The following is a 57671-nucleotide window of genomic DNA, read 5'->3' on the forward strand; positions in this document are numbered from 1 at the left end:
CGTGCAGTCGCCGTAAAGGTCGGCGACCACGCGCTCCAGCAATTCGGCGCGCTGTGTCAGGCCTGCGCAAATCGCATCCCAGTCGCGTTCGTGCAGGATGACGGGAATATGGCTGAGCGGCCATTCCCGTTCTTGCAACGGGTCGGCGCTATACTGGCGAAAGAACACGCCTGCATCGCGCAGGTAGCGGTCGCCGCGGGCAAACCGTTCGGCGACCTCTTCGGGCGAGAGCTTGGCAAGCTGCGCCATGAACGCCGTCCAGGCGGGACGCATGGCCCCGCTGGCGTCGAACAACTCATCCGCAACACCTGACCGCAGCTTGTAATCGGCCAGAAGCGGGGTTGGCGGCAGTGATTTCGCCTGACCGCTCATGCAAGCCCCGGCGGTCGCCGCAGATCCAGCGTCAGCGGAAATTCGGGATGTGGCGTCTCGTTGGCCGGGATGTAGCCGCCTGACGAATGCCCGAAGGGTTCGAACCGCGCCAGACGGCGGGCCTCTGCTTCGTTTCCGTTGACGGGGAAGGTGTCGTAATTGCGCCCGCCGGGATGGGCAACATGATAGACGCAGCCACCGATGGGCCGGCCCGTCCATGTGTCGTAGATGTCGAATGTCAGCGGCGCGTTCACGGGCAGGACCGGGTGCAGCGCCTCTGCCGGTTGCCATGCCTTGAACCGCACAGCCCCCACGCTTTCGCCCGACGTGCCCGAGGCCGCCATCGGCACGGGCCGGCGGTTGCACATGACGCGGTAGCGGTCGGTGGCGGCGCCGGTCAGCTTGACTTGCAAGCGTTCGACCGAACTGTCGGTATAGCGCACCGTGCCGCCAATCGCGCCGGTTTCGCCCAGCACATGCCACGGCTCCAGCGCCTGACGCAGTTCCAGTTTCACGCCTTCGACCGCGACCTCGCCGCAGAAGGGGAAGCGGAACTCGGCCTGTGCTTCATACCAGACAGGGTCCAGATCGAAGCCATGATCGCGCAGGTCGCGCAGCAAGGTCAGGAAATCTTCCCACAGGAAATGCGGCAGCATGAAACGGTCATGCAGCACCGTGCCCCAGCGCACGGGCCGCCCTTCGACCGGGTTGTTCCACGCGCGTGCGATGATGGCGCGGATCAGAAGCTGTTGGGCGAGGTTCATGCGCGGATGCGGCGGCATCTCGAACCCGCGAAACTCGACCAGCCCCAGACGCCCGGTCGGCCCATCGGGCGAATACAGCTTGTCGATGCAGATCTCGGCGCGGTGGGTATTGCCGGTGACATCGGTCAGCATGTTGCGCAGCAAGCGGTCCACCAGCCATGGCGGCGGGGCCATGCCATTGCCCGGTTTCGGGATCTGCGACAGCGCGATTTCCAGCTCATACAGCGTGTCATGCCGCGCCTCGTCAATGCGCGGGGCTTGGCTGGTCGGGCCGATGAACAGGCCAGAGAACAGGTAGCTGAGCGACGGGTGCCGCTGCCACAACAGGATCAGCGATTTCAGCACATCGGGACGGCGCAGGAAGGGGCTGTCATTCGTGTTCGCCCCGCCGACAACCACATGGTTGCCGCCTCCGGTCCCGGTGTGGCGCCCGTCGATCATGAACTTGTCGGCGCCAAGGCGGCATTGGCGCGCCTCTTCATAGATCGCCTCTGTGGTGGCGACGCAATCGTCCCAGCTATGCGCGGGGTGGATGTTCACCTCTATCACGCCGGGGTCGGGGGCCACGCGGATCACGTTCAGGCGGCTGTCATGGGGCGGGGCGTAACCCTCTATGTGAATGGGCAGGCCCATGTCCTTGGCGGTGGCTTCTGCGGCGGCCAACAGGTCGAGGTAATCCTCCACCCTCTCGACCGGGGGCATGAAGACGCAAAGCCGCCCGTCGCGCGGCTCTACCGACAAGGCGGTGCGCACCACGCCTTCTATCGGGATCATCTGCTGGCCGACCCTGTCCTGCGCAGGCCCGCCGGGTTTGAGTTCAGAGACGGGCTGGCGGTGTTCCGGCGTGGTCGCGGGCATCCCGTCTTCGTCGTGGTAATCCGGCAAAGGCTCTTGCAGGGTGGTCGGGTCGGACGGGTAGATATAGGGAAACTGCACGGGCGACACATAGGGCAACGTGCCCAAGGGCAGACGGTAGCCGACCGCGCTGTCACCGGGCACCAGATAGACCTTGCCACGCCGCAATTTCCACTTCTCGGATTGCCAGATGCGGCCAGCCGCGCGCGACTGCCAGCGCTGGATCGGCAGCACATGGCCTGCCGGCTTGGTCAGCCCCCGCTCGAACACGCGGGCGATGCGGGCGCGTTCCTCGGGGTCTTTCAGCTTCGAATTCTCTGGCGTGACATTGGCGGGCAGGTTGCCTTCGCGGACAATCCACTCTGCCGGGTCTTCATAGGCAGGCAGGACGAATTCCGCGCCAACGCCCAGCCGTTCGGCCATGCCGCCCAGAAACTGCGCGGCTTCCTTTTCGGTGGCCCCTGTCTGCGCCCCCTCTTCCGCCACAAGCGCGGCGTCCGCCCAGACGGGTTTGCCGTCTTGCCGCCAATAGAGCGAGAAGGTCCAGCGCGGCAGGGTTTCGCCCGGATACCACTTGCCTTGGCCATAGTGCAGAAACCCACCGGGCGCGAAACGGTCGCGCAAGCGGCGGATCAGCTTGTCGGCCAGCGCGCGTTTCATGGGGCCGACGGCGGCAGTGTTCCATTCGGCGCTCTCGAAATCGTCGATGGACACGAATGTCGGCTCGCCCCCCATGGTCAGGCGCACATCGCCCGCCTGAAGGGCTGCGTCCACCTTGCGGCCGGTGTCGTTCAGCTTGTCCCAAGCGGCATCGGAAAACGGCTTCGTGATGCGCGGATGCTCTGCCACGCGGGTCACGCGCATGTCGAAATCGAACTCTGTCTCGGCAAAGCTGGACATGCCGGAAATGGGGGCTGCATTGCGGTAATGGGGCGTTGCCGCCAGCGGGATATGGCTTTCACCCGTCAGCAGCCCCGATGTCGGGTCCAGCCCGATCCAGCCCGCACCGGGCAGATACACCTCGACCCATGCGTGCAGGTCGGTAAAGTCATGGTCGGTGCCCGATGGCCCATCCAGCGATTTCACATCGGGCGTCAGCTGGACCAGGTAGCCCGACACGAAACGCGCGGCAAAACCCAGATGGCGCAACACCTGCACCAAAAGCCAACTGGAGTCGCGGCATGACCCGGTTTTCTTGGTCAGCGTTTCCTCTGGCGTCTGCACGCCCGGTTCCATGCGGATGGTGTAGCCGATTTCCTGCGACACGCGCGCATTCAGCCCGACCAGGAAATCCACCGTGCGGGTTTCGTCGAACTCGATGGAGCCAATGAATTTCGCAAGCCGCGGCCCCTCGGCTTCGGGCGTGCGGTAGATGACAAGGTCTTGGCGCAGATCTTCGGGGTAGTCGAAGGGCCAATGCTCGGCGCTATCTTCGACGAAGAAATCGAACGGGTTGTAGACGGTCATATCCGCGACCAGATCGACCTCTATCTTGAACTCCCGGACCGGTTCGGGAAAGACGAAGCGCGCCAGCCAGTTGCCGTAAGGGTCTTGTTGGTGGTTCACGAAATGCCCGCCGGGCGACACTTTCAGACTGTGCGAAATCACCCGCGTGCGGCTGTGCGGTGCAGGGCGCAGACGCACGATCTGGGGCGAAAGCGTGACCGGCCTGTCATAGCGATAATGCGTCAGATGATACAGGCTGGCATAGATGGACATAGTCGGCGCTCGCTTGTCTGGGTCGTTGGTCTGCCGAAACTGTGTCACGCTAGGGGGTGTCGAGGCAAGCTTGCGCAGGGGACAATCCCACCCAAGACCGCGCCCCACGCTGTTCTTTGCATCACTTCCCGGCACAATAGGGGGCGAAAACTCCGGTTGACGTCAACCCTAGGGCAAAAAGGCCAAGCTTTGCGCGAGATGCGCGCTTTGGGCGGGCCATTCGGGCCTGCGCACGTCATAGCCACGCATTCCGGCCCTCTCGGCGGCAATAAGCCCTTCGTTGCTGTCTTCGAGCACCACGCAATCAGCGGGGCGAACCCCAAGCCGCGCGGCGGCGGTCAGATACAGCTCTGGTGCGGGCTTGGGATATTGCGCGTCTTCGCGGGTAATGACCTGATCGAACATGTCGCGCAGGCCCGTTGCGGCCAGAAAGGCGTGGGCGATGCGCGCTTCGCTATTGGTCACAACGGCCATGGGCACGCGCCCGTGCGCGGCCCGGACCAAGGCCAGAACACTGGGGTTCTCGCGCGCTTGGGCCGCGTGCTGGACCGTGCGGTCTATGCTGTCCACGCTTGCCTTGGCCATGTCCAGGGCAACGCCGTGGTCTGCCTGAAACCGCGCAAACAGATCGTCACGCCCCAGCCCTGTCCGCGCCATATACCAGTCCCGAGGCATCCGCCCGCCTTGCAGCAGAACCGCCTCGGAAATGGCGGTGAAATGCAGATCGCCCGTCAGCAGAAGCGTTCCGTCGCAGTCGATCAGCAGGGCGGCGGGCCTTGTCGGGCTATTTAAGTCAAGGCTGTGCGGGTGCGTCATGTCTTTGGGCTTTCGGGGAAAGATTGGCCAATGCGCCACGCATGGCGTCGGCGGTCAGGGGTTTCGGCAGTGTCGCGATGCGGCCGGGGAACTGCGCCACAAGCGGGTTCGACTGCGGCAGGTGGCCGGACACGACCAGCGCCCTTGCCTCTGGCCAGCGCGCCAGCGCTGCCTTGGCCAGCCGCCAGCCTTCGATCTGCCCATGCAGCGACAGGTCGGTGACAAGCAGGTCCACCGGCTGGTCAAGCAGGGCCAGCGCGGCGCTTGCGTCCGGGCCCACGCGCAGTGCCTTGGCCATCGGGGTCAATAGCTGCTGCGCGGCGGCGCGGTCGCGTGGGTCGTCTTCGACCAACACCACGCGGCCCAGCGCTGGCAGGGGGTCGGCGGATGTGCATAGCGGCAAGCTCAGCCGCACGCTGGTGCCTTGGCCCAGCTTGGACGAGATCTGCACATCGCCGCCGGATTGGCGGATGAAGCCGTAAACCATGGCCAGCCCCAGCCCGGTGCCCGTGCCATCGGCCCGCGCCGAGAAGAACGGCTCCATCGCGTGGGCCAGAACCTCTGGCGCCATGCCCGCACCGGTATCGCTGACCTCGATCACCGCCTGCGTGCCGCATTGGCGCACGCTGACGCTGATGCGGCCCGGCCCGGCAATCGCCTGCCCGGCATTCAGGCACAGGTTCAGGATGGCGCTTTCCATCTGGCCGGGGTCCACGCGCACCGGCAGCGGCTGCGCGCCGGTGGATATGTCCAGCTCGATTTCCTCGCGCAGGGCAAAGCCGACCAGATCGGCCATGCCTTCGACCAGTTGCGGCAGATCGACGGTCTCTGGTTCCAGATGCTGGCGGCGCGCGAAGGCCAGCAGGCGGCCTGTCAGCGACGCGCCAAGGTCTACCGCCACCCCGATGCTTTGCAGCAACGCCTCGCGCCGCGCGGGCGAGGCGGTGTCCATCATGTGCAGATTGCCCGCGATGGTGGACAAGATATTGCCGAAATCATGCGCGACCTCGCCCGAGACCTTGCCCAGCGCCTCGATCCGCTGGATCTGGCGCAGCCGGTCCTCCATCTGGCGGCGCTCTGTCGCGTCGGCGATCAGCACGACCGTGCCGCCCCCCGGCAGCGCGCTTTCGCGCAGCTCGATCACCGCGCCAGAGGGCAGCGACAGGCTGGACAGGCCCGCAGGCCCGTCATTGCTGTGCCAGCCTGCATCCGTGACCAGGTCTTGCAGCCGTGGGCGTTCGGTCAGCACGGCCGGATCGACCCGCAACAGCGGCGCAAGCCGGTCGTTATGGGCCACGATCTGGCCCTGGTCCGACAGGATGGCCACACCGTCGCTGATGCCGCTCATCATGTTCTCAAAAAGCGCGGTGCGCTGGGCCATCTGGCGGTGCGAGCGGTCCAGCCGCAACGCATTGGCCCGAAAGGCGCGAAAGGCGTAAAACAGCTTGCCGATCTCGTCGCCCTGCCCCTCGCCGCGCGGCAGGCGGGTCTGACGATCCCCCCCGGCCAAGCGCATCATCGCGTCGGAAATCGCGCGCAGGTTGGCGGTCACATAGCCCGACACATAAAGCGCCGCCGTCAGCGCCAGAACGGCGCTTGCGAAGACGACGGCCAAGAGGGTCGATTTGGCCAGGGCAATCGCGGTGGCGGTGCTGGCCTGTTCGGCGGCGATCAGTGCCTGCGCGTCTTGCGTAACCGCGCCGGCATGGGCCGTGACCGCCGCCGCACCTTGGCGGATGCGCACCAGCGCGGCCTCTGCCCCGATCTGGCGGGCAAGCTCTAGGCGCCGTAACTCGAACAGCCCGTCGCGCCCTTCTGCCACCTGCCGCAGCCGGGCCAGCCCCGGATCATCGCGCAGGGTGGTCATGGAGCGTGTCAGCCGGACATATTCGCGCTGGAATTCGCCCACGCCGATCAGGTTCTCTGCCCGGCCCGCGCCAAGCAGCGCCGCCGCCACGCTTTGCAGCGACAGCCCGCGCTGACGTTCGGCGAGTGTTGCATCGGGCTGGGCTGATAACGCAGCGAAATCGCGTTCCAGAGCGGCCAATTCGGCGGTCAGCCGCAAGGTTCGGTCGCGCAGCTCTGCGCGGGCAGAGCTGTCGCGCACCAGCGCCGCGATGGCGTCTTCGGTCCGGGCCAAGGCTTGTTGCAGGGCATGGTCGGTTGGCAAGCCATCGCTGAGAGCGCGGACAAGGGCGCTTGCCTGCTCGCCCTCTTGGGCGATGCGAAACGGGCTGTCGAGCGTCAGCAGGTAGGGCGCGAGCGTTGCGAGGTCTGCGGCCTTGCGCGACAAGGTCAGTGCACGCTCCACGCCCGAGACGGTTTCGCCTAGCAACCTGTCCAGCCTGTCATTTCCGCGCGTCAAGGCACCCCAGGCGATCAGCCCCACGCACAGCACCGCGATGGCCAGCGCCGTCAATGCTGCCAGCAGCCGCGCGCGAACCGACAACCGCCAGCGCGCCCGCGTCATGGGTGCGACCCGGTCACGAAGATGTAGCCAAGGCCGCGCCGGGTTTGCAGATGCACCGGCTTCGATGGCACCGCTTCGATCTTGCGGCGCAGGCGCAGGATCAGCACGTCAATCGTGCGGTCCATGTATTGCGACAGGTCATTGCCCAACTCGGTCAGCAACTCTGTCCGCGGGATGACCCTGTCGGGATGGCGCAGGAAATAATCCAGCAGGCGGTATTCGGCATTGGTCAGAGCGATCTCTGTGCCGTCCGGGCCAAGCAGTTCGCGGCGGGTCTGGTCCAGCCGGAACTGGCCGAAGGGCAGTATGGTGCTGGCGCTGCGATCGGGCGGCTGAAGCGCGGGATGGCCGGTGCGGCGCAGCACGGCGCGCAACCGGGCCAGCAATTCGCGCGGGTTGAAGGGCTTCATCATGTAATCGTCGGCGCCGGTTTCCAGCCCGATGATCTTGTCCATCTCGTCGCCGCGTCCGGTCAGCATCATGATCGGCAGGCCCAGCGTTTCGCGGATGCGGATGGCCAGGGTCAGCCCGTTCTCTCCGCGCAGGCGCAGGTCGATCAGGGCCATGTCCACGCGCGGGCGCGGCCCGAGCGCCATGAACGACGCGCCGTCCGGCAGCGGCAGCGGGGTAAAGCCGTTTTCGGCCAGCAATTCCGCCACGCTGTGCCGCAGGTCCGGGTCGTCGTCTATGATGGCCACGACCGGCCCGCCCTGTTCGGGCGCGGCACCGGTCATTGCCTGTGGCCGTGTCTCACCACCGGTAGACGGGTCTTCCATCTGTCCGCTCCTCCCTGCGCGTATCATGGCGCAACTGGCGGCGGCTGCAATGCCGGGCATATGTCCTGAATGACAGGGCAGGGCGCATTTTGTAACATTGTTCATAATTCTCCGGCGCAGATGACAGGTTGTTAACCTGCCAATCCTCGTTCGGCTGGGCGGCCCGTGCGAGGGTTGGGGACGTACCGTCATGGAGAGGCGGTCAATCCGGGAGGAGAAAACATGAAACTGTCCAGCATCAGCGCCCTTGCGCTGTCCACAGCCCTATTGGCCGCAGGCGCGGCGCAGGCCGAAACCCTGAGCGTGGTGTGTTCCAACGAACAGTCATGGTGCGACCTGATGGCGCAAAATTTCAAGATCGACACCGGCATCGACGTGGCCATGGTGCGCAAATCCACCGGCGAGGTTCTGGCGCAGATCCGCGCCGAAGCCGGCAACCCCAAGGTCGATGTCTGGTGGGGCGGCACGGGCGATCCGCATCTGATTGCCGCCAATGAAGGGCTGAGCACCCCATCGGGCGTGGACACATCTGGCCTGCTGGGCTGGGCGCAGAACATGGCCGACATGTCCGAAGGCCGCGCCATCGGCGTGCATGTGGGTCTGCTGGGTATGATGTATAACACCGAGGTTCTGGCCGAAAAGGGCTTGCCCGCCCCGGCCTGCTGGCGCGATCTGGCCAAGCCCGAATATAAGGGCGAAGTGACCGTGTCGAACCCGCAATCCTCTGGCACCGCCTATACCCAGCTTGCCACGCTTGTGCAGCTGTTCGGCGAGGACGAGGCCTTTGCCCTGCTGGCCGATATCGGGGCCAATGTGAACCAGCATACCAAGTCCGGCTCTGCCCCCGGCAAGATGGCCGCACGTGGCGAGACCACCATTGCGGTGGGGTTCATGCATGACATGGTCAACCTGAAAAAGCAGGGCTTCCCGGTCGAGATCGTCTCGCCCTGCGAGGGCACCGGCTACGAGGTTGGCGCGGTCAGCGTCATCAACGGCACACCCCATATGGAGGCCGCGAAAGCGTGGGTGGAATATGTCATCAGCCCCGAAGCGCAATCGCGCGGGTTGGAAGTGGGCGTGTTCAACATCCCCTCGCACCCCGAATCCGCGACCGACCCGGACGCGCCGGACATGACCTCGGTCAAGTTGATCGACTACGACTTCGCCACCTATGGCGCATCCGAAACCCGCGAGCGGCTGCTGGAACGTTGGGGTGCCGATGTAAAGGCCAAAGGCGGCAATTTCGAAGAGTGATCGTCTGATCGCATCACAGCCCGCGCCTTTCGGGGCGCGGGCCTTGTCTTGATCCGGGATGAACAAGATGCAACGCACGGCGAAGCTATGGCTTCTGGTCGGGCTGGCGGCTTATGCGCTTTTGCCCTGGTATATGATCCCCGGCGGGATCTGGTCGCCCGATTGGCTGGCGACATGGACCACCGACGCGCGCCCTGCGCTGTTCTGGGCACTGGGCGGGCGGCCATGGTTGCTGGCCCCGCTGGTCGGGCTGCTGGGCGCGGGCGCGGCGCTGGTTCTGTTGCGCGGGCTGGCACAGGCGCGCGCGCTGGTCGCAAGCGGCGCGCTGGGGCTTGTGCTGATGGCCGCGCAAGGCTTGGCGATCTTGGGTAACCGCGCAAGGTTCGACGCGCTGGAGGGGCTAACGCAGCCCGGTATGGGCGCGGGCGCGCTGCTGGTTGCAGCAGGGCTTTTGTTCATCCTGACCACTGGCATTTCGGGCTTGGGCCGGGGCCGGGGGGATGCGTTCATCACCGGCTTGGTGGGTGCGATCGTCGCGCTGGTGGGCATATTCGTCTTCTACCCGATGAGCTTTATCCTGATCCGCGCGTTCGAATTGCGCGGCGGCGCGGGGTTGGGCCTGTCGGAATTCCTGCCGCGTTTCCTGTCGCCCGAAATCTGGTCCATCGCCTGCCTTTTGGGCACCGGCTATTGCGGTGCTGCGATGAATTCGCTGCTGCTGGGCCTTGCGACCGCAACCGGCACCACCGTCATGGGGCTGGCCTTCGCGCTGATCTTCACGCGCACGGCCTTTCCGGCCAAGCGGTTCTTGCGCGTGCTGACGATCCTGCCCATCATCACGCCGCCTTTCGTGATCGGGCTGGTGCTGATCCTGTTGTTCGGGCGCTCCGGCACCATCACCGAATTCTTCGCCGACGCTTTCGGCTGGGAAAAGACCCGGTGGCTCTATGGCTTCTGGGGGGTTTGGCTGGCACAGATGCTGTCCTTCACCCCGATTGCCTTTCTGGTGCTGATCGGCGTGGTCGAAGGGGTCAACCCCTCGGTCGAGGAGGCTAGCCAGACGCTGGACGCAAATCGCTGGCAGACCTTTCGTTTCGTCAGCCTGCCGCTGATGCGTCCGGGGCTGGCCAATGCGTTCCTGCTGGGGTTCATCGAAAGCTTGGCCGATTTCGGCAACCCGCTGGTGCTGGGCGGCAATTTCAACGTGCTCTCGACCGAGATCTATTTCGCCATCGTCGGCACCGTGGCCGACCCGGCCAAGGCCGCGATCCTGTCGCTGACGTTGTTGTCGATGACACTGGGCGCTTTCCTTGCCCAACGTCTGTGGCTGGGCAAGAAGAACTACGCCACCGTCACCGGCAAAGGCGATAGCGGCCAACATGCCGGTCTTAACCCGGCCCTGCGCTGGGGGTGCTACGCGCTGGCGCTGCCTTGGGCCGTGTTCACGTTGGTTCTGTATGCGCTCATCATGTTCGGCAGTTTCGTCAAGCTGTGGGGCTATGACCACACCCTGACGCTGGAGCATTACAAACGCGCTTTCGGCATTATCGTGCGCAATGGCGTGCACCTGACGGGGGCGGCTTGGGACAGTTTCCTGACCACGCTGACCATTGCCGCCATCGCCGCCCCGCTGACCGCCGCCGTTGGCCTTGCAACCGCCTACCTGCTGGTGCGTCAGAAATTCGCCGGCAAGGACGCGTTCGAGTTTTCGACCATGCTGTCCTTCGCCATTCCCGGCACGGTGATCGGGGTGGCCTATGTCATGGCCTTCAACTTTCCCCCGATCGAACTGACCGGCACCGGGCTGATCCTGATTATCGTCTTCATCTTCCGCAACATGCCGGTGGGTGTGCGCGGCGGGATCGCGGCCATGAGCCAGCTGGATCGGTCGCTGGACGAAGCCTCGATCACGCTGGGGGCCAACAGTGCCACCACGCTACGCCGTGTGATCCTGCCGCTGATGGGTCCGGCGATTCTGGCCGCGCTGACCTATTCCTTCGTGCGCGCGATCACGTCGGTTTCCGCGGTCATCTTCCTTGTGTCGGCGCGCTACAACATGGCGACTAGCTTCATCGTCGGCCGGGTCGAGAATGGCGAATTCGGCATCGCAATCGCCTATGCGGCGGTGCTGATCGTGACCATGCTGCTGGCCATTCTTGCCCTGCAATTGCTTATCGGACGGCGCAAATTGCGCCGGGCCGACCGGCTTCAAACCAGCTGAGGGAAAACCATGAAAGGTTCCGTCCGTTTCGAGAATGTCACCAAGCGTTTTGGCTATGTCACAGCCCTCAAACCCCTGTCGCTGGACATTGCGCCGGGCACGCTGGTTACGCTGCTTGGGCCGTCGGGCTGCGGCAAGACCACCACGCTGCGGCTGATCGCCGGGCTGGAAAGCGCCACGGAAGGGCGCATCCTGATCGGCGGGCAGGACGTGACGCATCAGTCAGCCACCTATCGCGCGGTGTCGATGGTGTTTCAGTCCTACGCGCTGTTTCCGCATATGACCGTGCTGGAAAACGTGGGCTACGGGCTGATGGTCAAGGGTGCCCCCAAGTCAGAGGTCAAGGCCCGCGCCGAGCATGGGCTGGAGCAGGTCGGCCTGCGGGGCTTTGGCGACCGGCTGCCGTCGGAACTGTCTGGCGGCCAACAACAGCGCGTCGCGGTGGCCCGTGCCATCGTGCTGGAACCCGAGGTGCTGCTGTTGGACGAACCGCTGTCGAACCTTGACGCTAAACTGCGCCGCCATGTCCGCGAAGAGATCCGCCAGATCCAGCAGCAACTTGGCCTGACCGCCGTGTATGTCACCCATGACCAAGAAGAGGCGATGGCAGTCAGCGACCGCATCATCGTGATGAAGAACGCCGAGATCGCGCAGGAAGGCACGCCGCAAGACCTGTATGACCGCCCCGCCAGCGCCTTCATCGCCGATTTTATCGGCGATGCGAACCTGCTGGATGTGGAAATCTGTCAGGCAGGCACGCCCACGCAGGTAGCACTTCTGGATCGCAAACTGACGCTGCCGCTGGACAGTGCCAGCAAGGGCGCCGCGAAACTGGTGCTGCGCCCGCATGACATCCGGCTGGAACGCATTGCTGCGCCAGAGCGGTTGCTGGCAGAGGTCGTCTACGCGGCATGGCTGGGCAATACCGTGCAATATACCTTGGCAACAGAGGCCGGATCGCTTTTCGCCATCACGCCGCCCCATGCGCAGCCATTCGCAAAGGGCGAGCAGGTTTTTCTGGATTTCGACCTGGACAAGCTGCGCTTGGTGGCGGCTTAGGGCAAATCCATCTTGATGAGCAGTCTGGCGGGATCGTGTTCAGCTAGACCGGGTGGAATGCAGGGCTGCGGGATTTAGGGCGCTGTCGCCGCTTGATCGGTGGCGGTCGGCTGATCCGGGCCCGTTTCTGGTCCCGTTATCCGGATCAGCCCCAGGTCTTTCAGCACAAGGAAAACGGCCGGGGTGACGAACAGGGCAAGGAAGGTGGCCCCTGTCAGCCCGAAAGCAAGGCTTGCCACGATGGGGCGCAGGAATTGAGCTTGTGTCGATTGTTCAAACAACAACGGCCCCAGACCGACCACGGTCGTCAGCGATGTCAGGAAAATCGCGCGGAAACGGTCGCGCACGGCGTTGACGCTGGCATCCAGCAAGTGGTCCGCCGTGTCGGCATGGTCCTTGATGAATTCCACCAGCAGGATCGAGTTGTTCACCACGACCCCCGCAAGCGTTGCCAGCCCCACGAAGCTTGGCAGGGACAATTGCATCCCCAGCGCAATATGACCCCACATCATGCCGATCACGCCCAAGGGAATTGCCACGAAGACCGCAAGCGGCTGCACGAAGCTGCGGAACTGGAAGGCAAGGATCAGCCAGACCCCCGCAAGCCCAAGGCCAAGGTTGCGCATCAAGGACGCGCCCGTGGTCGCGGTGTCTTGCGCTTCGCCCACGACGATCACGCGCACCTCGGGGTGGCGTTCGGCCAGGGCGGGCAGGAAATCGGCGCGCATGGCGGCCATCAGCTCGCGCGCATTGGCGACGGCGGGGTTGATGGACCCGGTGACGGACACGGTGCGCTGTGCGTCGATCCGGGTGATAGAGGCATAGCCGCGTGTCTGCGTGATATCGGCCACGGCTGACAGCGGCACAAGCGCGCCGCCGGTGCCCTGCACGCGGATCGCGGCGATGTCGCTGGCGCTGGCGCGATCACCCGCATCCAGCCGCGCGACAATGTCCAGCCCACCCAAAGCGTCGCGCACTTCCAGCCCGGTATCCCCGCGCAGGCTGGCGCGCAGTTGGGTCGCGATGCTTTGCGCCGTGACCCCCAAGGCCGAGGCGGCGGCGGGCCGCAGGGAGATGACATATTCCGGCTTGCCGGGGCGCAGGTCATAGGTCACGTCACGCACCCCGCTGAAGCCACGGAAAAACGCGCGCATCTCGCGGGCCGTTGCCTCTAGCACCCGCAGGTCCGGCCCTTGCAGGCGCACGTCGATGGGTTTGCCGCCCACGCCCCGGTCCTTGTCGGTAAACCGCAGGCTGGCCATGTCGGGCATCGGCCCCGTGCGTTTGCGCCAGTCATCGACGATCTGGGTCACTTCGGTGGTGCGAATGCCCGCGGGCAGAAGTTTGGCGCTGACCGTCGCCATATGCGGCCCGCTTTCCGACGCGGCATCGGCATTCGTGCCGTAAGAGACGGTTATACCCTGCACCAGCGTCTGCCCGTCGGGCTGTTTCGGGGTTTCGTCGGCGTTCAGCGCTTCCAGCGCGGCGACGACCTTGCGCACGCGGGCCTCGGTCTGTTCGAGCGGGGCGCCTTGTGCCAGCAGCAACCGGGCCTCGACCGTGTCGCTTTCCAGCGACGGAAAGCTCTGGAACTTGACCAGCCCCGCGGTGAACGGGGCCAGCGACACGAGGAACAGGAAACCCGCCACACCCAGCGTGAAGTAGCGAAACCGCAGCGCGACCCGTGCCAGCGGCACGATGACCCCGTCGCGCAACTTGTCGAACGCGCCATTGACGGCCCGGTTTAACCGGTTCGGGCGCATATCGCCATGCAGCGCATGGGACAGGTGGTTGGGCAGCACCAGAAAGGCCTCTAGCAGGCTGACGATCAGCGTGATGACCAGCACAACAGGCAGGAATTTCAACACCGCACCGATTTGCCCGGCCATCAGGCCCAACGGCCCGACGATCATCACCGTCGTCAGGAATGACGCGACCACGCCCGGCCCCACCTGCGCCACGCCGTTGACAGCCGCTTGCATGGGCGCTTCGCCGCCAAGCCTGCGGCGGACGATGTTTTCCGAGATCACGATGGAATCGTCCATCAACAAGCCGATCGCGACCAACAGTGCGACCATGGTTATCATGTTGATGGACAGGCCCATCAGCTGCATCGCGAAGATCGTGCCAAGGAAGGAAACCGGCAAGCCAAGCGCCACCCAGAACGAGAAGCGCAGCCCGAAGAACAGCCCCATCACCAGCAAGACCAGCACCAGCCCTTGCACCCCGTTCGAGGTGATGATCCGCAGCCGGTCGGTGATGTTGGTCGTGCTGTCTTGCGAAATCGCCAGTTCGATACCTTCGGGCGCGGTCGCCTTCGCCTGCTCCAGCTGTGCCAGAACCGCGTCCATCACGCGCAGCGAATCCTGCGCGGCGGTCTTGGTCACGCTGACCACGGCAGCGCGCTTGCCATTGTAGAAAGTGGCATCGAACGCGTCGGCAAACGCGGTGCGGATCTGCGCCACGTCGCCCAGCAGCACCTCGCTGCCCAGCTCTGACGCGGTCAGGGGAATGGTGGCCAGGTCGCGGGCGGTTTGGCGCTCTCCGGCAAAGCGGACCAGCGCATCGCCCTGCGCCCCTTCCAGTGTGCCCGCTGGCATATCAAGGCTGTTGCGCGACAGCGCCGTGGCCACATCGGCAATGGTCAGGCCATAGCGTTGCAAGCTGGCCGCGTCGATCTCGATCACGATCTCGCGGTCGGAAAAGCCAGAGACCGACGCCTGCGAAATCATGGGATCGCGCTTGAATTCCTCGGCCAAGGCATCGGCATAGGCCAGCAGCACCGCCGGGTCGTCAGGGCCGGTCACGGCAATAGAGGCCACGTTGGCCACGCGTTCGACAATGCGCGTGACCGGCGCTTCCGCCCGCGCGGGGTAGGCCGTGACACCATCCACCGCCGCCTTCACATCGGCAGCGAAGCGGGTCATGTCGGCCCCCTCGACGATCTCGGCGGTCAGCACGGCCATGTTGTCGCGCGCCTGGCAGGCCAGTTGCGCAAGGTTCTCGACCGCGCGGATCGGGTCTTCGGCGACAAGGCAAATCCCGGCTTCCACCTCGGCGGGGGCCGCACCGGGATAGGCGATGCGCACCTCGACATCCGAGGGCGGCACTTCGGGGAAACTGTCGCGTTGCAGGCTTGGCAGGGCGGCCAGCCCCAGACCGATCAACAGGATCATCAGGATGTTGCCGGCGGTCGGGTGCGCCGCGAACAGGCGGATCACGGCTTGCCCCCGGTGCCTGCCGCAAGCTTGGCCAGCGATGCGGCAAGCGCTTCGTCCTCGACGGGTTTCACACTCATGCCCGGCATGGCGATGGCGGGGTCGGTGACGACAAGCTTGTCACCCGCGGCAAGCCCGTTTGCGACCACCGTCAGCCCATCCACGGTGAAAGCCGACTGCACGCTGCGCCGGGCCAACTTGCCCGCGTCATCGACAACCAGCGCGCGTCCTTCTGTAATGGCAGAGGCGGGCACCACCAGCGCCATGCGGGCGGGTGCGCTCAATTCCACCTCGACGAACATGTCGCGGCGCAGCGGCGGGCGCTCGCCCGCGACGGCCTGCGCCATGGGCTGATCGACGCGCACGATGATATTCGCGCTTTGCGTGCGCACATCCAGCATTTCGCTGACCCGGTCCACGACGGCAGGCCATTCTGCCGTTATGCCCGCGCTGCGCAAACGAACGACGGCGGACAGGTCCGTAACCGATTGCCCGCTGGGGATAGAGCGCACAAGCGGCCCCATCTGCGCCATCGGGAACTGCGCCGTCACCTCGGCCGCGTCCAGCCCGTCGCCCGAGAACAGCGTTGCCCCGCGCGTGACATACTGCCCAAGGTCGGCCTGAACCGTGCCCACCAACAGGTCGAACGGCGCGGCGATGCGCGTGAATTCCAGACTGCGGGCCGAACTGTCGCGCTGCGCGGCCAGAACCTGCCGCTCGGCCTCGTTCAGCATCAGCTGGTTCTCGATCTCGGTCAGCTTCAGGCGGGCCGCAAGTTCGGCCCGCGTCGCTTGGTCGAGCGCGGTCTGTGTGCTGACGCCGCTGGTCTGAAGCTCGCGCTGGCGGGCCAGTTCTGCGCGGCTGATGTCCAGATCCGCGCGGCTAAGCGCAAGGCTTGCCTGAAGCGTGGCGTCCTTCACCCCCAGCGCCGCGATCTGCGCGTCGATCTGCGCCAAGGCCAGCCGCAGGTCCGCGTCCTCTATGCGCAGCAGTTCCGTCCCGGCGGGAACCACGGTGCCGTTTGCCAGAAGCGGAGAGGTTTCAATGATCTCGCCGTCGATGCGGGCCACCGCGCGCCATTCATGCGCTGGGGCGACCGTGCCGTAACCCAGAACGCGGGGCACAAGCTCTATCGGGGCAAGGGTTATCACCCGCACCGGCGTCGGCTGGGGAACGGCTTCTTTTTGCGCGGCGGCTGAACTGAGCGTGCCGGACCAGGCGATTACGGCAAGGCCCATGCCGATCGGCACGAATAACGCAAGCGATCGGATCGCGATCTTGGCCAAAAGCTTCATCGAACGATCCTTCTGTCAGTCTGGTCTACGGCGCAAAGACTTGTGGCGCTTGGCTTCAAGCATTCTGCCCAATCGCGCCTGTTTGCAAGGAAAAATCCGATTGGCGGGTGCGTCCTTGTGGCCTGTCGGCCTACGCCCAAGGGAAGCGAACCTGTCGCAATCACAGGCCTTTTGCGGGATTTGTCAGGCCTTGATCCGCGACATGTTGTCCGTATCCGGGCAAACCTTCCAGCGGTGGAAGGTTTGTTGATCTGGGTCAAACACCCTGCCCGGAAATGCTCGCTAGAACGCGCCGAAAGACACCAAAGGAACATGACATGACCCTCACCCGCCGCAGCTTCATGCAGACAACCCTGATCGGTTCTGGCCTATTGGCAGCACCCGCGATCCTGAATGCCAGCGGGGCCATGTTGCCGCGTCTGACCCTGCAATCGCCGGGGTCGGGGCCGGGCATCCTGATCTCGCACGCGCTGGCCATCGGCGCGTTCGACGCCATCGCGGACGAGGTGGATTTCAGCATCTGGACGACGGGCGACGAGATGCGCGCGAATCTCGTCTCGGGCGATGTGCCGGTCACGGTGGTGCCGACCCAAGCGGGTGGCAGCCTGTATAACCGGGGCTTCGGCGTTCAACTGGTCTGCACCCTGACAGACGGGCATTGCGGGCTGGTCGCGCGCGATCTGGACAATCCGCAGGTGAGCGATTTGCGGGGCTTGCGCGTTGTCGTGCCTGCCTTCAACGATTTCACCGGCCATATGATGCGCTTGGCGCTGGCACATCATGGCGTCGGGCTGGACGAGCTGGAGCTGATCCCCGCCACCACCCAGATGGAGGCCGGGCAGGTCTTTTTGTCCGGACGTGCCGACGCCGCGCTGCTGGCCGAACCGGGGGCGAGCGCGGTGCTGGCAAAGGGGCGGGCCGACGGGCAAACCCTGTCGCGCGGCGTCCAGATGCGCGACGAATTGGGAGAGATCACGGGTCTGCGCGCCTCGCTTCCGCAAGCGTCGCTGGCGATCCGGGCCGATTTCGCTGCCCAGCATCCGGGCCTGCCCGCCGCGCTGCACATGGCTTTGGCCACTGCCGCCGAAAGCCTGAATGCCGACCCGGCCGCCGCCGCCGAGAATGCCGCGCCCCGGTTGAACCGCCCCAAACCCGTTCTGGAAACCGCGATCCCTTATTGCAACATCACTTCGATCCGCGCTTCGGAAGCGCGGCCAGAGATCGAGGCACTTTATCGCGCGCTTCTGGATGCCGATCCCGCGATCCTGGCCGGGAAGGTGCCCGATCCCGCGTTTTACGCGATCTGATGCGCGCAATGACCCGCACAATCGGCGCTCAGCTTGACCGGCTGCGCGTTGCGCCAGAGGAACTGGTGGAAACCGGGCTTGTCCTGCTGGGGCGGTGGCTGTTGCGTGTTGTCCCCGGCCTGCTGGGTGTGGCCTTGTTCCTGGGGCTTTGGCACTTGGGGCACCTGTCTTATGGGCAATTCATCCTTCCCTCGCCCGTGCAGACCTTGCAGGCGATCCTGCGCGTGCTGTCCTCTGCCGAAGGCTGGGGGCTGATCACCGCCACGATTGCACGGGTCGCGATGGCGCTGACGACGGCTGTCATGGTCGGCGTCGGGCTTGGGCTGGCTGCGGGTTATGTCACCTTCCTGCGCCGCATGTTTGCACCATTGGCGACGATCCTTCTGGGAATGCCCGCGACGGCTTGGGTCATCCTGACGATGATCTGGTTCGGTCCCTCGCACGGGTCCATCATGTTCACGATCACGCTGGTGACGACGCCGATGCTGTATCTGGGAACGGTGGATGCGGTGCTGACCCGTGACCGCAAGCTAGAGGACATGGCCGCCGCCTTTGGCGCGCGGGCATGGCAGCGGTTTACCCGCGTGGCGCTGCGCCAGATCCTGGCCACGCTGGCGCCGGTGTCGGGGATTACGCTGGCGCTTGGGTTCAAGGTGGCGATCATGGCTGAACTTGTCGCCAATGTTGCAGGCCTTGGCGGTGCCTTGGCGCGGGCGCGGGCCAATATGGATATCGACATGGCGCTGGCCTATGTGGCGCTGACGGTGGCGGCGCTGCTGGCCGTGGAATACGGCATGATTCGTCCGTTCCAGCGCCGGGTCGGTCAGTGGAAACGCGGGGGGGCGCTATGAGCGGTCTGGCGCTCGTCTCGATCAACCACGTGTATAACGGGCGCAGCGTGTTGCGCGATGTGTCGCTTCTGACCCAACCGGGAGAGGTGGTTGCCCTGGTCGGCCCCTCTGGCAGCGGGAAAAGCACCTTGGCGGCGATCGCGGCGGATGTCCTGACGCCAGACTCCGGCCGCATCCTGCGCAGCTACCGCCGGCATGGGATGGTGTTCCAGCAATCGCGGCTGCTGCCGTGGGAAAGCGCGCGCGGCAATATCGCGTTTCCGCTTGTTCTGGACGGGATGGCACGGGCCGACGCGTTCGAGCGCGCTGCTGAAGTCGCTGCCGCGGTCGCCCTTTTGCCCAGCGATCTGGAAAAGATGCCCGACCAGTTGTCGGGCGGGATGCGTGCCCGCGTGGCGATTGCACGCGCCTTGGCGGTTGCGCCCGATTTCCTGATCTTTGACGAACCCTTCGCCGCGCTGGATCCGGCCCTTCGCCGCAGGATGCAGGACTTAGTCATCCACCTGAGCGCGACGTTTGAATTCGGCGGGTTGTTCATCACCCATGACCTGACCGAAGCTGCGCGCATTGCGGATCGGATCGCGGTCCTTGACCGCAAGGGAGAGGGGATTCTCGGCAGCTTGAAACCCGAAGGACGCCCCGGCACCCGGTCCGAGGCCGCGATCTACGCGTTCGTGCAGCACGAAACCGCGACCAACCCTCTGCTTGCCGACCTTATGAATGTCGACGAACGCGCCCTGACATATGACGACGCCTGTGACACGTCGGGCCCAAGGCGCTGCTGCTAGACCAAGGTTGCGGGGAAAGGGGATGGCGGACAGTGAGCCCGCCATTGTGCCTTTTTTATCATTTTCAATCATATGCTTGGGTGAGAACAAAGCCCTATATTTCAAGGCAAAACCCCACATAAGCCATATGCAGGCTTGAGCAATCCGATGCACCCGGTTACATTTTCTATGTTGGGCTTTATGTGGGGTGTTAGAAATGCCGAAGATTGCCGAAGAACTGACCGCGCTGGATGTGAAGCGGCTGGCCCATCCCGGTGGCAAGCGCAACGTGCTGTTTTCGGTCGGGGGTGTGACCGGGCTTTACTTGCAGATTACACCGAAGGGCGGGCGCTCTTGGGTGTTGCGCATCAAGGTCGGGGCATTGCGCCGTGACATTGGCTTAGGCGGGTTTCCGACTGTCACGCTATCGCAGGCGCGCGACAAGGCCCGCGAAGCCCGCACCAAGATTGAACAAGGGATTGACCCGGTCGAAGAACGCAAGGCCACCAAGGCCGCGCTAATTGCCGCCCAGCGCCGTGGCCTGACCTTTGCCGACGCTGTGGACAAGGCGCTTGCCGCGAAGCTGGACGCATTCAAGAACGCCAAGCACCGCCAACAATGGGAAAACACCCTTGCGACCTATGCAACCCCCGATCTGGGCAAGATGCTGGTTCAGGACATAACCACCCAAGACGTGTTGCGCGTGCTGCAACCCATCTGGATGGACAAGACCGAAACCGCAAAGCGCGTGCGCGGTCGGATAGAGGCCGTTCTAAGCTGGGCCACGGTCGCAGGCCATAGGACAGGCGACAACCCCGCGCGCTGGGCTGGCAACCTGAAAGAACTGCTGCCCGCGCCTTCCAAGGTAGCCAAGGAAGGCAACCATCCCGCCTTGACGCTGGATGATGCCCCGCGCTGGTTTGCAGCTCTGCAAGCGCGTGAAGGCTTTGGCGCGCGGGCGCTGGAATTTGCAGCACTTACCGCCACCCGGTCGCAAGAGGTGCGCGGCGCGGTCTGGGATGAAATCGACCTAGACAACGCGCTTTGGATTATCCCGGCCCAGCGCATGAAAATGGACAAGGAACACCGCGTGCCATTGTCTGCCCGCGCGGTCGCAATGCTGAAGGCCCTTCACAAGCTTGAGGGCAACCCGCTGGTGTTTCCAGCCGCGCGCGGTGGGCAGTTGTCGGATATGACGCTATCGGCCACCATGAAGCGTATGCACGAATCAGACATATCCCAAGGCGGTGCAGGTTATCTTGACCGCGTATCGAAACGGCCCGCCGTGCCGCATGGCTTGCGCTCGACCTTTCGGGATTGGGTGTCGGAACTGACCACATATCCGGGCGACATGGCCGAAGTCGCGCTTGCGCACAAAATCAGCAACGCGGTGGAGGCCAGCTATCGGCGGGGCGACATGATTGAGAAGCGGCGGCGCATGATGGCCGATTGGGCCGATTTCATGGGCGGCAAGGCTAAGAGCGGCAAGGTTGTGAGGTTGGGATGAACTACGGCGACAAAGAAGACGATGAACTCGGATACAGCGACCTAGACGACTATGCAGAGGGCCTAGAACACTGGAGGTGGTGCGAGCACCTTTCCGTGCTCGAAGCGGCTATGTTGGTAGTTAACATTGACCCAAGCAAATACGAACCTGCATACCTGCCACGAATAGAAGAAGGACAGTTTCATAGAATTGGTACATCAAACCATGTTAAAAACTACTTTTACTCAGTCGAATTTGTTCCTGTATTTCGAGCGATTTCTTATGCAGTCATACGTGGTGAACTACCGTGCGATTTTTCGCATCTTGCACGAACTGTTCCTTACTATGAATTTGGAGATAGAACGGTGGCCGTTCCTGCCAATGACTTTGAGGGCGAGATTTCATTTGATGTTCTGATTCGGGCGGACAAGAAAGTGAAAGCCAACTTTGAAGTTTCGTCCTTCTCAGATGCCAATAAATTTTACTTTATCAAGGAACCTGACTGGACGCGTAGCAAGGTCAATGTATCTGATTTTAGAGATTGGATGAAAGCGCTTGGTCGAAAGCCAAAATTCTTTTTCCCAGATGCTTTAGAGGATTCCGATCTAATTCGAGACCCTTCACATGAACATTTCTCAGCCGAGTTGGATTTTGCGATTTCTGCTTGGCATGCACTATTGCAAAAGCGGAAATTTCCGACCGGTGTTAAAGCAGCTATTGAAAAGTGGATTGAAGACAATCCGGATGTTTGGCGCGGCAAAGAGCCGCTATCAAACGAAGCAAAAAGGCGGGTCACTACCTTAATTAACTGGAATAAATCAGGTGGTGCGCCAAAGACTGGTGGATAACCTAGCTAGCGGTTCAGGAGAACCAAAGCACCCGTTTAAGTCTATGAAATTTAATTACAAAATGGATTATTCACAAAATACCGACGGAAAATAGGCCGCCCCTCATACAGATGTTAAGTGATTTGCATGGCTAGGTTTAGCTAACCCACCTGACTATTCTTTGTGTGTGTTTCCGTAACAATGCACCCCAAAGCAACCCTTTGGAGGCGCATATGCCCGAAACCTACCTATCAGACCGCCAGCTTGGCGCGCGCTATTCGGTTCACTTTCTGACCCCAAGGCGCTGGGCCAAAGAAGACCCGACATTCCCCAAGCCCGTCAAACTAAGCCCGGGTTGCACAAGGTGGCGATTGTCTGACCTAGAGGCTTGGGAACAAGCGCAATCCGAAAACGCAGCATAACGAAACCGCCACCCGGCGGGGCGGCGGCCTATTCGTTATGGGCAGTTTGGGATTGTCTGTAGAATAGCACCACCCGCCTTTGGCTTCAATGCAAAGGCATTACCATGACAAAACAAGACCGCTGGTATTCCAGCCCGACCCAGATTTATTGGGCGTGCAAGGCGCTTATCAATGGGCGCGTGATATCGCACAAGACCGAAATCAGAGAGGTGAAGGGGTGGCGTTTAGGCGCAATCATCCACCTGCTGAAATCGAAATACAACTGGCCTATCGACGTCGAATACAAAGGGTCGGAGTATGTCGCACATTACAGCTTGCGGCCCGGAACTGACACAACCCGGCTAAACTACCCCGCCAGCGCCAAGACCTTGGCAGATGGGGGCGACACATGACCCGGTTGCAAGTCCTGTATCTGCGCAGGCTTCACGGCCTGACCGAAGCGCAAGCCAATGCCATTGCGGCGCTGGTTTGGGGGTTGTGACATGGGCGCGCAACGTCAAGAACACCTGCCCGACGATTTCAGAAACGAGCTTGCCCGCATTTCGCGGGCGGGCTTCCCCCTCTTGCCGCTTGGCGGTGGCGACGATGGCAAAGCCCCGCTCTTGCGGGCATGGGCTGGCCCCCGCTTGCCGCTGGCCCGAATCCTGGCCCCGCTCTATCGGTCGGGATCGCAGGTCTATGGTATCCGGCTAGATGGCTTGGCGGTGGTCGATTGCGACGAAGACGACCCCGAACTGGTGGCCAAGCTAGAGGCGCGCTTTGGCCCTTCCCCGGTGCATGTGAAGACCCCGCGCGGGCGGCATTTGTATTACCGCGCGTATTGCGCAGAAAAGCCCCCGAACCTGCGCGCCGAAGGTCTGCCCGTTGATATCAAGACGGGATCGCGCGCCTATGTGGTCGGGGCTTGCTCTATCCGGCCCGATGGCGGGCGCTATAGCCCTATCATGGGCGCGCTGGGCGTGGATGCCCTGCCACCCTTGCGCATGGCCCCAAGGCTGCCCAGCGCCGCGCAAGAGCTTGTCCCGGTCGGGTTTCGACACATCCAGCTTGTGAAAGAGGCGGTCGCAATGGTCGAACATGTGGACAGCGCCGAAGAACTCGCGCGCAATCTTGAGGCGGTCAGAGATGACCTTTGCCAAGAGGCCAGCACCATGCCCGTTAGTGAGGTGATAGCGATTGCCGGATGGGCTTGGCGGGCGCGTCTAGAGAACCGGATATTCAAAGGGCGTGACAGCGCCGTGTCCCTGCACCGCCTTGCACTGGACGCTCTGCGCAAATGGCATAACGAAGCTGACGCAATCGCGCTTTTCGTGCTGCTACAGGACATGCACGGCCACAGCCCCGGCAAGCGGTTTGCGCTCGATTTCAAGGCTATTCGCGCGGCGGGGCTTTCTGGTCAGTCAATCCCGCGCCTGCGTGCTGCCCGCCGAACCCTAGAGGCGGTCGGGCTGGTCAGGCTGGTAGGCAACCATCGGGCAGGGTCTAAGCACCAGACGTTCACTTTGGCGCAGTTACGCACGACGGGCGGTGATGGGGAAGGCATTGTGAACATTGGCAAACCAAGCCCAAGAGGGCAGAATGATTAGCGCCCTATTTACCTTATGCCCTGCGGCGTTCACCGCAAGTCACGAAAAAAAGGAACTCTTCATGCGCTACCTTTTCGCCTGTCTTACAATTTGTGCTGGCCCCGCATTTGCTCAAGTTAATGATGCGTCTATCGTCGCCCGTTGTGACGCCGAATGGGGCAACGACTTCCAAATGGTTGCGTTCTGCCGGGAACAACAGCGCACAGCAGGTAGTCGGTGGGTTGCAATTGTTGAGAGCGCTTCACTCGAAACACCCACAGCCAGCATTGTGGCGCGCTGCATGGGCGAATGGGGCGATGACTACCAGATGTTGGTCTTTTGCCATGACCAACAGCAGACCGCGTTGCAAAGCCTAGAAAGCGAACCCGACGATGTGCCCGGCGAAGTGATGAACTCAATTTTGAGGCGGTGCACAGCCGATTGGGATGACGACTACCAAATGCTTGTGTTCTGCCGTGACCAGCAAGTGACTGCATGGCGAAGCCTGCAATGACGCTTGGCACTCGAAGTGGCACGCTGCATGGGCGGGGGAAAGCAGGGGAAGGGTCTAAGATTACATATGACGCCTGAAATCGAACCTACAAAACCGATCCGAAAGGAACTGCCCGATATGGCAAACGACGAGCTCACAGACGATGCCCGACTAAATGAGGCAATCGACAAACTGCCCAAAGAGAAGCACGACAGGCTGGCCCAGATCGCCAAGGATATGCTGGCCCGCGATGTTGCGCCTTCCATGAAGCTGGAAATGAAAGATGACGTCTTGTCGATTGGTCTGGAAAGTGACGACCTAGCGACTGCCACGCTCTTGCAGATGGCAGACATAGGCACGCGCGACCAAGACTTTCATGCGGGGCTTGTCGGGCAGATAGCTTGCCTAGGGTCGCACAAGCGCAATATCGACAGCGCAAATTCCAACTTTGTCATGGCAGTTGTCCGGTCGATTGAGCCGCGCGATGAACTGGAGGCCATGCTTGCCACGCAGATGGGCGCTATTCATGCCGCGACCATGATGATGGCGCGCAAACTCAATCATGTGAACACTATCCCGCAACAGGACAGCGCCGAAAGAACGCTTAACAAGCTGGCCCGGACCTTCACCACGCAGATGGACGCCTTGAAGCGATATAGGACAGGCGGGCAACAGAAAGTCACGGTCGAACACGTCACGGTCAATTCAGGCGGTCAGGCGATTGTGGGCGCGGTGCAGACGGGTGGAGGGGGGTGCAAGTGAAAACCCCCGACAACCCCAAGCACCCCGCCCAGCGCCTAGCAGATGCCCCGCGTTGCACCGCGACAGCCAAGAGCACGCGTTGCCGCTGCAATGCCCCCGCCGTGAAGGGCTGGACGGTTTGCCGGATGCATGGCGCGCGCGGTGGTGCACCCTATGGCCCCGCCAATGGTCGGTGGCAGCATGGCGACAGAACAAAGGCAAGCGACGACATGCGCCGCGCTATGGCCCAGCTTATGCGAAAGGCGCGCGAAACCGCCCAGAAAATCTAAACCCTTTACTACGCCACCGATACTGCGGAGAGATAGTTGCTTACGGAGAAAGAAATGGATGAAGTTTCAGAGTGGTTGGCACAGCATCAACCGAATTGGGCTGAAGTGAGGCAGGAGCAGAATCAAATCCTGTTTGGATTCGCGATGCTATGGCCCATTTTCGAGGCTCGGATTACCCAGAAAGACGGCAATCAAGCAGACCCAGAACGTATCAAGCGCGAAGTTGAGAAGCTTGAAAACTATGTTGCCCCAGCTGCAGTGAACGAAGCGTTCGACTACTATCGTGACCGCTATTTCAAAGGTGTTAATGCTCGTGCAAGGCGCGATGCGCTAAGTGGAGGGCGAAGGCTACCGGATGAAATCGGACAGGGGTTTAATGCCCCCAAGCCGAGTGATTCTCAAAGACTTCTAGCCGTTCTTCTGGTGATTAGTCGTCTTCGGAATAACTTCTTTCATGGGCAGAAAGCGCAATATGGCTATCAAGAGCAGAAAGAGAACTTCCAACACGCGAACAAAGTGCTGATGGAGGTTTCGGTGCTATGGAATGGCAACCCATAGTCTCGCCAAGCGTTTTTTCTATGTGGGGCTTTATGTTGGGTGCAAGGCCAAAACGACAATTTTATACAATTAAATCAATGGGTGATGGCGGACAGTGAGGGATTCGAACCCTCGAGACGGTTCCCCGCCTACACACTTTCCAGGCGTGCGCCTTCGACCACTCGGCCAACTGTCCAGCGTGCGCGTCATAGCGCGGGCACCCCGAGGGCGCAAGCCACGTTTTGCCCTAGGGCAAAGCGGCGTGGCGGTTCACGTCCTTGTAAAGCAGATAGCGGAACGGCTCTGGGCCGCCAGCGTAGCAGGCCTGTGGGCAGAAGGCGCGCAGCCACATGAAATCACCCGCTTCCACCTCGACCCATTGCTGGTTCAGGTGGTAGACGCCCTTGCCCTGCAATACGTAAAGCCCGTGTTCCATGACATGGGTTTCGTCGAACGGGATGACCGCTCCGGGCATCAGGGTGACGATGGTCACATGCATGTCATGGCGCAGGTCTGTCGGGTCCATGAAACGGGTGGTGGCCCAGCCGCCATCTGTGTCGGGCATGGGGTTGGGGGCGATGTCCTGCTCTTGCGCGAAGAAGGCATCGGGCGCGGGCAGGCCGTCGACCGCGATGTAGCGCTTGCGGATCCAGTGGAATACGGCGCCCTCTGTGGTGCGGATGGTCCAGCCCGCGCCCGCTGGCAGATAGGCGAAACCGCCCATGCCCAGACTGTGGGTGGTGCCGTCCAGCGTGATATCGACCGCGCCTTCGACCACGAAGATCGCGCCCTCGGCATTGGGGTCCGTCTCTGGCCGGTCGCTGCCGCCGCCCGCGCCCAACTCGACAATGTATTGCGAGAAGGTTTCGGCAAAACCGCTGAGCGGGCGGGCCAGAACCCAGAAGCGTGCATTGTCCCAAAATGGCAGGGCGCTGGTCACGATATCGGACAGCACCCCGCGCGGGATGACCGCGAAAGCTTCGGTGAACATGGCCCGGTCTGTCACAAGCTGCGATTGCGGGGGCAGGCCGCCCTTGGGCACGAAATACTTGCGGGCGGGGGTTTTGGGCTGGGTCATCGGCGGGCCATTATCTTGAGATGCCCCGCTACCCTAGCCCTGCCACGCCCCGCCGACTAGCGCGGAAAGCCGACAGGTGCTTTCGGCATTTCCGGGCAATCAGCCAGCCGGGCGCAGGCGGAGCAGCTTGCCATCTTCGCCATCGGTCAGGACATAGATGAAGCCGTCCTCCGGCCCGACAGCCACATCGCGGATGCGCCAGTTCTGCCCGTCCAGCAGGCGGGCGACGGGGGTGAGTTCGCCGCCCTCCTCGTCGAACAGCGCAAGGTAGCGGTGCAAAAGGTTGCCGATCAGCAAATGGCCCTGCCAGTCCGAAAACGCATCGCCGTCATAGAACACCATCCCAGAGGGCGGGTTGTGGTTGTCGCGCCCGGCGGGCCAGTGAAAGGCCGGTGCCACGAATCCGTCACCGGGCTGGTGGGGCGGGGCGAATTCGTCGCCGCCGCGATAGGTGACGCCGAAGGACGCCAGCGGCCAGCCGTAATTGCCGCCGCGCTGGATGACATTCACCTCGTCGCCGCCCGCCTCGCCATGTTCGGCGACCCAGACCGCGCCGGTGTCCGGGTGAACCGTCATGCCCTGAATGTTGCGGTGGCCGTAGGACCAGATCGCGGCAGCAGCGCCCGTTTGGCCCACAAAGGGGTTGTCGGCGGGGATTTCGCCGTCAAGCGTCAGGCGGATGACCGACCCGTTCTCGCTGCCAAGGTCTTGGGCAATGTGGTCAGGGCCGAAATTCTTGAAGCCCCGGTCGCCGAAGCCCGCGAAGACATGCCCGTCGGCAAAGGCAATGCGCGAGCCGAAATGCGCGCCGCTGTCAATGCCGGGGCTGACGGCGTGCAGCACCTCTAGGTCGCGCAGCGCCATCCCGTCCAGCCGCGCGCGGCCGAGATGGGTGGTCGTCCCGCCCTCTGCCGCGCCCGTCCATGTCATGTATAGCCAGCCGCTTTGGGCAAAATCGGGCGCGGCGGCAATGTCCAGAAGCCCGCCTTGGCCGCCAAAGACCACATCGGGCGCGCCGGTCAGTTCAACCAGCCCGTCCGGGTGCCACAACAGCACATCGCCGCCGCGCAGGGTGAGTGCGATGCGGTCGGTGCCGGGCAGGAAATCGAAACCCCAAGGGCGATCAAGGTTCTCTTGCAGCATTTCTATCGTGTAATCCTGCGCGTTGGCGGGGGCGGCGAAGGCAAAGCTTGCTGCGACGAGCATCGGGTAAAGGTGGCGGTGCATGGCGTCTCCTTTCTGTTTAGGTTGAACAAAGCGCGATTGCGGGAAATTCAACTCACGATGCCGCGTGCACCCTGCTTTTCCTTGACTCCGGGCGCGCTTGTCCGTATCGCCCAACGAAATACCCGGAAGCGATAGCCTTCCGGTCCTTTGGTGCAGCCAAGGATCGCCACCCACCAGCGCGTTGCGCCCGTGGGTGCAAAACCGGTTTGAATGGCCCTTCGGGGCGGGAGTGATGCGCATGTTCGAGAACCTGTCAGAACGGCTGTCCGGCGTCTTTGACCGGCTGACGAAACAGGGTGCTCTGACCGAGGATGACGTTCGCGCGGCATTGCGCGAGGTCCGTGTCGCGCTGTTGGAAGCTGACGTGTCGCTGCCTGTGACGCGCGATTTCATCAAGCGCGTGCAGAAAAAAGCCACGGGCGCGGCGGTCACGAAGTCGATCACGCCGGGCCAGCAGGTCGTCAAGATCGTGCATGACGAGCTGATCGCCATGCTGGAAGGCGACGAGGCTGCCGAGGCGCTGAAAATCGACAACCCGCCCGCGCCGGTGCTGATGGTGGGTTTGCAGGGGTCTGGTAAAACGACCACCACCGCGAAGCTGGCCCGCCGTCTGAAAGACCGCGAAGGCAAACGCGTGCTGATGGCATCGCTCGACACCAACCGCCCGGCCGCGATGGAACAGTTGGCGATCCTTGGCACCCAGATCGGGGTCGATACACTGCCCATCGTCAAGGGTCAGTCGGCGGTCGAGATTGCCAAACGCGCCAAGCAACAGGCCACCTTGGGCGGCTATGACGTCTATCTGCTGGATACCGCGGGCCGCCTGCATATCGACGAAGTGTTGATGGACGAAGTGCTGGCTGTGCGCGATGCCGTCAGCCCGCGTGAAACGCTGCTGGTCGTCGATGGCCTGACCGGGCAGGACGCCGTGAATGTCGCCGCCGAATTCGACGGCAAGGTCGGCGTGTCGGGCGTGGTTCTGACGCGTATGGATGGCGACGGGCGCGGCGGCGCCGCGCTGTCGATGCGCGCCGTCACGGGCAAGCCCATCCGATTCGTGGGTCTGGGCGAAAAGACCGATGCTCTGGAAGTATTCGACCCGAAGCGCGTTGCGGGCCGCATTCTGGGCATGGGCGACATTGTCGCGCTGGTCGAAAAGGCGCAGGAAGTGCTGGAGGTCGAACAGGCCGAACGCATGATGAAGCGCTTCCAGAAAGGTCTGTTCAACATGAACGACCTGAAGCTTCAGCTTGACCAGATGCTCAAGATGGGCGGTATGCAGGGTGTCATGGGCATGATGCCGGGCATGGGCAAGATGCAGAAACAGGTCGAGGCTGCGGGCTTTGACGACACAATGCTCAAGCGCCAGATCGCGCTTATCAACTCGATGACCAAGAAGGAACGCGCGAACCCCGCGATCCTGCAAGCCAGCCGCAAGAAGCGCATCGCCGCCGGTGCCGGGCTGGAAGTGTCCGAGTTGAACAAGCTGCTGAAACAGCACCGCCAGATGGCCGACATGATGAAGACCATGGGCAAGAAGGGCATGTTGAAGCAGGCCATGTCCGGCATGTTCGGCAAGGGCAAAGGGGCCGATGCCATGCCAGACCCCGGCCAGCTTGACCCGAAACTGGTGCAGATGGCCGAACGCCAGATGATGGGCGGCGGCGCGCTGCCCGGTGGCCTGTCCGGCATGTTCAAGAAGAAATGACCCCCGGTCCCGCAAAGGAAAAGACCTGCCATGAGCGATGAAAGCGCCCGCGCGGCCGAGTTACTGGCCGACCACCGTGACAGCATTGACCGGCTGGATGCGATCCTTGTCTACACGCTGGGCGAGCGTTTCAAGCACACGCAGGCCGTGGGCCGCCTGAAAGCGCGGCACGATCTTCCCCCGTCCGACCCCGCGCGCGAAGAGCGCCAGATCGAACGGCTGGAATGGTTGGCGAAAGAAGCCGACCTTGACCCGGAATTCGCCAAGAAATTCCTGAATTTCATCATCTCGGAAGTGATCCGTCACCACGAGAAGTTGCAACGCTAACCCGATGGGCCGTGCGCCCGTCCTCGCCATTCTGAAGGAGAAACTGACATGGCAACGAAGATCCGTCTGGCCCGTGGTGGGTCCAAGAAACGCCCCCATTACGCGATTGTCGCGTCCGATTCGCGTATGCCGCGCGATGGCCGCTTCCTGGAAAAGCTGGGCACCTATAACCCGCTTCTGCCCAAGGACAGCGAAGACCGCGTGAAAATGGACATGGAGCGCGTGCAATACTGGCTGAGCCAGGGCGCACAGCCGACCGACCGTATCGCCCGTTTCCTTGAAGCGGCTGGCGTGCGCGAAAAGGCGACCCGCGCCAACATGAAGAAAGCCCAGCCCGGCAAGAAGGCGCAGGAACGTGCCAAGGAAAAGGCCGCCAAGGCCGAAGCCGGCAGCGAAGCCGCCGAATAAACGACTGCGCAGGCGGGCGGTTTTACGCCGCCCGCCGCCGCGCGCGCCGAGGGTCGCGGCATGGCCCGCGCTTTCGATCTGGCGGCATGACCCGTTCGGCGTTAGGCTTTCCCCAGCCGAAAACGACGGATTTGTGCGATGCGGATCTTGATCGCCGGGGAAAACGCGTCGGCCCGCAAGGGTGGCGAAGCCATCCTGCCGCTGATCTATGCCGCCAAGATGCAGGCACGCGGCCATGACATCGTGCTTGTCACCCATGCCCGTAACCGCACCGAGATCGAGGCCGATTTCCCCGCTCTCGCCCCGTTTACCCACTACATAGCCGATGCGCTATCGCACCGCGTGCTATGGGCGCTGGGCGAGCGGTTTCCCGAAGCCTTGCGCGACCGCGCGTTCGGCAACATGATCGCGTTGCTGACGGCGTGGGACATGCGGCAAATCGTGCGGCGTCTGATCGCCCGTCAGTCTTTCGACCTTGTGCATCAGCCCATTCCCGTATCGCCCGCCACGCCCTCGCCGCTTTATGGCTTGGGGGTGCCGGTCGTGATCGGCCCGATGAATGGCGGCATGTCCTACCCGCCCGGTTTTGCCGCGCGCGAGGGGCGCGCGGCGCGGGCATTCCTGCGCCTTGGCCGAATGACCGCGCGGCTGGCAAACCGGCTATGGCCCGGCAAGGCGCAGGCCGCGCGCTTGCTGATTGCCAATGACCGCACCCGGCGCGCCTTGCCAGTGACCCATGCCAGCATTCTGACCATGCCGGAAAACGGTGTCGACCTCGCGATCTGGACAGCGCCGCCGCCCCATGCGGGGCCGGGGCTGCGCAAGGGGTTCCGGCTTGTCTTCATGGGGCGCCTGATCGGGCTGAAAGGGCTGGACCTGACCTTGCAGGCCATAGAGATCGCCCGTGCGCGCAAGCCGGGTTTGAACATCACGCTCGACATTCTGGGCGATGGCCCCGAACGCGCCATGATCGAAGCCCGCGGCTTGCCCGGCGTGTATCTGCACGGTTTCCTGACTCAGGCAGAATGCGCCGCACGCCTGACCGGTGCCGATGCGTTGATCCTGAACTCTTTGCGCGAATGCGGCGGCGCGATCATTCTGGAAGCGATGGCGCTGGGCGTGCCGGTCATCGCGTCCGACTGGGGCGGGCCTGCGGATTATGTCACGCCAGAGACCGGCATCCTGGTGCCGCCCGCCCCCGCCGACAGCTTTGCCGACAGGCTGGCCGATGCGATCTTGCAGATGGCCGAGAACCCAGATGCCGCGCGACGCATGGGGCAGGCAGGCCTTGCCCGCGTGCGGGAAAAATTCGACTGGCAGCAGCGTATCTGCGACATGGAAGAGATCTACCGATCCGTCGCGCGCTGACTTGCATTTCCGCGCGGAATTCGGGAAAGGCAAAGGCGCAAATGGCATGGGGTCCATGATGGTAGAGCAGTCCGGTTCAAAGAAAGCAAAGCCCGACCGCGTATGTGTCGGGGCCGTCGCGGGTGCCTACGGCGTGCGCGGCGATGTGCGCCTCAAAAGCTTTTGCGCAGAGCCAGAGGCGATCGCGTCCTATGGACCGCTTTGGTCCGAAGACGGCACCCGCAGTTTCGACGTCACGCTCGGCCCGTCCGTGGCGCAAGGATTTGCCGCGCGGTTGAGCGGGATCACCACGCGCGAAGCGGCCGACGCGCTGCGCGGCCTGCGCCTGTTCGTGGATCGTGACCGGCTGCCGGGCCTGCCCGATGACGAATTCTACCATGCCGACCTGATCGGCCTTCAGGTGTTCGACACGGGCGGCGCGCCCTTGGGCCGGGTGAAGGCCGTACTGAACCACGGTGCAAGCGACCTTTTGGAACTGGTCACGCCGGGGCAAAAGGGGGCGGTGCTGCTGCCATTCACCCGCGCCATCGTGCCGACGGTCGATCTGGCGGCGGGCCGTATAGTGGCCGACCCGCCCGAGGGGCTGTTGGAATGACCGAGACCCCCAAGCGCCGCGCTGCCGGGCGATTGTCGGCCACCCCGTCGCTTTCGCCGCGTGACATGACCCGCCCGCGCCCGCCTGCCCAAGTGTGGCAGGCGCGGATCATCACCCTCTTTCCAGAGGCGTTTCCCGGTGTGCTGGGTCTGTCGTTGACCGGCCGCGCGCTGAAAGAGGGGCGCTGGGGGCTAGAGACGATCGACCTGCGCCCCTTCGGCATCGGCAAACACCGTAACGTGGATGACACGCCCGCGGGGGGCGGTGCGGGCATGGTGCTGCGCGCCGATGTGCTGGGCCGCGCGATTGACGCCGCGCAACGCGGTGTGCCCGCTGACCGGGCGGCATGGCCGCTTGTGTATCTGTCGCCGCGCGGGCGCCCGTTCACGCAAGCCATGGCGCGGGACTGGTCGCGCGGCAAGGGCGTGACCATGCTGTGTGGCCGCTTCGAGGGCGTGGACCAGCGGGTGCTGGACCATTACGGGATAGAGGAAGTCAGCCTTGGCGATTTCGTGCTGACCGGGGGCGAATTGGCGGCGCAGACGATGATTGACGCCACGGTGCGGCTGTTGCCCGATGTTCTGGGCAATGCGGACTCGACCGAGGAAGAAAGCTTCAGCGCGGGGCTTCTGGAGCATCCGCAGTATACCCGCCCCGCCGAATGGATGGGCCTTGGTATTCCGTCCGTGCTGCTGTCGGGCAACCATGCCGAGATCGCGCGCTGGCGGCAAGAACAGGCCGAGGCCGCGACCCGCGCGCGCCGCCCGGATTTGTGGGCGGCGTGGACAGGCAGCAAGCCGGATTAGGGGGCTTTGCCCCCGCCGCGGCTGCGCCGCGACTCCCCCAGGATATTTTTGCAAGGATGAAGGGGATTAGTGGAAATCCCGGCTGGGAAACAGCTTGCGTGCCTGTTCGCGCGGGTGGCGCGCGCCGGACGCGCCGGGTGTCATGCTGGGCACGGGGCGGCGGGTTTCATCCGCGCGGCCATCATTGGCGGGCAGTGGCGCGGGGCCACCAAGTTGGCCCAGCAGGGCCGAGATGTCGTCGATCTGTTCGGCGATGACGTGGATCACGGGCCCGTCGCGCTGCACCCGGCCCGTGACGCGCAGCAAGCGCCCGCCGATGACCGCGCGGCGGAAGCGGTCATACATGGTTTTCCACACCACGACATTGGCGCAGCCGGTTTCATCTTCGAGCGTCAGGAACACCACGCCCGAGGCCGTGCCGGGGCGCTGGCGGGTGATGACAAGCCCGGCGATGATGACGCGGCGGGTCGCCTGGGTCAGCTTGTCATGCGGCAGGGTTTTGGGCAGGCGCGGGCGCAGCAGTTCCAGCGGATGCGCGCGCAGCGACAGGCGCAGGGACAGGTAGTCTTCGACCACGGCCTCGCCCAGTGACATGTCGGGCAAGGTGACGGTGGGTTCCTGTTCGCCTTCGCCATCCGGCCCGAACAAGGGCAGGGGCGCGGGCGCGCGCAAGGCCCGCACCTGCCAAAGAGCTGTGCGGCGCGAGAGGCCGATGGTGGTGAAAGCGTCGCCCTCTGCCAGCCGTTCCAGCGTGTCGGGGGGCACGCCCGCGCGACGCCACAAGCTGTCTATGTCCGGGTAGCCATTGCTGCGCGCGGCCACGATCCAGTCGGCATCTTCCTGCCCCACGCCCTTGATCTGGCGAAAGCCAAGCCGCAAGGCCAGCGCGCCATCCGTGCGCATCTCCAGCGTGCAATCCCAGTCGGAATGGTTGATCGAGACGGGGCGGATTTCGACCCCGTGCTCGCGCGCGTCGCGCACCAGTTGGGCGGGCGCGTAGAACCCCATGGGCTGGCTGTTAAGCAGCGCGCAGGTGAAAACCGCCGGGTGGTGGCATTTCAGCCAAGCCGAGATATAGACCAGCCGCGCGAAGCTGGCGGCGTGGCTTTCGGGAAAGCCGTAGCTGCCGAAGCCCTCGATCTGGGCGAAACAGCGCGCGGCGAAGTCTGGGTCATAGCCGCGCGAGAGCATGCCGGTGATGAAGCGGTCCTGAAAGCCCCCGATCGTGCCCATGCGCTTGAAGGTGGCAAGCGCGCGGCGCAGGCGGTCGGCCTCGGCGGGCGTAAAGCCTGCCGCGACCACGGCGATCTGCATGGCCTGTTCCTGGAACAGCGGCACGCCGTAAGTGTGGCCCAGCACCTCCATCATGGCGGGGCCAAGGTCTTCGACCGCTTCGCGGCCCTGACGGCGGTTGATGAACGGGTGCACCATGCCGCCCTGGATGGGGCCGGGGCGCACGATGGCGACCTCGCACACCAGATCGTAGAAGGCGCGCGGGCGCATCCGCGGCAGAAAGTTCAGCTGCGCGCGGCTTTCGACCTGAAAGACGCCAATCGCATCGGCCCGGCAGAGCATGTCATAGACCGCCGGGTCTTCGGGCGGGACCGTGGCCAGATCCAGCCGCTGGCCCCGGTGCTGTGCCAGCAGGTCGAAGGATTTGCGGATCGCGGTCAGCATTCCCAGCGCCAGCACATCGACCTTCAGCAGGCCCAGCGTGTCGATATCGTCCTTGTCCCATTCGATGATGGTGCGGTCTTCCATCGCCGCGTTTTCAATCGGGCACAGGTCATCGAGCCGCCCCTTGGTGATGACGAAGCCGCCCACATGCTGCGACAGGTGGCGGGGAAAGCCGATGATCTCGGAAATCAGCGCCAAGGCTTGCCCGATGCGGCGGTCGTCCGGGTCGAGCCCCGCTTCGCGCAGGCGGTCCGGCCCCGGCGGGCTGGCGGACCAGCCCCAAAGCTGGCCCGACAGGCGCCCGATGACATCGGCGCTCAGGCCCATGACCTTGCCCACCTCGCGGATGGCGGCGCGGGTGCGGAAATGGATGACGGTTGCCGTCAGCCCTGCGCGGTCGCGCCCGTAGCGGTCGTAAATCCACTGGATGACCTCTTCGCGGCGTTCATGTTCGAAATCCACGTCGATGTCGGGCGGCTCGCCGCGTTCTTTGGAAATGAACCGCTCGAAGATCAGCGTGATCGATTCGGGCGGCACTTCGGTCACGCCCAGCAGGTAGCACACGACCGAATTGGCGGCAGACCCGCGCCCTTGGCACAGGATGCCGCGCGAGCGGGCGAAATCGACAATGTCATGCACGGTCAGGAAATAGGGGGCGTAGTCCAGATCCGCGATCAGGCGCAGTTCCTTTTCCACGCGCTCGACAATCTTGGCCGGTGCGCCTGCCGGGTAGCGTTTGCGCAGCCCTTCGCCCGCCAAGCGTTCCAGCCGGGCTTGGGCGGGTTCGCCGTTCTGCGCCTCGTCTGGGTATTGGTAGCGCAGCGCGTCCAGCCCAAAGGCGCAGGCATCGGCAATCTGCACGGTGCGGCGCAGCGCGGCGGGGTGGGCGGTGAACATGCGCGCCATTTCCGCGCCGCTTTTCAGGCGGTGTTCGGCATGGGGCAGGCGGTGCTGGCCGATCGTGTCTATCGTCAGGCCCAGCCGCAGGCAGGTCAGCACATCGGCCAGCGGGCGGCGGGCGGCGGCGTGCATCAGCACATCGCCAAGCGCGACCATGGGCAGACCGGTGGTCTGCGCCCATGCGGCCATATGCGCCAGCCGCGCCGGGTCGCGCCCGTCATAGCGTGGCGTAGCACCAAGATAGCATTGGCCGGGGAAGTGGCGCAGCATGGCGCGCAGGTCATCGGGCAAGGGTTTTTGCAACGGATCGGGCGGCAACGCGATCAGGATCATGCCGTGGCAGCCCGCGTAAAGGTCGGCGCGCGCAAGGTGGCACTGGCCCTTGGGCGCGCGGCGTTTGCCAAGGGTCAGAAGCCGGGTCAGCCGCGACCATGCGGGCAGGTCGGTGGGCAGGGCCAGCCATTCGGTTGCGCTGTCGGTCAGCACCAGCCGCGCGCCGGGGATCAGCCGGGGCAGGGGGTGGCCTGACAGGGCAAGCGGTGTCGCATCGGGCGCGGTGGTCTGGCGGCTGGACGGGTCGGTCTGGCGCTGGGCGCGCACACCCGCCGCTTGGGCCACGCCCTCGGCGCGCAGCCGCGCCAGTTCCTTCAGCGCGGCATGGGCGCGCACAACGCCCGCGACCGAATTGCGGTCGGTAATGGCAATGGCGTGCAACCCCAGCTCGGCGGCACGCGTGACCAGTTCTTCCGGGTGGGACGCGCCCCGCAGAAAGCTGAAATTCGTCGTCACGCAAAGCTCTGCATAGGCAGGGTCGGACATGGCGGGCCTTGGGTTTGTTCCTGTTTTGTTCATATATCTGTCCATGGTCCAGAGTCGAGTCCCCGCGCGCCCAAGCAAAGCCCTTGCGTTTCAGTGCGCATGGGCCTATATCCCCTTGCAACAGCGGCGCGTCGCAAGATGCTCCACCGGAAAATTCAACGGGCCGCATGGCCCGTTTTTTGTTTTATGCGCCCTTGGAGGGGTGATGACCGACCTGATCGCGAAAACCACGCTCGACCAGCGGCTGGCGGCCATCGTGGCCCCGGTGATCGAAGGGCTTGGGTTCGAACTGGTGCGCCTGCGGGTGATGTCCGGCAAGACCCGCACGCTTCAGATCATGGCCGACCGCCCCGATGGCGGCATAGAGGTCGATGAACTGGCCGATATTTCCACCGCCGTGTCTGCCGTGCTCGATGTCGAAGACCCGCTGGAAGATGCCTATACGCTGGAAGTGTCCAGCCCCGGCATTGACCGCCCATTGACCCGGCTGAAAGACTTCGATGCTTGGAACGGCTACGAGGCGCGGATCGAGACGACCGAACTGATCGACGGCCGCCGCCGCTTCAAGGGTGTGCTGGCCGGGGTCGAGGGTGACGAGGTGCTGATCGACTTGGAAGAGGGTGACGAGACCGTCACCATCGGCTTGCAATTCGACTGGTTGTCGGATGCCAAGCTGGTTCTGACCGATGACCTGATCGCGGAAATGCTGCGCGCTCGCAAAGCCAGCGGCGCCATCGACGAATCGAAATTTGACGAGATTGAAACCGACGCGCCCGATGCGGGCCTTGAGGAGAACTGAGACATGGCCATCACATCCGCCAACCAGTTGGAACTGCTGCAAACCGCCGAAGCGGTGGCGCGCGAGAAGATGATCGACCCCGAACTGGTGATCGAGGCGATGGAAGACAGCCTCGCCCGCGCGGCCAAGTCGCGTTACGGCGCGGATATGGACATCCGCGTCAAGATCGACCGCAAGACGGGTGTGGCGACCTTCACCCGCGTGCGCACCGTGGTCGAGGATGACCTGCTGGAAAACCACCATGCGGAACTGACCGTCAAGCAGGCCGCGCCCTATCTGGACGACCCCAAGGTGGGCGACGAGATCATCGACGAAGTGCCGCCGGTGGAGTTGGGCCGCATCGCCGCGCAATCCGCCAAGCAGGTGATCTTGCAGCGCGTGCGCGAAGCCGAGCGTGACCGTCAGTACGAAGAATTCAAGGATCGCGCGCATACCATCATCAACGGTGTCGTGAAGCGCGAGGAATACGGCAACATCATCGTCGATGTGGGCGCGGGCGAAGCGATCCTGCGCCGCAACGAGAAGATCGGCCGCGAAAGCTACCGCAATGGCGACCGCATCCGCTGCTACGTTAAGGATGTGCGCCGCGAAGCGCGCGGGCCGCAGATCTTCCTGTCGCGTACCGCTCCGGAATTCATGGCCGAATTGTTCAAGATGGAAGTGCCGGAAATTTACGATGGCATCATCGAGATAAAGGCCGTCGCCCGCGACCCCGGTTCGCGCGCCAAGATCGGCGTCATTTCCTACGATTCGGGCATCGACCCGGTCGGCGCTTGCGTCGGTATGCGCGGCAGCCGCGTGCAGGCGGTGGTGAACGAGCTTCAGGGCGAGAAGATCGACATCATCCCCTGGACCGAAGATCAGGCGACCTTCCTTGTGAACGCGCTGCAACCGGCAGAGGTCAGCAAGGTCGTGATCGACGACGAGGCCGGCAAGATCGAGGTTGTCGTGCCCGATGAGCAACTGTCGCTGGCAATTGGCCGTCGCGGTCAGAACGTGCGCCTTGCCAGCCAGTTGACGGGTCTGGACATCGACATCCTGACCGAATCGGACGAATCGGCACGCCGTCAGGCAGAGTTTGCCGCGCGCACCAAGCTGTTCATGGACGAGTTGGACATCGACGAGATGATGGCCCAGCTTCTGGTCGCGGAAGAATTCACCTCGCTGGAAGAGGTGGCCTATGTCGAGCTGGACGAACTGCTGGCCATTGACGGTTTCGACGAGGAAACCGCCGAAGAGCTGCAAACCCGCGCCCGCGAACGTCTGGAAGCGGTCGCCGCCGCCGCACTGGCCAATGCCCGCGAGTTGGGGGCAGAGGACAGCCTGATTGAATTCGACGGCCTGACACCCCAAATGGTGGAAGCATTGGCGAAAGACGGCATCAAGACGCTGGAAGATTTCGCCACCTGCGCCGACTGGGAACTGGCGGGCGGCTGGACCACCGTCAATGGCGAGCGCGTGAAGGATGAAGGGCTGCTGGAGCAGTTCGACATGAGCCTTGAAGAAGCGCAGACGCTTATCATGACCGCGCGCGTGCTGCTGGGCTGGGTCGACCCGACCGAGATGGAGGCCGAGGCCGACGAGACCGAGGAGGACGCCGAGGTCGAGGAAGAAACGCGCTAAAGGTCTGGCACGATGGCACGCGGCGGGCGCAAAGTTGAACGCGACGGGCCCGAGCGGCGCTGTATCGCCACGGGGCAAAGCCAGCCTGCGCGCGGGCTGATCCGCTTCGTGGTCGGGCCAGAGGGGCAGATCGTGCCCGATGTGGCGGGCAAACTGCCGGGTCGTGGCATCTGGGTCAGCGCCGATCGCGCGGCGCTGGACCTTGCGGTGAAGAAGAAGCTGTTCGCCCGCGCCGCGCGCCAGCCCGTCACCGTGCCGGACGGCTTGGCCGATCTGGTCACAGGGCAGGTGTTGCGCCGGGTGTTGGACCTGATCTCGCTCGCGCGCAAAAGCGGGCAGGCGATCGCAGGGTATGAAAAGTGCCGCGAACTGGCCATGGCCGAAGAGATGGCGGTTCTGATCCAGGCGGCGGACGGTTCTGCCCGCGGCAAGACGAAACTGCGCCCGCCCGAGGGCGATGCGACCTATATAGACTGGCTGACCGCCCAAGAGCTGGGTTTGGCTTTCGGTCGTGAACATGTGATACATGCCGCGCTTCGTGCTGGCGGATTGCAGCGACCTGTTGTAGAGGAAGCGGCAAGACTGGCAGGATTGCGCACAGATATCGGCGGATCTGCCGCCGGAGAGGACAAGACGGACGCATGAGCGATACAGACGGTAAAAAGACACTCGGACTGGGCGGACAGGGCGGTCAGGTGAAGCAAAGCTTCAGCCATGGGCGCACGAAATCCGTGGTGGTCGAGAAGAAGCGCAAGCGCGTTGTGGTTCCCAAGGCGGGGGCGCAGCCGGGCGCGGCCGCGGGCAAGCCTGCCGGTGCGCCGAAATCCGATCCGTCGCGCCGCCCCGCAGGGATCTCCGAGGCAGAGATGGAGCGCCGCCTGAAAGCACTCGCCGCCGCCAAGGCGCGCGAGGCTGAAGAGGCAGAAGCCCGCGCCGCCGAGGAAAAGGCCCGCGAGGAGGAACGCCAGCGCCGCCGCGAAGAGGCAGAGGCCCGTGAGCGCGAAGAGCGTGAGCGCGAAGCCGCCCTGCGCGCCAAGGAAGAAGAGGACGCCCGCGCCAAGGCCGAAGCCGAAGAGCGCAAGGCACGCAAGGCCGCCCCCGCGGCCGAGCAGACTGCACCGGCTGCCCCCGATGCGCCCTTGTCCGAGCGCTCGCGCCCGGCAGGGGCCGATGCGCGCAAGCCCGCGAAGCGCCAGGACGATGATCGCGGCGGTCGCCCGTCGAAGCCGCGCGAGGAAGGTGGCCGCCGGTCCGGCAAGCTGACCCTGAACGACGCCCTGACGGGCGGCGGCGGTCGCGAACGCTCGCTCGCCGCGATGAAGCGCAAGCAGGAACGTGCCCGCCAAAAGGCGATGGGTCAGACCCAGTCGCGCGAAAAGGTCGTGCGCGAGGTCCAATTGCCCGAAACCATCGTTGTGCAGGAACTTGCCAACCGCATGGCCGAGCGTGCCGCCGATGTGGTCAAGGCGCTGATGAAGATGGGTGTCATGGCCACCATGAACCAATCCATCGACGCCGATACCGCCGAGATCATCATCGAGGAATTCGGCCACAAGATGGTGCGCGTGTCGGATTCCGACGTGGAGCAGGTGATCGAACAGGTCGAGGATAACCCCGAAGACCTGAAGCCGCGCCCGCCGATCATCACGATCATGGGCCATGTCGACCACGGCAAGACCTCGCTTCTGGACGCGATCCGCAAGACCAACGTGGTCTCTGGCGAAGCTGGCGGGATCACCCAGCATATCGGGGCCTATCAGGTCACGACCGAAAGCGGCGCGGTGCTCTCCTTCCTCGACACGCCGGGCCACGCGGCCTTTACCAGTATGCGCGCACGCGGTGCCAATGTGACCGATATCGTCGTGCTGGTCGTTGCGGCGGACGATTCCGTCATGCCGCAGACGATCGAGGCGATCAATCACGCCCGCGCGGCCAAGGTGCCGATGATCGTTGCCATCAACAAATGTGACAAGCCCGCCGCCGACCCGAACAAGGTGCGCACCGAACTCTTGCAGCACGAAGTCGTGGTCGAGGCCATGTCGGGCGATGTGCAAGATGTCGAAGTGTCCGCCGTGACCGGCAAGGGGCTGGATCAACTGCTGGAAGCCATCGCCCTTCAGGCGGAAATCCTGGAACTGAAGGCCAATCCCGACCGCGCCGCCATGGGCGCCGTGATCGAGGCGCAGCTCGATGTGGGCCGTGGCCCGGTCGCGACCGTTCTGGTTCAGAACGGCACGCTGCGCCGGGGCGATATTTTCGTCGTGGGCGAGCAGTGGGGCAAGGTTCGTGCCTTGATGAACGACCAGGGCCAGCGCGTGGATGAAGCCGGTCCCTCCGTGCCCGTAGAGGTGCTGGGCCTGAACGGCACGCCCGAAGCCGGGGACGTTCTGAACGTGGTCGAAACCGAAGCACAGGCCCGCGAGATCGCCGAATACCGCCAGCAAGCGGCCAAGGACAAACGCGCCGCTGCCGGGGCTGCCACCACGCTGGAGCAGCTGATGGCCAAGGCCAAGGAAGACAAGGACGTGGCCGAGCTGCCGGTTCTGGTCAAGGCCGACGTGCAAGGCTCTGCCGAAGCGATCGTTCAGGCGCTGGAAAAGATCGGCAACGACGAGGTGCGCGTGCGCGTGCTGCATTACGGTGTGGGTGCGATCACGGACACCGATGTGGGCTTGGCCGAAGCGTCGGGCGCACCGATCATCGGGTTCAACGTGCGGGCCAATGCCTCGGCCCGGAACTCCGCCAACCAGAAGGGCGTCGAGCTGCGCTATTACTCGATCATCTATGACCTGGTCGATGACATCAAAGCCGCTGCATCGGGCCTGCTATCCGCCGAAGTGCGCGAAAACTTCATCGGCTATGCCGAGATTCGCGAAGTCTTCAAGGTCACGGGCGTGGGCAAAGTGGCGGGTTGTCTTGTCACCGAAGGCGTTGCGCGTCGGTCGGCCGGCGTGCGCCTGCTGCGCGACAACGTCGTGATCCACGAGGGCACGCTGAAAACCCTCAAGCGCTTCAAGGACGAGGTCAAGGAAGTGCAGTCGGGTCAGGAATGCGGTATGGCGTTCGAGAATTACGACGACATCCGCCCGAAAGACGTGATCGAGATTTTCGAACGCGAAGAGGTCGAGCGCACGCTGAGCTAAACGTCGCAATCAAGGAAACGCAAAAGGCACCTTCGGGTGCCTTTTCGAGTCTAAGGGGCAAGCCACGACGAAGACAGTGCAGCACCGGCCTGACATGGCCAACCCGCGATCCCGATTTTGCCCATCATGGGGCATTTATATGGGGAATATGGTGGGTGATGAGAGACTCGAACTCCCGACATCTTCGGTGTAAACGAAGCGCTCTACCAACTGAGCTAATCACCCGACCTGTCGCGCGATTTAGCCGCTTTCGCCGGGCGGCGCAAGATCGCAGGCCGTGATTATGCGCCCAGTAGTTCCGTCATCAACGGGTTCGGGAAACGGCGCGCGCGGGTGATGGCCAGGAAGGTCTCGTCAATCCCGTCCAGTTGTTTCAACTCGACCAGCACGCCTTGGCGCAATTCGTCGCGCACGGCAATGGGCGGGATGACGGCGAACCCGGCATCAGCGCGCGCCAACAGGCGCAGCATGGCCATGTCATCGGCCTCTGCCGCGATATTCGGGGTGATCCCAAGCTGGTCGATCAGCCCGTCGAACGCCGCGCGCAAGGCGGTCTCAGGCGTCGGCAGCACCAAGGGCGCGAAGGTCAGAAGCTCTGGCAGGGCCATGGGCGCGCGGGCAGCGCGCAGCGGTGTCCCGATCAGGCTGACGGGCTGCGAGGCGATGCGCTGCACCCGCCATGGGCTGGCTGCGTCGCGGGCGGGGGCAAGGTTGGTCAGCACCACGTCATAGGCCATCGCGTCCAGACCCCGCAACAGGTCGCTCTGGTTGCCGGACCGCAGCACGACCTCGACATCCGCGCGCCCGACGAGGGGTTCCAGAAACTGCATCTGGAAATTGCGCGACAGCGTGGCCAAAGCCCCCACCCGCAACGCACGCCGCACCTGCCCGCGTTCGCGCAACGTGGCCGACAGGTCTTCGGCGGTGCGAAAGATGGTTTCGGCATGTTCCAACGCGATGCGCCCGGCTTCGGTCAGCACCAACCCGCGCCCGCGACGCTCGAACAGGTCATGGCCCAGCGACGCTTCCAGCGCCTTTATCTGGGTCGAGAGCGCAGATTGCGACAGGTTCAGCCGTCCGGCGGCCCCGGTCAGGGTGCCCTCGGTCGCGACAGCGCGAAACAGGCGCAGATGGTGCAGGTTCAGCATACTTTCACCAAATAGAACATTAACAGTGAAAATATGTAATTTTTTGAAAGTTTGGCAAGTGATACCTGCAATCCAACACTGTTTTGGAGGGACGCCATGACCACCTTTTTGCCACTTGGCCATCTTGCCCCGCTGCTTGTTCTTGCCGCCGCTGTCCTTGGCTTCTTGCGTCCGGGTCGCCGTCCGGCGCTTGTGCCGCAACTGGCAGAGGCAGCAGCCCTTGGGGCGATGGCACTGGCCGCGCTGGGCGCGATCCAGCTTGTCATGGGCGGCGCGGTCGCAACCGGCAGCGCGGCGCTATCGTTGCGGCTGGATGCCGCCAGCGCGACCATGACGCTGCTTGTGGCTTTCGTCGGCTGGATCGTGGTGCGGTATTCCCGCAGCTACCTGGACGGCGAAGCGCGCGAGGGGCAGTTCCATGCGCTGATGCTGACCGCGCTCGCCGCCGTGCTGACGCTGGTGCAATCGGGCAGCCTGCCGGTTCTGATCGCGTCCTTCATCGCCATCGGTCTAGTGCTGCGGCAATTGCTGTTGTTCTACGCAGACCGGGCAGAGGCGCAGCGCGCCGCGACCAAGTTCAGCCTAGTCTGGGGCGCGGGCGACGCGGCGCTGGTTCTGGCGGCGCTGTTCCTGTGGCAGGCCTTCGGCACGCTGGACGTGGTGGCCTTGGGAGACGCGGCGCAATCGGGTCTGCCGGTGTCAGGCCATGTCGCCGTTGGGTTCCTTGTGCTGGCGGCGGCGCTGAAAACCGCGTCCTTCCCGCTTCATGGCTGGCTGACAGAGGTGATGGAAGCGCCGACCCCGGTCTCTGCCCTGCTGCACGCGGGCATCATCAATGCCGGTGGCTTCTTGCTGATCCGCAATGCCGAGGTGGTGCAGGCCAGCCCCGGCGCGCTTGCCGCGCTGGTCATGCTGGGTGGGCTGACCGCGCTATTCGGGGCCATGGTCATGCTGACGCAAAGCGCCGTCAAAACCGCGCTAGCGTGGTCCACCGTCAGCCAGATGGGGTTCATGCTGCTGCAATGCGGGCTGGGCCTGTGGGCGCTGGCGCTGCTGCATATCGTGGCGCATTCCATGTACAAGGCGCACGCCTTCCTTGCCTCTGGCGGGGCCGTGCGGGCAGTGGCGGGCGTGACCCGGCCCGGCCCGGTGGCCGTGCCCGGTCTGGGCGCGGTGGCGCGGGCCTTCTTGCTGGCGCTGGCCATTTACGCGGTGGTCGCCACCGGGTTCGGGCTGGCGATGGGAGCGAAATCGGCGCAGGCGCTGGCGCTGGGTGCGATCCTGATCTTCGGGGTGGCCTATCTGGTCGCACAGGGTCTGGCAGATGCCGCCCCGCGCGCGCTGACGCAGCGCACGGCTCTGGCCTCTCTGGCAGCTGCCATTGCCTATTTCGCGCTGCATGTGGCCGCAGGCGCGCTTTGGGGGCCGCACCTGCCCAAGCCGCCAGTGCCCGGCGCGCTGGAATGGGCGCTGATCGTGCTGGCGCTTGGCTCTTTCGGGCTGATCGCCTTTGCCCAAGCGCTGTTCCCACTTTGGGCGCATCACCCCTCGACCGCCGGGCTGCGGGTGCATCTGACCAATGGCCTGTATCTGAACGCCGTGCTCGACCGCCTGATCGGGGGCTTGCGCACAACCTATTCCACCGGGCGGAAGGCCTGAGATCGTGACAGAGATAGAGACTGGGAGAGAGACGATGTTCCATAAGCAAAGCCAGTTCAGCCCCGCCCATATCTCGGGCATTCTGAAAGCCGCCGAGGCTGCCGCCCGCGATATTCCGCCCGCTTTCCCGCTGGATGCCACCGTGGCCGTGAACCCCTTCCTTGGCCAGACGGGCGAGGATCTGGCAACCGCAAGCGCCCGGTTGGCGCGGGTGGCGGGTGTGCGGGTCACGCGCGAGCGGTCGGACTACGCCCGCGCCGTGGCCGACGGGGCGATCACGGACGATGATCTGGCCGAAGCCTTGGCCGCCTGCCCGCATGGCAACAAACCTGCCAGCCTGGAGGCGCTGAAAAGTCAGCTTGCCGCCGACAGCCCCGCCCCGCGCGCGCTGCCGACGGTCGCGCATCTGGCCGCGGCAGCCACGGGCACGGACTGGCCCGCGCTGATTGACCGGTGTTTCGGGCTGTGGGCGGCAGGCTATTTCGACCGGGGCCAAGCGCTCTGGACACCCGCGCCCGGCCATTCGGCCTTTGCCGGTTGGCGGGAATGGGCCACGCATGACCTGACCCCCGAAGTGGCCGGTCTGACCGGGTTCTGCGCCCATGTCGCCAGCGCGCCCGATACGCCCGAGCGCGCCATTCTGCGCGCTGCCGACCGGCTTGGTCTGGGCGAGGATGTGGCCGAGCAGGTTTTCCACCGGTTGCTGATGGATATCGGCGGCTGGTCGCAGCACGCGCGCTGGCTGTTGTGGAAGGCCGAACTGGCTGGGTCAAGCGATGCCACCATCACCGACCTGCTGGCTATCCGGCTGATCTGGGAAGAGGCGCTTTTGGACATCGCGCCGCAAGCCGCCAAGCCGTGGGCGCAGGCGCGGGCGGCGCACGCCGCACCCTTGGTGCCTAGCCCTGCGCAGGTGGTCGATGTCATCTTGCAAGAAGCGGCCGAGCGCGCGCATCAGCGCGGCCTGATCGCGGCCTTCGCGGGGGCAAGCGATGCAACTGGTCGTCCAGAGATGCAGGCGGCTTTCTGTATCGACGTGCGGTCCGAAGTGTTCCGCCGCGCGCTGGAAGCGCAGGATGGCGGTATTGAAACCATCGGCTTCGCGGGCTTCTTCGGCTTGCCCTTGGCGCACCGGCCCCATGGCACCGACCAGACGCAGATCCATCTGCCGGTTCTGCTGAACCCGGCCTTGACCACTTGCAGCCATGCCGCGCCAGAGGCAGAGGAAGAGGCCCGCATTTCCGCCCGTGCCGCCCGCGCTTGGGGGCGGTTCCGGCAGGCGGCCGTGTCGTCTTTCGCCTTCGTCGAATCCGCCGGGCCAATCTATGGCTGGAAACTGGTCAAGGGGGCGTTGGGGCTGGATGGCGTGAAGCCAGAGAAGTCGCCTGCGCCGCGTGTCGAGGGCGGTTTGAGCGCTGAGCAAAAGGCCGAGATCGGCGCGAAAGTGCTGACCGCGATGAGCATGACCAAGGGCCATGCCCCCTTGGTGCTGCTGCTGGGCCATGGCGCAAGCGTTACCAACAACCCGCATGAAAGCGCCTACCATTGCGGGGCGTGTGCCGGGCAGACGGGCGAAGTTTCATCGCGGATGCTGGCGATCTTGCTCAACGACCCCGAAACCCGCGCGGGCCTGCCGGCGCATGGCATTACCGTGGCTGATGATGTGCTGTTCGTGGCCGGTCTGCATGACACGACGACGGACGACATCACGCTCTATGCCGACAGCCCCGCGCCCGCGCACAAGGACCGTCTGGCGCAAGCACGGCGCTGGCTGAAAGCGGCGGGCGCGCAAGCCCGCGCCGAGCGGGCGCTGCGCCTGCCCGGTGCGAAGGCGCAGACCATCACAGAGCGCGCCGCCAACTGGGCAGAGCTGCGGCCTGAATGGGGGCTTGCGGGCTGTGCGGCCTTTGTTGCCGCGCCACGCCCGGCCACTAAGGGCACCAACCTGCATGGCCGCGCCTTCCTGCACAATTACGACTGGCAGGACGACGCGGGCTTTGCCACGCTGGAGCTGATCCTGACCGCCCCGGTGGTCGTGGCAAGCTGGATCAGCCTGCAATATTACGGATCGAGCGTTGCGCCCCATGCCTTTGGCGGCGGCAACAAGCTGATCCACAACGTTGTGGGCGGCATTGGCGTGGTGCAGGGCAATGGCGGCGTGTTGCGCCCCGGTCTGCCATGGCAAAGCATCCATGACGGCGAAGGGCTGGCGCATGAGCCCTTGCGCCTGTCGGTCATGGTAGAGGCGCCGACGCAAGCGATTGCCGATATTCTGGCCAAGCACCCCGATGTGCAGGCACTGTTCGACAATGGCTGGCTGCACCTGTTCGCACTGGAAGGGGGCAAGGTCGTGTCGCGCTACCGCCCCGGTCTGGTCTGGGAGGGCGCGCAAGTGCAGGCGAAAGCCGCCTGACTGTCTGAGCACACTGACACCGCCGAAAGCTGGCGGTGTCAGTTCATTCGCGAAACGTCCTTATTCTGCGATGCAGATTTCTTTGCGCAGGACCGCCAGCGTGGTCCGCGCCACAAGCCCGGTGATCGCGGTCAAAAGGACCACAAGCAACACGGTCCCGATGGTCTTGTGCGCGGCAGAGCCCGCCTCGCCCGCATAGGCGAAACTGGCCACCGTCAGCGCCGCGATCGGAAAGGACAAGGCCCACCATGACAGCGCGAAGGGAATGCGCCGGAACTTGGCAAGCTGGGTTATGACGACCGCGGCAAAGACATAGCCAAGGCTGAGCAGGATATGCCCGAAAGGGCCGACCTCTCCGGTCAGGTTCAACCATGCGACGAAGGCCACCGCCGGGGGTGCGACAAGGATCATCAGGGTCGGCACCATCTTGCCCGGCATCGGGTCGTGAAACATCAGGCGTTGCGCGACAAGCGTCAGCAAGATGACCCAGAACATCAGCCCGCCCGAGAAGAACAGCCAAGAGATTTCGACATACCCAAGCCGCGCCCCGGCGATGGGAACGATCACGTTGCCGACCGCCGGGATGAACCATGCCGGGGTCAGATGGCCCGTCTGGAAGCTGCGATGCCCGATCCAAGACCCGATGACCGCAAGCGCAAGCGTGCCTTGCAATGCGGTGCCGATGGACCAGACCCAGAGGGCCGCCTGTGGGTGGTCGGCGCTGAGCGCCGTTGCCATCAGCAGAAGCGAAATCGACGCGGCCGGGAAAAACGCGATGCGGATCGGGTGGTGCCATTCATGCGCAACGCTTTCACCCGCGAAAAGCGCTTTCAGCAGGTAAAGGGCGGCGATGGTCAACAGGACTGTGCCAGAGACATAGAGCGCGATTTCAGAGGAGCTGCCCGCCAAACCATAGGCCTTTTCCGCCGCGTGCAGCGCCAGCGTGGTGCCGAACAGGCCCATCGGAATCGCGAAGAACATGATCGGAAAATTGGCGAGGCGAGACTCGTCTGCGGGAAGCGTTTCGGTAGCCACGGCAAATACCCTTTCGGACCGACAAGAGAAGCTGCTCTGCGCCCGCCGGCACACCACGGCTGCGCAGAGGTCTTGTCTAGGCCCACGACTCCGGGTCCGGCATGATCTGAATCAAACTGGTGGCAAAAATTCCAGTTAATCCGAGCGCCTGCGCTTGCTGGCCCGTCGCTGCACTAGCGCATCAGGACGACCGGCACCTTGCAACTGCGCACCATCTCTGTGGTGCTGGACCCGATGACAAGGCTGCGGATGCGCGAATGGCCATAGGCGCCCATGACGACCATGCCAAAGCCCTCGGCCTCGACCAGTTTGCCAAGCTCGGTTTCCGGCTGGCCGGGGATCTGCCGGATTGCGGCATCAATCCCCGCCGCTTTCAGCAGCGCTTGCGCATCGGCCAGCCCCTTGCGCGCCTCTGGGCTGTCCGGCCCGACCGTCACGACGGTCACGGCCAGCCCCGCGAAAAGCGGGCTGCGCGCGATGTGATCGACCGCCTTCATGGCCGACCGCCCGCCATCATAGGCCACCAGCACTGATGCGATGGGCTGAAACGCGCGCGATGCCACGAAAACGGGCTTGCTTGCGGCCCGCACGATGCGTTCCAGGTTCGACCCCAGATGCGCCTTGGCGAAGTCTGCTGCCTCGCCGCGTTTGCCGATCAGGATGACGCGGGCCTCGGCTTCGATCTCGGCAATCGCCTCGACCACGTCGCCATGGCGCAGGCGCGTTGTGACACTGGCCGCACCGGCCTGTTCCACGATGGCGCGCGCATCGTCCAGAATGGCGCGGCCCCGGTGGTTCATCAGCTTGGCGCGCTGGGCGTCCAGGTCCGCCAACTCGTTCATCAGCGCGCTGCGTGCACCCAGCCGGATTGCCCCGGACAGGTCGCGACTCTCGGGCGCGTCGCGGCGGCCCAGAACGTGGATCAGTTCCACCGGCGCGCCGGTCGCCTTGGCGATCCATGCCGCATGGTGGCACACGCTTTCGGAATAGATGGACCCGTCCACCAGCGCGATGATCTTCTCTGACATGGCTGTGCCCCCCCTCAATGCCCGCTCAGCGCATCCATCGCGCCCGGTTTGTCATGCATGGCCAGCTTGTCGACCAGCGTTTCGGTGGCTTGGTTCATGCCGACCACGTCCACCTCTGCCCCGTCGCGGCGGAATTTCAGGATGGCCATGTCCAGCGCCTGCACGGACGATATATCCCAGATATGCGCGCGGCTGACGTCGATCACCACGCGCTCGGGAGCATCGCGGAAGTCGAAGGCATTCATGAAATCCTCGACCGATCCGTAGAACAACTGCCCTTCCACATGATAGGTGCGTACCCGCCCATCGGCGCTGATGTCAGATGTCACGCGGAACAGTTGCGCGATCTTGGCGGCAAAGAAGATGCCCGACAGCAGCACACCGACCAGCACACCGATGGCCAGGTTATGCGTGTAGATCACGGTCACAACCGTTGCCACCATCACGATGGAGGAAGACCGCGGATGCGTGCGCAAATTGGCGATGGAGGACCATGAAAACGTGCCAATGGACACCATAATCATGATCGCCACCAGCGCGGGCATGGGAATGATGCTGACAAGATCGCCCAGCCCCACCACCAAGATCAGCAGGAACAACCCGGCCACGAAACACGAAAGCCGCCCGCGCCCGCCGGATTTGACGTTGATGATGGACTGCCCGATCATCGCACAGCCCGCCATGCCGCCGATGAACCCGGTCGCGGTATTGGCAATGCCTTGGCCGATGCATTCCTGATTGCGGTCCGACTTGGTGTCGGTCAGGTCATCGACAATGTTCTGGGTCATCAGGCTTTCCAGCAGGCCCACCACCGCCACCGCGATGGAATAGGGCAGGATGATGAGCAGTGTTTCCAGCGTGAACGGAATGTCGGGGATCAGGAAGACCGGCAGCGTGTCGGGCAATTCGCCCATATCGCCCACCGTGCGCACGTCCAGCCCAAGCGCCACGGTCAGCGCGGTCAGGATGATGATCGTCACCAAGGGCGAGGGGATGGCCTTGGTCACGCGCGGGAACAGGTAGATGATCGCAAGCCCAAAGGCGACCAGCGCGTAGGTCAGCCATGTCACATTGCGCGGGTCCAGTTCCGGCAGTTGCGCCATGAAGATCAGGATCGCCAGCGCGTTGACGAACCCCGTCATCACCGATTTCGAGACGTAGCGCATGACGAAGCCCAGCCGCAAAAGCCCCGCCCCGATTTGGATCAGCCCCGCCAGAACGGTCGCGGCCAGCAGGTATTGCAGCCCGTGCTCTTTCACCAGCGTGACCATCAGCACCGCCGTCGCCGCCGTTGCCGCCGAAATCATGCCCGGACGCCCGCCCGTGATCGCGACCAGAACGGCAATCGAGAAGCTGGCATACAGCCCTACCTTCGGGTCCACCCCCGCGATGATGGAAAAGGCGATCGCTTCGGGGATCAGCGCCAGTGCAACGACCAGCCCGGCCAGCAGGTCGCCCCGGATATTGCCAAACCATTGCGCGCGGTAAGTGTCGATGGAGATCATGTCGTCGGGGTCCGTTATGGGCAAAAGGCGCGGGGCATCGGGGGCCGCCGCGCTTCTGTCTGGTCCCGGCGCGTTGGTCGCCGGGTCAATCTGCGTTGCGCGCGGGCCTATCGGCTTCGGGCCGGAAGAGCAACCTGCCAGCCCTTGCAGACGGGCGGCAGATAGGTTTGTGTCGCCCCCGCGCAACGTGTAGGTTTTGCCCAAAGCGTGCGGCTACGGGGCCAAGATGAAGCTTCTCGATGTAAAACACCCGTTTTTTCGCCCCAAGTGGCGCCGGGTGCTGGTGACGGCCCTCTGCCTGGGCTGGTCGGCGGTAGAATTCGCCATTGGCAGCCCGATGTTCGGCGTGTTGTCTGGCGCGCTGGGCCTGTGGTGCCTGTATGCGCTGTTCTGGAAATTTGACCCGGCCGCATTCGGGGAACACGGGCAAGAGTGATCGGGGCGTCAGGGTTTGATCCACGCGAATCCGTCGCAAGGCGCATCCAGTAGCGCGGCAAGCTCTTCGTCCAGCTGCATCAGTGTGATCGACGCACCAACCATGTCGAGCGAGGTGCAGTAATGCCCCACAAGTGTCAGATGCGCGGTCGCCCCGCAGGCGGCCAAACGTTGCTGGACACGTCGGTTCAGCAGCAAAAGCTCTATCATCGGGGTGCCGCCAAGCGAATTGACCAACACCGCGACACGCTGGCCCGGCCCCAGCGCGGTGGCGGCGAAAAGCTGGTCGCATACCTCGTCGACAATGCGGTCGGCGGCGCGGTGCGGCTGGCGGGTGACGCCCGGCTCGCCATGCACACCGACGCCGAACTCCAGCTCTTGCTCGCCCAGCACGAAACTGGGGCGGCGCGTTTCCGGCATGGAGCACGGCTCTAGCGCGACGCCGATCGTGTGGCAGGCCGCATTGGCCTTGCGGGCCAGCCGCTCGACCTCTGGCAGGGGGTCCATGCGGGCACTGGCAGCCCCTGCGACCTTGAACACGAACACGTTGCCCGCCGTGCCGCGGCGCGCATCGCGATCCTCGAACCCGCTCGAGGCCACGTCGTCGGTGGTCCGTACAGAGGCGACGCTGATCCCCTCGGCCCCGGCCAGTTCGGCTGCCATGTCGAAATTCATCACGTCGCCGGTATAGTTGCCGTAGATGTAGACCACGCCTGCGCCTTGGTCGGCAAAGCGGGTGCAGGTCAGGATGCGGTCGGGCGGTGGGCTGGCAAAGACATTGCCGATGGCGACGGCATCGGCCAGACCTTGGCCCACGAAGCCCAGAAAGGACGGCTCGTGCCCCGCGCCGCCGCCGATGACCACGCCGACCTTGCCTGTCGGACGGGGTGCCTGCGCGCCAATCGCGCGGACCGTGTCGTCTATCTGGCGGATATGGCCGGGATAGGCGGCAAGCGCGCCTTCCATCGCCTCGTTCACCACGTCGCGCGGGTCGTTCAGGAACTTCTTCACAAAGGTGCGCGCCGAAGGGGGCGTGGTCGCGTCGTCTGTGCTGCCCTCGGTATCGCGGCCAGCGGCGGCATAGCGCGACAAGCGCACGTCGAGCGCCCGCAGGATGCCGTCGGCGGCGTCCGAGTCGATGACCAGCGTGGTGACATAGCCACCGCGCAGCGCGGCGAGGATGGGCTGGATCTTGTCCACGCCGGCAGCTACCAGAATCCGGGTGGGCACGCGGCGCAGGTCATCCAGCGCCAGCCCGATAAAGCGGTCCGACAACGGCCCCGTGACCGGCGTGCCTTGAGCGTCGATGAATTGCCCCGCCAAAGAGCCGACCGCGGCCACGTAAAAATCATGCTGTTGCAGCGCATTGTCGAAAAAGCCGCTGCTGTGAATGGTGGAATTGGGCCGCAGTGACGACACGCCGAACACCACCCGATCCAGCCGCGACAGGTATTGAAGCTGTTCCGCGATCACCGCTTCTTGGACAAGCATGTCACGCGCCTGTGCCGATGACACGATGGCGGGCGCGGAAATCGGCACCCGCCGCGCGCCGATATTGTCGGCAAGACGCGTCGCGCAGGATTCGGGCGAATAGGGGATCTTGGCGGTGGTTCCGCCGGTGGCCTGCACCACAGTCACATCGCGCAGCCCCTCCAACCGGGCCGCTTGCGCCATGGCCAGCATGGTGCGTCCCCATGTGATGGCTACGGTGTCGCCCGAATGCACCATTTGCGGCAACAGACCGGCGGCGGCATTTCCGACCTTTTCGATCAGCGTGCGCGCGCCACCTTGCGAGGGCACGACAAGGCAGCTTTCCAGCCCGAACTGGTCTTCCAGTGCCCGCGCAAGCGTCACCGACCGCATGTGATCGGTCGAGATCGAGATATTCACGATGCCGCGCGCCCGCGCGTCGGCAAGATAGGCATTCACGGTCGGGCGCGATGCCCCCATTTCCTCGGCGATTTCGCCTTGGGTCATGCCCTCTTGGTAATACAGCCAACTGGCCCAGAGCACCGGGTCGTCGCCGAAGCGGACCGGCGCGCGCGCGGGCGTCGGGTCGCGGGGGGAAAGGCGGCGCTTGGTTCCCGACATCAGCCTGCCCGCTCTTCCAGCGTGGCGCATATCGCATCCACGATCAGCGCGGCGGACACCGCGCCGGGGTCCAGATGCCCGATGCTGCGCTCTTGCAGGCGCGCCGCGCGCCCGCGCGTGGACATCATCGCCGCGGTTTCGTCGCGCGCCGCATTTGCGGCCCCACGCGTCAGGCTGGCAAGGCGGGTCAGCGGCTGCTCGGCGCGGGCCGCGCGCTCGGCGGCCTGTGCGGCGGGCAGCCAAACATCCAGCATTGTCTTGTCGCCCGGCTGTGCCTTGCCGCGCTTGGCAATGCCGCGCGCGAAGGCCGACAAGACCTGTCCGATCTCTGACAGGGAAAGGGGCTGTTCGCCGTCGAACAGCGTGGCCATCTCCAGAAAAGCAGAGGCATAGAGCGGGCCGACCGTGGCCCCCACTTCGGCCAGAAAGGCATGGGCCGCCTGCCGCAGCATATCGGCAGGCGCAGCATCAGGTTGTGCGCGGATCACTTTTTCAATGGCGGCAAAGCCATTCGCCATGGAAGTGCCGTGATCGCCATCGCCAATTTCGCCGTCCAGACGGCAAAGCGTTTGACGGTTTTCTTCCAGCCGGACAGAGGCAAGGAAGAAGAAATCGGTGATGAAAGACGTGTCTATGCGGTCCATGGCCGATGGTTGCGGCTTTGGCGTGCAGGTTTCAAGCACTTTCCAGCCGTGACGCGATCCCTTTTGCAAACCCTGCCAGGATCAGCGCGCAGGAACTTGCCCCGGCATCAAGCACACCCCGAGAGCGGTCGCCCAACCGTGCCGAGCGGCCGATCTTGGCGACCATGTCGAGCGTGCTGTCGCGCCCCGCGTCGGCGGCCTTGCGCATGGCGGCAAGCGCGTCGGCGAAGCTGGCACCCGCGGCGGTCTGCTCTTCGAAGGTGGTGACAGCCGGGACCAGCGCATCCAGAAGCGTCTTGTCGCCCGGTTTGGCCGCGCCGATGTCCTGCACCCCGTCCAGACCGGCGCGCAACATGGCCCCAAAGCCTGACGCGTCGATCCGCTCGGCCGTGCCAAGGCTGTCGGCCATGTCGGAAAACATCATGCCGTAAAGCGGTCCCATCGACCCGCCGATTTCCGACATCAACACATCCGACAGGGTTTGCATGGCGTCGGTCAGCGTGCCTGCCGGGTCGATCCGGTCCGATGCGCGGCCAAAGCCCTTGGCCATGTTGATGCCATGGTCGCCATCGCCGATCTTGCCGTCGATCTCTGACAACCACGCCTTGTTCTCGACGATGGTTGCCGCGATTTCCTGCACGATCCGCGCCGCGCCTGCATTGGCAATGCTGCTCATGGGTGTCTCCTCAAAATCCGGGGCAGGTGCAGTCCAGATCCAGCGCGGCTTTCAACTGCTCGTCCAGCGCCATCACCGTCAGCGTGGCCCCCACCATGTCCAGCGAGGTGAAGTAATTGCCGACATAGGGCCGCCAGACCTTCAGCCCGCGCGCTTCGATCTGGCGCTCCATCCGGTCATACAGCACGTATAGCTCGTTGATCGGCGTTGCCCCAAGGCCAGAGACAAGCACGGCGACCTCGGTTCCCTCGGGCAGGTCATGGTCATCGAGTACGATCTTGACCATGTCATCGGCCACCTGATTGGCAGAGCCAAGGTCTTCGACCCGCGCGCCCGGTTCGCCGTGATGGCCGATGCCGACCTCCATCTTGCCCGGTTCGATCTGGAAATTCGGGTGCCCGACGGCGGGCAGGGTGCACGGGCCAAGGCCCACGCCGACCGAGCGGCAATTGTCGATGGCCTTTTGCGCGGCGGCGATCACGCCCGCCAGGTCCGCGCCTTGCGCCGCCGTGGCCGCGCCGACCTTCCACATGAAGATTTCGCCCGCCACGCCGCGCCGTTTTTCGCGCTCGTCCAAGGGGGCCGAGCAGACATCGTCATTGGCGACCACGGTTTCGACCGCGATCCCGTCCTTCGCAGCCATCTTGCGGGCCATTTTCACGTTCATGTTGTCGCCGGCGTAATTGCCATACAACACCGCCACGCCCGCCCCGCCATCGGCGGCGCGGATGGCATCGTGAAAGGTCTTGGCGGTCGGGGACGAGAACAGCTCGCCCACCGCGACCGCATCGCACATGTTGCGCCCGGTATAGCCAATGAAGGCCGGTTCATGCCCAGAACCGCCGCCGGTGACGATACCCACACGGCCCGGCGTGCCCGCCCAGTTGGACATCACAACCCGGTTGTTGTCGGGCGCAAGCTTGACCATATCGCGATGGGCGCGGACAAATCCGGCGACGGTTTCATCGACGATGTCGTCGGGGTTATTGAAGAAGCGTTGCATCTGTCTTGTCCTTATTTGACGGTAAATCCGCCATCCACGATCAGGTCGGCACCGTTAATCATGCCCGCGCCATCCGAGGCGAGGAAGACGGCGGCGGCCGCGATCTCGCAGGGTTCGGCGAAACGGCCAGTGGGTATTTGCGCTTTCATCGCGTCACCCTTTGGTCCGGCCCAGGCCGCTTTGCCCAGATCGGTCAGCACCACGGTCGGCGAGAGGGAGTTGACCGTAATCCCGTGCGGCCCCCATTCCAGCGCCAGCGTCTTGGTCAGGCCGATGACCGCGAATTTCGACGCACAATAGGCAACGTGTTGGTCGATGGCGACACTGCCCGCCTGCGAGGCGAGGTTGATGATCCGTCCGCCGCCTTGTGCGATCATCTCGCGCCCGATGGCTTGCGCCACGATGAAACTGCCGGTCAGGTTTATGTCGAGCGTGCGCTGCCATGCGGCCAGCGAAATCTCTTCGGCGGGTGCCAGATCCACGATACCGGCGCTGTTGACCAAGATGTCGATGCGCCCGAAAGCCTGCTTCACCTGCGCCACGGCATTCGCGACAGAGGCGGGGTCGGCGACATTGCACTCCACGGCCAGCGCATCGGGCAGTTGCGCGGCCTTTTCGCTGGCAGCCGCTTGGTTAAGGTCCACCACCGCGACACGCACGCCCTTGGCCCCAAGGGCGTCGGCAATGGCCGCGCCGATGCCGGATGCCGCGCCAGTCACGAAGGCTGTCTTGCCGCGCAGCGGGAAATCGAAATCAACTGTTTCCGGGCCTTCAGACATGTCCCGCTCCTTTCAAATCTTGTTTTGTGGGCCGCCCGGATGCCCAGCGCATGGCGGGCGGCCCTGTCGTGTCGGATCGGACAATGCCCGATTACTGGCGCATTTCCAGCAGCGCGTCGACGTTTTCGGTGGTCACCGGGGTCCAGGGCACATTGTATTGTGCATCGGTGCCGCCGTTCCATGGCATGTCGGGATACTGCTCCCAGATGGCCGACATCGGTTCGTAATCGGGCATGACAGCCTTGATCGCCACGTCCAGCGCGCCCTGCGCCTGGGCAGAGCCGTCTTGCAGGATGGACGCCATGTCGCCGTTCTTGACGGCCATCAGCGCGTCGGTCACACCGTCGATCCCGGCGATCGCGAAGTCGTTGACGTTCAGACCGGCGCCGCGAATGGCCTCGATCGCACCGAGCGCCATTTCGTCATTCTGCCCGATCACGCCCTTGATGTTGTCGCCGTGGCGGGTCAGCCAGTTTTCCATCAGGGTTTGCGCTTCGGCGCGCGACCAGTTGGCGGTCTGCTGTTCCAGAACCGTCACATTGGGGCATTCGGCCAGTGCTTGCTGGTTGCCCTCAAGGCGCTCGATCTGGGCCGACTGGCCGATCGGGCCTTCGATGATGACCACGCCGCCTTCACAGCCGATCTGGTCCAGCACGTATTTCGCTTCCATGT

At 64.1% G+C, this 57671-nt stretch carries 46 protein-coding genes and 2 tRNA genes (2 of these 48 running past the window's edge); 26 read left to right on the forward strand and 22 right to left on the reverse strand.

Features of this window, described 5'->3' with window-relative positions; all coding sequences use genetic code 11:
• From J1C52_RS05270 to J1C52_RS05290, 5 genes are all read right to left on the reverse strand, one after another.
• Positions 1-372, reverse strand: partial view of a circularly permuted type 2 ATP-grasp protein gene (locus J1C52_RS05270; protein WP_227426876.1) — the 5' end (the start) only. It extends 2019 nt beyond the left edge of the window; only the first 372 of its 2391 coding nucleotides appear in the window; its start codon is at positions 370-372; its stop codon lies off the left edge, out of view.
• On the reverse strand, positions 369-3710 hold the full coding sequence (locus J1C52_RS05275; protein ID WP_227426877.1) for a DUF2126 domain-containing protein: 3342 nt from the start codon (positions 3708-3710) through the stop codon (positions 369-371). The genes J1C52_RS05270 and J1C52_RS05275 overlap by 4 nt, the downstream gene beginning before the upstream one ends.
• Before the next feature lie 168 nt (positions 3711-3878).
• Positions 3879-4526, reverse strand: a complete 648-nt coding sequence (locus J1C52_RS05280; protein WP_227426878.1) for an HAD family hydrolase — start codon at positions 4524-4526, stop codon at positions 3879-3881.
• On the reverse strand, positions 4504-6996 hold the full coding sequence (locus J1C52_RS05285) for an ATP-binding protein (RefSeq protein WP_227426879.1): 2493 nt from the start codon (positions 6994-6996) through the stop codon (positions 4504-4506). The genes J1C52_RS05280 and J1C52_RS05285 overlap by 23 nt, the downstream gene beginning before the upstream one ends.
• On the reverse strand, positions 6993-7772 hold the full coding sequence (locus J1C52_RS05290; protein ID WP_227426880.1) for a response regulator: 780 nt from the start codon (positions 7770-7772) through the stop codon (positions 6993-6995). Before J1C52_RS05290 ends, J1C52_RS05285 begins: the two co-directional genes overlap by 4 nt.
• Before the next feature lie 222 nt (positions 7773-7994).
• Here J1C52_RS05290 and J1C52_RS05295 point away from each other — a divergent pair, with 222 nt between their 5' ends.
• The 3 genes from J1C52_RS05295 (at position 7995) to J1C52_RS05305 (ending at position 12306) form a co-directional block, all read left to right on the forward strand.
• Positions 7995-9026, forward strand: coding sequence for an ABC transporter substrate-binding protein (locus J1C52_RS05295; protein WP_227426881.1), 1032 nt, complete (start codon positions 7995-7997; stop codon positions 9024-9026).
• Between the two features lie 67 nt (positions 9027-9093).
• The gene (locus tag J1C52_RS05300; RefSeq protein WP_227426882.1) at positions 9094-11247 is read left to right on the forward strand and encodes an ABC transporter permease; all 2154 of its coding nucleotides are present in this window, start codon (positions 9094-9096) and stop codon (positions 11245-11247) included.
• Between the two features lie 9 nt (positions 11248-11256).
• On the forward strand, positions 11257-12306 hold the full coding sequence (locus J1C52_RS05305; protein WP_227426883.1) for an ABC transporter ATP-binding protein: 1050 nt from the start codon (positions 11257-11259) through the stop codon (positions 12304-12306).
• 74 nt (positions 12307-12380) lie between these two features.
• Here the strand turns inward: J1C52_RS05305 and J1C52_RS05310 are convergent, their stop codons facing one another.
• Together J1C52_RS05310 and J1C52_RS05315 are read right to left on the reverse strand one after the other, a co-directional pair.
• Positions 12381-15527 carry an efflux RND transporter permease subunit gene (locus tag J1C52_RS05310; protein ID WP_227426884.1) on the reverse strand — a complete coding sequence of 1049 codons (3147 nt, stop codon included), beginning with the start codon at positions 15525-15527 and terminating at the stop codon, positions 12381-12383.
• On the reverse strand, positions 15524-16819 hold the full coding sequence (locus J1C52_RS05315) for an efflux RND transporter periplasmic adaptor subunit (protein ID WP_227426885.1): 1296 nt from the start codon (positions 16817-16819) through the stop codon (positions 15524-15526). Before J1C52_RS05315 ends, J1C52_RS05310 begins: the two co-directional genes overlap by 4 nt.
• Positions 16820-17136: 317 nt before the next feature.
• On the opposite strand from J1C52_RS05315, the gene J1C52_RS05320 reads away from it, so the two are divergent.
• From J1C52_RS05320 to J1C52_RS05365, 10 genes are all read left to right on the forward strand, one after another.
• Positions 17137-18126, forward strand: coding sequence for an ABC transporter substrate-binding protein (locus tag J1C52_RS05320; protein ID WP_227426886.1), 990 nt, complete (start codon positions 17137-17139; stop codon positions 18124-18126).
• Positions 18127-18134: 8 nt separating this feature from the next.
• Positions 18135-18977 carry an ABC transporter permease gene (locus J1C52_RS05325; RefSeq protein WP_227426887.1) on the forward strand — a complete coding sequence of 281 codons (843 nt, stop codon included), beginning with the start codon at positions 18135-18137 and terminating at the stop codon, positions 18975-18977.
• Positions 18974-19765 carry an ABC transporter ATP-binding protein gene (locus J1C52_RS05330; protein ID WP_227426888.1) on the forward strand — a complete coding sequence of 264 codons (792 nt, stop codon included), beginning with the start codon at positions 18974-18976 and terminating at the stop codon, positions 19763-19765. The genes J1C52_RS05325 and J1C52_RS05330 overlap by 4 nt, the downstream gene beginning before the upstream one ends.
• 196 nt (positions 19766-19961) lie before the next feature.
• Positions 19962-21251, forward strand: coding sequence for a tyrosine-type recombinase/integrase (locus J1C52_RS05335; protein WP_227426889.1), 1290 nt, complete (start codon positions 19962-19964; stop codon positions 21249-21251).
• Entirely contained in the window at positions 21248-22078 is an 831-nt protein-coding gene (locus J1C52_RS05340; protein ID WP_227426890.1) for a hypothetical protein, read from the forward strand. Before J1C52_RS05335 ends, J1C52_RS05340 begins: the two co-directional genes overlap by 4 nt.
• 505 nt (positions 22079-22583) lie before the next feature.
• Positions 22584-22871: a hypothetical protein gene (locus tag J1C52_RS05345; protein ID WP_227426891.1), complete on the forward strand. Its 288-nt coding sequence runs from the start codon at positions 22584-22586 to the stop codon at positions 22869-22871.
• 90 nt (positions 22872-22961) lie between these two features.
• On the forward strand, positions 22962-24065 hold the full coding sequence (locus J1C52_RS05350) for a bifunctional DNA primase/polymerase (RefSeq protein ID WP_227426892.1): 1104 nt from the start codon (positions 22962-22964) through the stop codon (positions 24063-24065).
• Positions 24066-24126: 61 nt separating this feature from the next.
• Complete coding sequence (locus J1C52_RS05355) at positions 24127-24558, forward strand: hypothetical protein (protein ID WP_227426893.1); 432 nt, start codon at positions 24127-24129, stop codon at positions 24556-24558.
• 66 nt (positions 24559-24624) lie between these two features.
• On the forward strand, positions 24625-25299 hold the full coding sequence (locus J1C52_RS05360) for a hypothetical protein (RefSeq protein WP_227426894.1): 675 nt from the start codon (positions 24625-24627) through the stop codon (positions 25297-25299).
• Between the two features lie 323 nt (positions 25300-25622).
• Entirely contained in the window at positions 25623-26126 is a 504-nt protein-coding gene (locus J1C52_RS05365) for a hypothetical protein (RefSeq protein WP_227426895.1), read from the forward strand.
• 85 nt (positions 26127-26211) lie between these two features.
• Here the strand turns inward: J1C52_RS05365 and J1C52_RS05370 are convergent.
• From J1C52_RS05370 to J1C52_RS05380, 3 genes are all read right to left on the reverse strand, one after another.
• Positions 26212-26301: transfer RNA gene (locus tag J1C52_RS05370), tRNA-Ser, on the reverse strand.
• Between the two features lie 51 nt (positions 26302-26352).
• Positions 26353-27183 carry a bifunctional allantoicase/(S)-ureidoglycine aminohydrolase gene (locus J1C52_RS05375; protein ID WP_227426896.1) on the reverse strand — a complete coding sequence of 277 codons (831 nt, stop codon included), beginning with the start codon at positions 27181-27183 and terminating at the stop codon, positions 26353-26355.
• A 99-nt stretch (positions 27184-27282) separates the two neighbouring features.
• Positions 27283-28410 (reverse strand): PQQ-dependent sugar dehydrogenase, encoded by a 1128-nt coding sequence (locus J1C52_RS05380; RefSeq protein ID WP_227426897.1) that lies wholly within the window; start codon positions 28408-28410, stop codon positions 27283-27285.
• Between the two features lie 238 nt (positions 28411-28648).
• On the opposite strand from J1C52_RS05380, the gene ffh reads away from it, so the two are divergent.
• The 6 genes from ffh to trmD all read left to right on the forward strand — a co-directional run bounded on the left by ffh (position 28649) and on the right by trmD (position 33622).
• Positions 28649-30118, forward strand: a complete 1470-nt coding sequence (gene ffh / locus J1C52_RS05385; RefSeq protein WP_227426898.1) for a signal recognition particle protein — start codon at positions 28649-28651, stop codon at positions 30116-30118.
• A 30-nt stretch (positions 30119-30148) separates the two neighbouring features.
• A complete protein-coding gene (locus J1C52_RS05390) occupies positions 30149-30445 on the forward strand; it encodes a chorismate mutase (RefSeq protein ID WP_227426899.1) in 297 nt (98 codons plus the stop codon).
• Between the two features lie 48 nt (positions 30446-30493).
• A complete protein-coding gene (rpsP, locus tag J1C52_RS05395; protein ID WP_227426900.1) occupies positions 30494-30853 on the forward strand; it encodes a 30S ribosomal protein S16 in 360 nt (119 codons plus the stop codon).
• A 138-nt stretch (positions 30854-30991) separates the two neighbouring features.
• Complete coding sequence (locus tag J1C52_RS05400) at positions 30992-32221, forward strand: glycosyltransferase family 4 protein (RefSeq protein WP_227426901.1); 1230 nt, start codon at positions 30992-30994, stop codon at positions 32219-32221.
• Between the two features lie 46 nt (positions 32222-32267).
• A complete protein-coding gene (gene rimM, locus J1C52_RS05405) occupies positions 32268-32816 on the forward strand; it encodes a ribosome maturation factor RimM (RefSeq protein ID WP_227426902.1) in 549 nt (182 codons plus the stop codon).
• A complete protein-coding gene (gene trmD, locus J1C52_RS05410) occupies positions 32813-33622 on the forward strand; it encodes a tRNA (guanosine(37)-N1)-methyltransferase TrmD (RefSeq protein WP_227426903.1) in 810 nt (269 codons plus the stop codon). Before rimM ends, trmD begins: the two co-directional genes overlap by 4 nt.
• Before the next feature lie 66 nt (positions 33623-33688).
• Here trmD and J1C52_RS05415 read toward each other — a convergent pair whose 3' ends face one another.
• The gene (locus J1C52_RS05415; RefSeq protein ID WP_227426904.1) at positions 33689-37018 is read right to left on the reverse strand and encodes an error-prone DNA polymerase; all 3330 of its coding nucleotides are present in this window, start codon (positions 37016-37018) and stop codon (positions 33689-33691) included.
• Positions 37019-37223: 205 nt separating this feature from the next.
• Between J1C52_RS05415 and rimP the strand changes: the two genes are divergently transcribed.
• Genes rimP through infB form a run of 4 tightly spaced genes read left to right on the forward strand, consistent with a single transcriptional unit; the run spans position 37224 to position 42583 of the window.
• Positions 37224-37817 (forward strand): ribosome maturation factor RimP, encoded by a 594-nt coding sequence (rimP, locus tag J1C52_RS05420; protein WP_227426905.1) that lies wholly within the window; start codon positions 37224-37226, stop codon positions 37815-37817.
• A gap of 3 nt (positions 37818-37820) precedes the next feature.
• Complete coding sequence (gene nusA, locus J1C52_RS05425; RefSeq protein WP_227426906.1) at positions 37821-39440, forward strand: transcription termination factor NusA; 1620 nt, start codon at positions 37821-37823, stop codon at positions 39438-39440.
• Between the two features lie 12 nt (positions 39441-39452).
• Positions 39453-40085, forward strand: a complete 633-nt coding sequence (locus J1C52_RS05430; protein ID WP_227426907.1) for an RNA-binding protein — start codon at positions 39453-39455, stop codon at positions 40083-40085.
• Positions 40082-42583 carry a translation initiation factor IF-2 gene (gene infB, locus J1C52_RS05435; RefSeq protein WP_227426908.1) on the forward strand — a complete coding sequence of 834 codons (2502 nt, stop codon included), beginning with the start codon at positions 40082-40084 and terminating at the stop codon, positions 42581-42583. Before J1C52_RS05430 ends, infB begins: the two co-directional genes overlap by 4 nt.
• 149 nt (positions 42584-42732) lie before the next feature.
• Here the strand turns inward: infB and J1C52_RS05440 are convergent.
• Both J1C52_RS05440 and J1C52_RS05445 read right to left on the reverse strand, forming a co-directional pair.
• A tRNA-Val gene (locus J1C52_RS05440) sits at positions 42733-42808 on the reverse strand.
• 56 nt (positions 42809-42864) lie between these two features.
• Positions 42865-43731 carry a LysR family transcriptional regulator gene (locus tag J1C52_RS05445; RefSeq protein ID WP_227426909.1) on the reverse strand — a complete coding sequence of 289 codons (867 nt, stop codon included), beginning with the start codon at positions 43729-43731 and terminating at the stop codon, positions 42865-42867.
• Between the two features lie 96 nt (positions 43732-43827).
• Between J1C52_RS05445 and J1C52_RS05450 the strand changes: the two genes are divergently transcribed.
• Positions 43828-45390 (forward strand): proton-conducting transporter membrane subunit, encoded by a 1563-nt coding sequence (locus tag J1C52_RS05450; RefSeq protein ID WP_227426910.1) that lies wholly within the window; start codon positions 43828-43830, stop codon positions 45388-45390.
• A 34-nt stretch (positions 45391-45424) separates the two neighbouring features.
• Positions 45425-47803 carry a YbcC family protein gene (locus J1C52_RS05455; protein WP_227426911.1) on the forward strand — a complete coding sequence of 793 codons (2379 nt, stop codon included), beginning with the start codon at positions 45425-45427 and terminating at the stop codon, positions 47801-47803.
• A gap of 60 nt (positions 47804-47863) precedes the next feature.
• Here the strand turns inward: J1C52_RS05455 and J1C52_RS05460 are convergent, their stop codons facing one another.
• The 3 genes from J1C52_RS05460 to J1C52_RS05470 form a co-directional block, all read right to left on the reverse strand.
• On the reverse strand, positions 47864-48838 hold the full coding sequence (locus J1C52_RS05460; RefSeq protein ID WP_227426912.1) for an SLAC1 anion channel family protein: 975 nt from the start codon (positions 48836-48838) through the stop codon (positions 47864-47866).
• Positions 48839-49011: 173 nt separating this feature from the next.
• Positions 49012-49866 (reverse strand): universal stress protein, encoded by an 855-nt coding sequence (locus tag J1C52_RS05465; protein ID WP_227426913.1) that lies wholly within the window; start codon positions 49864-49866, stop codon positions 49012-49014.
• Between the two features lie 14 nt (positions 49867-49880).
• Positions 49881-51371, reverse strand: a complete 1491-nt coding sequence (locus J1C52_RS05470; RefSeq protein ID WP_227426914.1) for a SulP family inorganic anion transporter — start codon at positions 51369-51371, stop codon at positions 49881-49883.
• 226 nt (positions 51372-51597) lie between these two features.
• On the opposite strand from J1C52_RS05470, the gene J1C52_RS05475 reads away from it, so the two are divergent.
• Positions 51598-51807 (forward strand): hypothetical protein, encoded by a 210-nt coding sequence (locus J1C52_RS05475; RefSeq protein WP_227426915.1) that lies wholly within the window; start codon positions 51598-51600, stop codon positions 51805-51807.
• An 8-nt stretch (positions 51808-51815) separates the two neighbouring features.
• Here the strand turns inward: J1C52_RS05475 and J1C52_RS05480 are convergent, their stop codons facing one another.
• The 6 genes from J1C52_RS05480 to J1C52_RS05505 form a co-directional block, all read right to left on the reverse strand.
• On the reverse strand, positions 51816-53897 hold the full coding sequence (locus J1C52_RS05480) for a bifunctional sugar-binding transcriptional regulator/dihydroxyacetone kinase subunit DhaK (protein ID WP_227426916.1): 2082 nt from the start codon (positions 53895-53897) through the stop codon (positions 51816-51818).
• Positions 53897-54541, reverse strand: a complete 645-nt coding sequence (gene dhaL, locus J1C52_RS05485; RefSeq protein ID WP_227426917.1) for a dihydroxyacetone kinase subunit DhaL — start codon at positions 54539-54541, stop codon at positions 53897-53899. The genes J1C52_RS05480 and dhaL (J1C52_RS05485) overlap by 1 nt, the downstream gene beginning before the upstream one ends.
• Before the next feature lie 31 nt (positions 54542-54572).
• Positions 54573-55217: a dihydroxyacetone kinase subunit DhaL gene (dhaL, locus tag J1C52_RS05490; protein ID WP_227426918.1), complete on the reverse strand. Its 645-nt coding sequence runs from the start codon at positions 55215-55217 to the stop codon at positions 54573-54575.
• A gap of 10 nt (positions 55218-55227) precedes the next feature.
• On the reverse strand, positions 55228-56220 hold the full coding sequence (locus J1C52_RS05495; protein ID WP_227426919.1) for a dihydroxyacetone kinase subunit DhaK: 993 nt from the start codon (positions 56218-56220) through the stop codon (positions 55228-55230).
• Positions 56221-56231: 11 nt separating this feature from the next.
• Positions 56232-56999 carry a GolD/DthD family dehydrogenase gene (locus J1C52_RS05500; RefSeq protein ID WP_227426920.1) on the reverse strand — a complete coding sequence of 256 codons (768 nt, stop codon included), beginning with the start codon at positions 56997-56999 and terminating at the stop codon, positions 56232-56234.
• A 91-nt stretch (positions 57000-57090) separates the two neighbouring features.
• Positions 57091-57671, reverse strand: the 3' portion of a protein-coding gene (locus J1C52_RS05505) for a substrate-binding domain-containing protein (RefSeq protein WP_227426921.1). Its footprint extends 406 nt past the window's final position; only the last 581 of its 987 coding nucleotides appear in the window; its start codon lies beyond the right edge, outside the window; the stop codon is at positions 57091-57093.

The sequence above is a fragment of the Roseibaca sp. Y0-43 genome, from assembly GCF_020667835.1.
Classification (GTDB): domain Bacteria; phylum Pseudomonadota; class Alphaproteobacteria; order Rhodobacterales; family Rhodobacteraceae; genus Roseinatronobacter.

Coding starts and splice junctions, on each gene's coding strand:
- J1C52_RS05275 (WP_227426877.1), bottom strand. CDS start 3,710: ATGTCCATCTATGCCAGCCTGTATCATCTGACGCATTATCGCTATGAC.
- J1C52_RS05280 (WP_227426878.1), bottom strand. CDS start 4,526: ATGACGCACCCGCACAGCCTTGACTTAAATAGCCCGACAAGGCCCGCC.
- J1C52_RS05285 (WP_227426879.1), bottom strand. CDS start 6,996: ATGACGCGGGCGCGCTGGCGGTTGTCGGTTCGCGCGCGGCTGCTGGCA.
- J1C52_RS05290 (WP_227426880.1), bottom strand. CDS start 7,772: ATGGAAGACCCGTCTACCGGTGGTGAGACACGGCCACAGGCAATGACC.
- J1C52_RS05295 (WP_227426881.1), top strand. CDS start 7,995: ATGAAACTGTCCAGCATCAGCGCCCTTGCGCTGTCCACAGCCCTATTG.
- J1C52_RS05300 (WP_227426882.1), top strand. CDS start 9,094: ATGCAACGCACGGCGAAGCTATGGCTTCTGGTCGGGCTGGCGGCTTAT.
- J1C52_RS05305 (WP_227426883.1), top strand. CDS start 11,257: ATGAAAGGTTCCGTCCGTTTCGAGAATGTCACCAAGCGTTTTGGCTAT.
- J1C52_RS05315 (WP_227426885.1), bottom strand. CDS start 16,819: ATGAAGCTTTTGGCCAAGATCGCGATCCGATCGCTTGCGTTATTCGTG.
- J1C52_RS05320 (WP_227426886.1), top strand. CDS start 17,137: ATGACCCTCACCCGCCGCAGCTTCATGCAGACAACCCTGATCGGTTCT.
- J1C52_RS05325 (WP_227426887.1), top strand. CDS start 18,135: ATGACCCGCACAATCGGCGCTCAGCTTGACCGGCTGCGCGTTGCGCCA.
- J1C52_RS05330 (WP_227426888.1), top strand. CDS start 18,974: ATGAGCGGTCTGGCGCTCGTCTCGATCAACCACGTGTATAACGGGCGC.
- J1C52_RS05335 (WP_227426889.1), top strand. CDS start 19,962: ATGCCGAAGATTGCCGAAGAACTGACCGCGCTGGATGTGAAGCGGCTG.
- J1C52_RS05340 (WP_227426890.1), top strand. CDS start 21,248: ATGAACTACGGCGACAAAGAAGACGATGAACTCGGATACAGCGACCTA.
- J1C52_RS05345 (WP_227426891.1), top strand. CDS start 22,584: ATGACAAAACAAGACCGCTGGTATTCCAGCCCGACCCAGATTTATTGG.
- J1C52_RS05350 (WP_227426892.1), top strand. CDS start 22,962: ATGGGCGCGCAACGTCAAGAACACCTGCCCGACGATTTCAGAAACGAG.
- J1C52_RS05355 (WP_227426893.1), top strand. CDS start 24,127: ATGCGCTACCTTTTCGCCTGTCTTACAATTTGTGCTGGCCCCGCATTT.
- J1C52_RS05360 (WP_227426894.1), top strand. CDS start 24,625: ATGACGCCTGAAATCGAACCTACAAAACCGATCCGAAAGGAACTGCCC.
- J1C52_RS05365 (WP_227426895.1), top strand. CDS start 25,623: ATGGATGAAGTTTCAGAGTGGTTGGCACAGCATCAACCGAATTGGGCT.
- J1C52_RS05375 (WP_227426896.1), bottom strand. CDS start 27,183: ATGACCCAGCCCAAAACCCCCGCCCGCAAGTATTTCGTGCCCAAGGGC.
- J1C52_RS05380 (WP_227426897.1), bottom strand. CDS start 28,410: ATGCACCGCCACCTTTACCCGATGCTCGTCGCAGCAAGCTTTGCCTTC.
- ffh (WP_227426898.1), top strand. CDS start 28,649: ATGTTCGAGAACCTGTCAGAACGGCTGTCCGGCGTCTTTGACCGGCTG.
- J1C52_RS05390 (WP_227426899.1), top strand. CDS start 30,149: ATGAGCGATGAAAGCGCCCGCGCGGCCGAGTTACTGGCCGACCACCGT.
- rpsP (WP_227426900.1), top strand. CDS start 30,494: ATGGCAACGAAGATCCGTCTGGCCCGTGGTGGGTCCAAGAAACGCCCC.
- J1C52_RS05400 (WP_227426901.1), top strand. CDS start 30,992: ATGCGGATCTTGATCGCCGGGGAAAACGCGTCGGCCCGCAAGGGTGGC.
- rimM (WP_227426902.1), top strand. CDS start 32,268: ATGGGGTCCATGATGGTAGAGCAGTCCGGTTCAAAGAAAGCAAAGCCC.
- trmD (WP_227426903.1), top strand. CDS start 32,813: ATGACCGAGACCCCCAAGCGCCGCGCTGCCGGGCGATTGTCGGCCACC.
- J1C52_RS05415 (WP_227426904.1), bottom strand. CDS start 37,018: ATGTCCGACCCTGCCTATGCAGAGCTTTGCGTGACGACGAATTTCAGC.
- rimP (WP_227426905.1), top strand. CDS start 37,224: ATGACCGACCTGATCGCGAAAACCACGCTCGACCAGCGGCTGGCGGCC.
- nusA (WP_227426906.1), top strand. CDS start 37,821: ATGGCCATCACATCCGCCAACCAGTTGGAACTGCTGCAAACCGCCGAA.
- J1C52_RS05430 (WP_227426907.1), top strand. CDS start 39,453: ATGGCACGCGGCGGGCGCAAAGTTGAACGCGACGGGCCCGAGCGGCGC.
- infB (WP_227426908.1), top strand. CDS start 40,082: ATGAGCGATACAGACGGTAAAAAGACACTCGGACTGGGCGGACAGGGC.
- J1C52_RS05445 (WP_227426909.1), bottom strand. CDS start 43,731: ATGCTGAACCTGCACCATCTGCGCCTGTTTCGCGCTGTCGCGACCGAG.
- J1C52_RS05450 (WP_227426910.1), top strand. CDS start 43,828: ATGACCACCTTTTTGCCACTTGGCCATCTTGCCCCGCTGCTTGTTCTT.
- J1C52_RS05455 (WP_227426911.1), top strand. CDS start 45,425: ATGTTCCATAAGCAAAGCCAGTTCAGCCCCGCCCATATCTCGGGCATT.
- J1C52_RS05465 (WP_227426913.1), bottom strand. CDS start 49,866: ATGTCAGAGAAGATCATCGCGCTGGTGGACGGGTCCATCTATTCCGAA.
- J1C52_RS05470 (WP_227426914.1), bottom strand. CDS start 51,371: ATGATCTCCATCGACACTTACCGCGCGCAATGGTTTGGCAATATCCGG.
- J1C52_RS05475 (WP_227426915.1), top strand. CDS start 51,598: ATGAAGCTTCTCGATGTAAAACACCCGTTTTTTCGCCCCAAGTGGCGC.
- J1C52_RS05480 (WP_227426916.1), bottom strand. CDS start 53,897: ATGTCGGGAACCAAGCGCCGCCTTTCCCCCCGCGACCCGACGCCCGCG.
- dhaL (WP_227426917.1), bottom strand. CDS start 54,541: ATGGACCGCATAGACACGTCTTTCATCACCGATTTCTTCTTCCTTGCC.
- dhaL (WP_227426918.1), bottom strand. CDS start 55,217: ATGAGCAGCATTGCCAATGCAGGCGCGGCGCGGATCGTGCAGGAAATC.
- J1C52_RS05495 (WP_227426919.1), bottom strand. CDS start 56,220: ATGCAACGCTTCTTCAATAACCCCGACGACATCGTCGATGAAACCGTC.
- J1C52_RS05500 (WP_227426920.1), bottom strand. CDS start 56,999: ATGTCTGAAGGCCCGGAAACAGTTGATTTCGATTTCCCGCTGCGCGGC.